50 protein-coding genes, 6 tRNA genes and 2 pseudogenes (1 of these 58 running past the window's edge) are annotated in these 57,671 nt (G+C 58.3%); 17 read left to right on the top strand and 41 right to left on the bottom strand.

Annotation, left to right across the window (positions count from 1 at the left end; all coding sequences use genetic code 11):
- A protein-coding gene (locus EXR36_01290; GenBank protein ID MSQ58308.1) for a tetratricopeptide repeat protein crosses the window boundary here: on the bottom strand, positions 1-460 show its 5' portion. 203 nt of this gene lie to the left of the window's left edge; the window shows 460 of its 663 coding nt (coding positions 1-460); the start codon lies at positions 458-460; its stop codon lies off the left edge, out of view.
- 121 nt (positions 461-581) lie between these two features.
- Positions 582-1,397 carry a taurine dioxygenase gene (locus tag EXR36_01285; protein MSQ58307.1) on the bottom strand — a complete coding sequence of 272 codons (816 nt, stop codon included), beginning with the start codon at positions 1,395-1,397 and terminating at the stop codon, positions 582-584.
- A gap of 85 nt (positions 1,398-1,482) precedes the next feature.
- Here EXR36_01285 and EXR36_01280 point away from each other — a divergent pair, with 85 nt between their 5' ends.
- Both EXR36_01280 and EXR36_01275 read left to right on the top strand, forming a co-directional pair.
- A complete protein-coding gene (locus tag EXR36_01280; GenBank protein ID MSQ58306.1) occupies positions 1,483-2,601 on the top strand; it encodes a 5-methyltetrahydropteroyltriglutamate--homocysteine S-methyltransferase in 1,119 nt (372 codons plus the stop codon).
- On the top strand, positions 2,586-3,914 hold the full coding sequence (locus EXR36_01275) for a S41 family peptidase (protein MSQ58305.1): 1,329 nt from the start codon (positions 2,586-2,588) through the stop codon (positions 3,912-3,914). The genes EXR36_01280 and EXR36_01275 overlap by 16 nt, the downstream gene beginning before the upstream one ends.
- Before the next feature lie 21 nt (positions 3,915-3,935).
- Here EXR36_01275 and EXR36_01270 read toward each other — a convergent pair whose 3' ends face one another.
- Complete coding sequence (locus tag EXR36_01270; GenBank protein MSQ58304.1) at positions 3,936-4,634, bottom strand: glutathione S-transferase family protein; 699 nt, start codon at positions 4,632-4,634, stop codon at positions 3,936-3,938.
- A 112-nt stretch (positions 4,635-4,746) separates the two neighbouring features.
- On the opposite strand from EXR36_01270, the gene EXR36_01265 reads away from it, so the two are divergent.
- From EXR36_01265 to EXR36_01240, 6 genes and pseudogenes are all read left to right on the top strand, one after another.
- A complete protein-coding gene (locus EXR36_01265) occupies positions 4,747-6,063 on the top strand; it encodes a homogentisate 1,2-dioxygenase (protein ID MSQ58303.1) in 1,317 nt (438 codons plus the stop codon).
- 37 nt (positions 6,064-6,100) lie between these two features.
- Positions 6,101-7,420 (top strand): fumarylacetoacetase, encoded by a 1,320-nt coding sequence (gene fahA / locus EXR36_01260; protein ID MSQ58302.1) that lies wholly within the window; start codon positions 6,101-6,103, stop codon positions 7,418-7,420.
- Between the two features lie 116 nt (positions 7,421-7,536).
- Positions 7,537-8,412, top strand: a complete 876-nt coding sequence (locus EXR36_01255; GenBank protein MSQ58301.1) for a hydratase — start codon at positions 7,537-7,539, stop codon at positions 8,410-8,412.
- 30 nt (positions 8,413-8,442) lie between these two features.
- Positions 8,443-9,463, top strand: a pseudogene (speB, locus tag EXR36_01250) (agmatinase).
- A pseudogene (locus EXR36_01245) lies at positions 9,373-9,846 on the top strand (hypothetical protein). Before speB ends, EXR36_01245 begins: the two co-directional pseudogenes overlap by 91 nt.
- A 120-nt stretch (positions 9,847-9,966) precedes the next feature.
- Positions 9,967-10,509, top strand: a complete 543-nt coding sequence (locus EXR36_01240) for a hypothetical protein (GenBank protein ID MSQ58300.1) — start codon at positions 9,967-9,969, stop codon at positions 10,507-10,509.
- Here EXR36_01240 and EXR36_01235 read toward each other — a convergent pair.
- The 3 genes from EXR36_01235 to EXR36_01225 are packed head-to-tail and all read right to left on the bottom strand — an operon-like array spanning position 10,479 to position 12,414.
- Positions 10,479-11,207 (bottom strand): DNA polymerase III subunit epsilon, encoded by a 729-nt coding sequence (locus EXR36_01235; protein ID MSQ58299.1) that lies wholly within the window; start codon positions 11,205-11,207, stop codon positions 10,479-10,481. The genes EXR36_01240 and EXR36_01235 overlap by 31 nt on opposite strands.
- A gap of 5 nt (positions 11,208-11,212) precedes the next feature.
- Positions 11,213-11,653 (bottom strand): ribonuclease HI, encoded by a 441-nt coding sequence (locus EXR36_01230; GenBank protein ID MSQ58298.1) that lies wholly within the window; start codon positions 11,651-11,653, stop codon positions 11,213-11,215.
- Positions 11,650-12,414 carry a class I SAM-dependent methyltransferase gene (locus EXR36_01225; protein MSQ58297.1) on the bottom strand — a complete coding sequence of 255 codons (765 nt, stop codon included), beginning with the start codon at positions 12,412-12,414 and terminating at the stop codon, positions 11,650-11,652. Before EXR36_01225 ends, EXR36_01230 begins: the two co-directional genes overlap by 4 nt.
- Before the next feature lie 268 nt (positions 12,415-12,682).
- Here EXR36_01225 and EXR36_01220 point away from each other — a divergent pair, with 268 nt between their 5' ends.
- The gene (locus EXR36_01220) at positions 12,683-14,170 is read left to right on the top strand and encodes a LysM peptidoglycan-binding domain-containing protein (protein ID MSQ58296.1); all 1,488 of its coding nucleotides are present in this window, start codon (positions 12,683-12,685) and stop codon (positions 14,168-14,170) included.
- On the opposite strand, the gene EXR36_01215 is transcribed toward EXR36_01220, so the two are convergent.
- From EXR36_01215 to EXR36_01200, 4 genes are read right to left on the bottom strand one after another with little or no spacing between them, the layout of a single operon-like run.
- Positions 14,167-16,170, bottom strand: a complete 2,004-nt coding sequence (locus tag EXR36_01215; protein MSQ58295.1) for a dipeptide ABC transporter ATP-binding protein — start codon at positions 16,168-16,170, stop codon at positions 14,167-14,169. The genes EXR36_01220 and EXR36_01215 overlap by 4 nt on opposite strands.
- Positions 16,167-17,627: an ABC transporter permease gene (locus EXR36_01210; GenBank protein ID MSQ58294.1), complete on the bottom strand. Its 1,461-nt coding sequence runs from the start codon at positions 17,625-17,627 to the stop codon at positions 16,167-16,169. The genes EXR36_01215 and EXR36_01210 overlap by 4 nt, the downstream gene beginning before the upstream one ends.
- On the bottom strand, positions 17,627-18,604 hold the full coding sequence (locus EXR36_01205; protein MSQ58293.1) for an ABC transporter permease: 978 nt from the start codon (positions 18,602-18,604) through the stop codon (positions 17,627-17,629). Before EXR36_01205 ends, EXR36_01210 begins: the two co-directional genes overlap by 1 nt.
- Before the next feature lie 4 nt (positions 18,605-18,608).
- Positions 18,609-20,819, bottom strand: a complete 2,211-nt coding sequence (locus tag EXR36_01200; GenBank protein MSQ58292.1) for a peptide ABC transporter substrate-binding protein — start codon at positions 20,817-20,819, stop codon at positions 18,609-18,611.
- A 59-nt stretch (positions 20,820-20,878) separates the two neighbouring features.
- Between EXR36_01200 and EXR36_01195 the strand changes: the two genes are divergently transcribed.
- Positions 20,879-21,670 (top strand): SDR family oxidoreductase, encoded by a 792-nt coding sequence (locus tag EXR36_01195; protein ID MSQ58291.1) that lies wholly within the window; start codon positions 20,879-20,881, stop codon positions 21,668-21,670.
- Positions 21,671-21,710: 40 nt separating this feature from the next.
- On the opposite strand, the gene EXR36_01190 is transcribed toward EXR36_01195, so the two are convergent.
- From EXR36_01190 to EXR36_01150, 9 genes are all read right to left on the bottom strand, one after another.
- Positions 21,711-23,609, bottom strand: a complete 1,899-nt coding sequence (locus tag EXR36_01190) for a peptidylprolyl isomerase (GenBank protein MSQ58290.1) — start codon at positions 23,607-23,609, stop codon at positions 21,711-21,713.
- 111 nt (positions 23,610-23,720) lie between these two features.
- A tRNA-Asp gene (locus tag EXR36_01185) sits at positions 23,721-23,797 on the bottom strand.
- A 13-nt stretch (positions 23,798-23,810) separates the two neighbouring features.
- Positions 23,811-23,886: transfer RNA gene (locus EXR36_01180), tRNA-Val, on the bottom strand.
- A 54-nt stretch (positions 23,887-23,940) separates the two neighbouring features.
- Positions 23,941-24,213, bottom strand: coding sequence for an HU family DNA-binding protein (locus EXR36_01175; GenBank protein MSQ58289.1), 273 nt, complete (start codon positions 24,211-24,213; stop codon positions 23,941-23,943).
- 248 nt (positions 24,214-24,461) lie between these two features.
- The gene (locus EXR36_01170; GenBank protein MSQ58288.1) at positions 24,462-26,870 is read right to left on the bottom strand and encodes an endopeptidase La; all 2,409 of its coding nucleotides are present in this window, start codon (positions 26,868-26,870) and stop codon (positions 24,462-24,464) included.
- A gap of 108 nt (positions 26,871-26,978) precedes the next feature.
- On the bottom strand, positions 26,979-28,244 hold the full coding sequence (gene clpX / locus EXR36_01165) for an ATP-dependent Clp protease ATP-binding subunit ClpX (GenBank protein MSQ58287.1): 1,266 nt from the start codon (positions 28,242-28,244) through the stop codon (positions 26,979-26,981).
- A gap of 76 nt (positions 28,245-28,320) precedes the next feature.
- Entirely contained in the window at positions 28,321-28,947 is a 627-nt protein-coding gene (gene clpP / locus EXR36_01160; GenBank protein MSQ58286.1) for an ATP-dependent Clp endopeptidase proteolytic subunit ClpP, read from the bottom strand.
- Positions 28,947-30,251: a trigger factor gene (locus tag EXR36_01155; protein ID MSQ58285.1), complete on the bottom strand. Its 1,305-nt coding sequence runs from the start codon at positions 30,249-30,251 to the stop codon at positions 28,947-28,949. Before EXR36_01155 ends, clpP begins: the two co-directional genes overlap by 1 nt.
- A 121-nt stretch (positions 30,252-30,372) precedes the next feature.
- Positions 30,373-30,457 (bottom strand) — tRNA-Leu (locus tag EXR36_01150).
- A 119-nt stretch (positions 30,458-30,576) separates the two neighbouring features.
- Here EXR36_01150 and hpnC point away from each other — a divergent pair.
- From hpnC to EXR36_01130, 4 genes are read left to right on the top strand one after another with little or no spacing between them, the layout of a single operon-like run.
- Positions 30,577-31,413, top strand: a complete 837-nt coding sequence (gene hpnC / locus EXR36_01145; GenBank protein ID MSQ58284.1) for a squalene synthase HpnC — start codon at positions 30,577-30,579, stop codon at positions 31,411-31,413.
- Positions 31,410-32,246 carry a squalene synthase HpnD gene (hpnD, locus tag EXR36_01140; protein ID MSQ58283.1) on the top strand — a complete coding sequence of 279 codons (837 nt, stop codon included), beginning with the start codon at positions 31,410-31,412 and terminating at the stop codon, positions 32,244-32,246. Before hpnC ends, hpnD begins: the two co-directional genes overlap by 4 nt.
- A gap of 14 nt (positions 32,247-32,260) precedes the next feature.
- Positions 32,261-33,571, top strand: a complete 1,311-nt coding sequence (locus EXR36_01135) for an FAD-dependent oxidoreductase (GenBank protein ID MSQ58282.1) — start codon at positions 32,261-32,263, stop codon at positions 33,569-33,571.
- The gene (locus tag EXR36_01130; protein MSQ58281.1) at positions 33,568-34,317 is read left to right on the top strand and encodes an SDR family NAD(P)-dependent oxidoreductase; all 750 of its coding nucleotides are present in this window, start codon (positions 33,568-33,570) and stop codon (positions 34,315-34,317) included. Before EXR36_01135 ends, EXR36_01130 begins: the two co-directional genes overlap by 4 nt.
- On the opposite strand, the gene EXR36_01125 is transcribed toward EXR36_01130, so the two are convergent.
- Complete coding sequence (locus EXR36_01125; protein ID MSQ58280.1) at positions 34,312-34,914, bottom strand: acyl-CoA thioesterase; 603 nt, start codon at positions 34,912-34,914, stop codon at positions 34,312-34,314. The genes EXR36_01130 and EXR36_01125 overlap by 6 nt on opposite strands.
- Here EXR36_01125 and EXR36_01120 point away from each other — a divergent pair.
- On the top strand, positions 34,859-36,484 hold the full coding sequence (locus EXR36_01120; GenBank protein ID MSQ58279.1) for an electron transfer flavoprotein-ubiquinone oxidoreductase: 1,626 nt from the start codon (positions 34,859-34,861) through the stop codon (positions 36,482-36,484). The genes EXR36_01125 and EXR36_01120 overlap by 56 nt on opposite strands.
- Before the next feature lie 45 nt (positions 36,485-36,529).
- Here EXR36_01120 and EXR36_01115 read toward each other — a convergent pair whose 3' ends face one another.
- From EXR36_01115 to fdhD, 9 genes are all read right to left on the bottom strand, one after another.
- A complete protein-coding gene (locus EXR36_01115; protein MSQ58278.1) occupies positions 36,530-38,263 on the bottom strand; it encodes a hypothetical protein in 1,734 nt (577 codons plus the stop codon).
- 22 nt (positions 38,264-38,285) lie between these two features.
- On the bottom strand, positions 38,286-39,404 hold the full coding sequence (locus tag EXR36_01110) for a tetratricopeptide repeat protein (GenBank protein MSQ58277.1): 1,119 nt from the start codon (positions 39,402-39,404) through the stop codon (positions 38,286-38,288).
- A gap of 182 nt (positions 39,405-39,586) precedes the next feature.
- Positions 39,587-41,179, bottom strand: coding sequence for an FAD-binding oxidoreductase (locus tag EXR36_01105; GenBank protein ID MSQ58276.1), 1,593 nt, complete (start codon positions 41,177-41,179; stop codon positions 39,587-39,589).
- An 8-nt stretch (positions 41,180-41,187) separates the two neighbouring features.
- Positions 41,188-41,625 (bottom strand): DUF2147 domain-containing protein, encoded by a 438-nt coding sequence (locus EXR36_01100; protein MSQ58275.1) that lies wholly within the window; start codon positions 41,623-41,625, stop codon positions 41,188-41,190.
- A gap of 71 nt (positions 41,626-41,696) precedes the next feature.
- Positions 41,697-42,095, bottom strand: a complete 399-nt coding sequence (locus EXR36_01095; GenBank protein ID MSQ58274.1) for a hypothetical protein — start codon at positions 42,093-42,095, stop codon at positions 41,697-41,699.
- Between the two features lie 110 nt (positions 42,096-42,205).
- Positions 42,206-43,675: a D-glutamate deacylase gene (locus tag EXR36_01090; GenBank protein ID MSQ58273.1), complete on the bottom strand. Its 1,470-nt coding sequence runs from the start codon at positions 43,673-43,675 to the stop codon at positions 42,206-42,208.
- The gene (locus EXR36_01085) at positions 43,638-45,227 is read right to left on the bottom strand and encodes a benzoylformate decarboxylase (protein MSQ58272.1); all 1,590 of its coding nucleotides are present in this window, start codon (positions 45,225-45,227) and stop codon (positions 43,638-43,640) included. Before EXR36_01085 ends, EXR36_01090 begins: the two co-directional genes overlap by 38 nt.
- A complete protein-coding gene (locus tag EXR36_01080; protein MSQ58271.1) occupies positions 45,224-46,453 on the bottom strand; it encodes a dicarboxylate/amino acid:cation symporter in 1,230 nt (409 codons plus the stop codon). Before EXR36_01080 ends, EXR36_01085 begins: the two co-directional genes overlap by 4 nt.
- Positions 46,450-47,265, bottom strand: a complete 816-nt coding sequence (fdhD, locus tag EXR36_01075) for a formate dehydrogenase accessory sulfurtransferase FdhD (protein MSQ58270.1) — start codon at positions 47,263-47,265, stop codon at positions 46,450-46,452. Before fdhD ends, EXR36_01080 begins: the two co-directional genes overlap by 4 nt.
- A gap of 40 nt (positions 47,266-47,305) precedes the next feature.
- Here fdhD and EXR36_01070 point away from each other — a divergent pair, with 40 nt between their 5' ends.
- A complete protein-coding gene (locus EXR36_01070; GenBank protein ID MSQ58269.1) occupies positions 47,306-47,737 on the top strand; it encodes a hypothetical protein in 432 nt (143 codons plus the stop codon).
- A 354-nt stretch (positions 47,738-48,091) separates the two neighbouring features.
- Here the strand turns inward: EXR36_01070 and EXR36_01065 are convergent, their stop codons facing one another.
- The 12 genes from EXR36_01065 to EXR36_01010 form a co-directional block, all read right to left on the bottom strand.
- Entirely contained in the window at positions 48,092-48,505 is a 414-nt protein-coding gene (locus tag EXR36_01065; protein MSQ58268.1) for a hypothetical protein, read from the bottom strand.
- An 83-nt stretch (positions 48,506-48,588) separates the two neighbouring features.
- On the bottom strand, positions 48,589-49,899 hold the full coding sequence (gene paaF / locus EXR36_01060) for a phenylacetate--CoA ligase (GenBank protein ID MSQ58267.1): 1,311 nt from the start codon (positions 49,897-49,899) through the stop codon (positions 48,589-48,591).
- A gap of 2 nt (positions 49,900-49,901) precedes the next feature.
- Positions 49,902-50,339, bottom strand: coding sequence for a hydroxyphenylacetyl-CoA thioesterase PaaI (paaI, locus tag EXR36_01055; GenBank protein MSQ58266.1), 438 nt, complete (start codon positions 50,337-50,339; stop codon positions 49,902-49,904).
- A 3-nt stretch (positions 50,340-50,342) separates the two neighbouring features.
- Complete coding sequence (gene paaK / locus EXR36_01050; GenBank protein ID MSQ58265.1) at positions 50,343-51,416, bottom strand: phenylacetate-CoA oxygenase/reductase subunit PaaK; 1,074 nt, start codon at positions 51,414-51,416, stop codon at positions 50,343-50,345.
- A gap of 19 nt (positions 51,417-51,435) precedes the next feature.
- Positions 51,436-52,155, bottom strand: coding sequence for a phenylacetate-CoA oxygenase subunit PaaI (gene paaI, locus EXR36_01045; GenBank protein ID MSQ58264.1), 720 nt, complete (start codon positions 52,153-52,155; stop codon positions 51,436-51,438).
- A gap of 35 nt (positions 52,156-52,190) precedes the next feature.
- The gene (locus EXR36_01040; GenBank protein ID MSQ58263.1) at positions 52,191-52,472 is read right to left on the bottom strand and encodes a 1,2-phenylacetyl-CoA epoxidase subunit B; all 282 of its coding nucleotides are present in this window, start codon (positions 52,470-52,472) and stop codon (positions 52,191-52,193) included.
- Positions 52,469-53,455: a 1,2-phenylacetyl-CoA epoxidase subunit A gene (locus EXR36_01035; protein MSQ58262.1), complete on the bottom strand. Its 987-nt coding sequence runs from the start codon at positions 53,453-53,455 to the stop codon at positions 52,469-52,471. Before EXR36_01035 ends, EXR36_01040 begins: the two co-directional genes overlap by 4 nt.
- Before the next feature lie 85 nt (positions 53,456-53,540).
- Positions 53,541-54,422, bottom strand: coding sequence for a protease HtpX (htpX, locus tag EXR36_01030; protein ID MSQ58261.1), 882 nt, complete (start codon positions 54,420-54,422; stop codon positions 53,541-53,543).
- A gap of 55 nt (positions 54,423-54,477) precedes the next feature.
- Entirely contained in the window at positions 54,478-56,508 is a 2,031-nt protein-coding gene (locus EXR36_01025) for an ATP-binding cassette domain-containing protein (GenBank protein ID MSQ58260.1), read from the bottom strand.
- Positions 56,481-56,557 (bottom strand) — tRNA-His (locus EXR36_01020). The genes EXR36_01025 and EXR36_01020 overlap by 28 nt, the downstream gene beginning before the upstream one ends.
- 62 nt (positions 56,558-56,619) lie before the next feature.
- Positions 56,620-56,696 (bottom strand) — tRNA-Arg (locus EXR36_01015).
- 23 nt (positions 56,697-56,719) lie between these two features.
- A tRNA-Pro gene (locus tag EXR36_01010) sits at positions 56,720-56,796 on the bottom strand.
- Positions 56,797-57,004: 208 nt separating this feature from the next.
- On the opposite strand from EXR36_01010, the gene dksA reads away from it, so the two are divergent.
- Positions 57,005-57,427 carry an RNA polymerase-binding protein DksA gene (gene dksA, locus EXR36_01005; protein ID MSQ58259.1) on the top strand — a complete coding sequence of 141 codons (423 nt, stop codon included), beginning with the start codon at positions 57,005-57,007 and terminating at the stop codon, positions 57,425-57,427.
- Positions 57,428-57,671: the final 244 nt, after the last annotated feature.

Here is a 57,671-nt window from a genome sequence, read left to right as displayed (position 1 = left end):
GCAGCAAACGAGTTTCCTCGGGCCGGTAGCGTGCATGATCGCGCGTGAGCCGCGCAACACAAGCGCTCGCGCCAGCCGGATCGTTGGCTTCGATGTGCGCTTGCGCGAGCTTGAACATGAAGTCCGGTTCGTTCGCATAAATACCCGTCAAGGCGCTTTGGTACAAGGGCACGGCATCGGCATGGCGGCCGCGGCGCATGAGTTCATCGGCAGCGATGATCTTGTTTGCAACACTGGGACAAGAGGCCAGCGCGGCGAGCTTGCGCTCCAAGTCGTTAGGCGCTTCATGCGCGGCGGCTTCTACAACCGGCACTTGCTCCTTGGATTTCAATAACAGAAAGTATGCAAGGAACGGCAACGCCATCGCCGCCACCCGCCAAAAGACGTCATTCCCGCCGTTAAGAATTTGAAGCAATGCGAAACCTTCGAGTAACGCGCTGCCCAATACCAAAATACCCACGGCGCTCTCCCTTCCTATTAATGCGTTTCCCTGGGATTGCGAACGTCAAAATGCAACGCTCACAAGAAGGAAAACCAAGTAGGACTGGAAACGCAAGGAGTATGCCGATAAATTTTGCCAGCTACCCCGCCAAAGTGATTCGGTGCATCACACGCCGGTGGCCGTGGTAGTCATTGACCGGATTGTGTTGTGCGCAGCGATTGTCCCAAAAAGCCAACGAGCCCGCCTCCCACTGAAAACGGCAAGTAAATTCCGGCTTGGTCTGGTGGGCAAACAGGTACGCCAAGAGCGGAGCGCTCTCCTCCTCGGTCATATCTCGAAAGCGCTGCGTGTGCGCGATGTTGACGTAAAGCGCTTTGCGGCCCGTCTCGGAATGCACGCGCACCACAGGATGTTCGGCTACGTACTCTTGCCTGGCATCATCGCGCGCATCGCTGCGCATGCGGTCTTCTCGCGTGCGAGAAACATCCGCCTTGGCCGAGGTGTTGACGGCGGTTAGCCCTTCGAGGACCCGGCGCAGGCCCGGGGAAAGCGCTTCGTAGGCGATATATTGATTGGCAAACAAAGTATCCCCGCCCGCTGGCGGCACCTCGCGCGCCAGCAGCATGGATCCTTTAGGCGGGTGCTCCAGGTAAGCGGTGTCGCTGTGCCAGATACCCCCAAAGTTGGTGCGCTCGTGCTCCAGCTTCTTCACTTCGATGATGACCGGATAGTCCGGCAATCCCTTTACAAAGGGATACTCGACGGGTTGCCCCATGCTTTGAGCAAAGCCGAGAAACTGGCCGGGCGTGAGCGTTTGGTTACGAAAGAAGATGACTAAATGATCGAGAAATGCTTGCCGGATCTGCGTGATAATCTCGCGCGACAGCGGGCGAGAGAGGTCGGCTCCCGCGATTTCCGCACCCAAGGCTCCGGCAATTTTTTTGATCTCGATCATTACGCAATCCTTTCCACGTGCGCGCAGCGTAACGGCAAACCCCGGCGCTGAGCAAGCGCACCGATAGCCACCTCGGGAGAATTCCATGACACTTCGTACCCAAGCACCCTTCCGCGCCGATCACGTGGGGAGCTTTCTGCGGCCTCGGTCCTTGCTCGGCGTACGCGCCCAGTATAAGGAGGGGAAGATCACTAAGGAGGCGCTACGCCAAGAGGAGGATAGCGCAATTTCCGAGATCGTCCGCTTTCAGGAAGATCTCGGCTTCCAAGGCATTACCGATGGAGAATTTCGCCGCACCTATTTCCATATAGATTTTCTGGAACAACTGGCCGGCGTGGAAACCAAGGGCGGCATCGCAGTCAGTTTTCGCAGCAGCGCCGGGACCGTGAATTTTTCCCCTCCGGTCATGCATGTGACCGGAAAAATTCGGCATGCCAATCCCATTCAACTCGCCGACTTCCAGTATCTCAAATCCACAACCGCGCTCACCCCTAAGGTGACCATCCCCTCCCCCACCATGTTGCACTTTCGCGGCGGGCGTAACGCCATTAGCAAGGAAGCCTATCCCGATCTGGATGCGTTCTACGCCGACGTGGCGGGCGCCTACCGCTCCGAGCTTAAGAGTCTCGCGGATGCGGGATGCCGATACATTCAAATGGACGACACCAATCTTGCCTATCTGTGCGACGAGAAAATGCGGGCGGGCGCACGCCAGCGCGGCGACGACCCAGACGAACTACCCCGCCGCTACGCCCGCCTCATCAACGCCGCCATCTCCGAGCGCCCCAAAGACATGATCGTGTGCATGCATCTGTGCCGTGGCAATTTCAAGAGCGGCTGGGCCGCGGAAGGTGGATACGAACCCGTGGCCCAGGTACTCCTCTCGGAAATGAACATTGACGGCTATTTCCTGGAGTACGACGATGCCCGTTCGGGCGATTTCTCACCACTACGCTTCCTGCCCAAGAATAAATTCGTGGTGCTCGGCTTGGTGAGCACCAAGTTGGGAAATCTCGAATCGAAGGATGCGATCAAGCGCCGGATCGATGAGGCGGCCCGCTTCGCTCCGCTTGAGAATTTGTGCCTCTCCCCTCAATGCGGATTTTCCAGCACCGTACACGGTAACGACATCGAGGCCGAAGAGCAGCGTGCTAAATTGCAATTGGTGGTGGACACCGCCCGCGAAGTATGGGGCCTGAATTAGGAGAAGCGATGACCAGAATCCTCCTTTCCGCGTTGCTTGCCTGTGCTGCCTGCGCGGGCTCGGCGGCGCAAACGACTCCAATGGAGTCAGTGCTACCGCGGCTTGAAAAAATTTTGAATTTGATCGATTCCAAGTACGTCAAGCCCGTGGAGGATGGCAAACTTTTCACCGATGCCGTGAACGGACTGTTGAAAGGTTTGGATCCTTATTGCGCCTACCTGGACGCGGATGCCTACCGGAAATTGCAGCAGGAAGTGCAAGGAAAATATGGCGGGATAGGCATTGAGATGCGTAAGGAAGGCGAATTTTCTCGCATTGTCTTGGTCCTTGAAAATACTCCCGCTCATCGCGCTGGACTCCTGCCCGGGGATCTAGTCACCCACCTCGACGACACCAGCGTAGCGCGGATGACGTTCGAACAAGCGGTCCGCCACACACGCGGCACGCCCAGTACCTCCCTCACCTTAACGTTTCTGCGCGCGGGTGATCCCGTGCCCCGAACCCTGGCGCTAGACCGCGAGCAGATCCAAGACCCCAGCGTGCGCGCGGGACTCATCGCGCCTCGTACCGCCTACCTGCATCTATCGCAATTTCACCAGCGCACACCGGAGGAGATGGCGCTCGCCTTGGAGAAGATGTCGGAGTCGTCCCAGGGCTTCGAAGGAATCGTCCTCGATCTGCGCGACAATCTCGGCGGTAATCTGAACGCGGCCGTCGCCGTTGCCGGGACCTTCCTAGCCGGCGGAACCTTGGTGGTATCCACCAGCGGCATGTCGGAGGATTCCAAGCGCGATTACCCCGCGAAAGCCCAATCCAGCCCCCAGGCCATGAAGTCCGTTCCTCTGGTCGTTCTGGTCAACCACCGGTCAGCATCGGCCTCGGAGATCGTGGCCGGTGCCCTGCAAGATCATGGGCGCGCCATCGTGCTTGGCACGCGCACCTACGGCAAAGGGTCCATTCAAACCATACTCCCGTTGGGTGACGGGGGCGCATTGAAACTCACTACCGCCCACTACTACACGCCCAGCGGCCGCTCCATCGATAAGCAAGGCGTCACACCCGACCAGGTCGTGGATCAAGCTCCACCAGGCGGCAGCGAGGCCACGGCCCAGAGCATTGCCCGCGGAAACTTCTGGTTGCAAAGCGAAGCGGCCGCTGGTCCCCGCGTAGTCTGCGGATTGGATTCGCCCGCTCCGCATCGCCCCGAGCCGGGTTCGCCAGCGAATTTGCCACACGTGCCAGATCTCGCCGACTGCCAGCTTCACCGCGCGCTAAATGCGCTAACGAAGCAGAGGCTGTCGCATGGCCCATGAAAGGGCGCCGCGCTTTTTCGCCTAGACTTTTTCCAGTCTGGCCAACTGCGGAAACATGAAACGCCGCGCATCCACATCCATTTCAGCCTTGAAGGTGTGTTTGCGTTTCAACTCTTCCACTCTCGCCACGGCGGGGCGTCCATTGATTTCGGCCAGCAGCCGTTTAAGGTTGGGGAGCTTGGCCCAATTTTCTTCACCACCCAGCACCAGAGGTACCAAGCGCGCCCACCCCCAGACCGCCATGTCGGCTATCGTATAGGTATTCCCCAGCATGTAGCGCCCCTTTCCTAGGCGCTCATCGATGATCTTCCAGTGGCGCTCAGCTTCAAAATCGTAACGGTTGAGGGCGTACTCCTTGGGCTCGGGTGCGTAATTGCGAAAATGCACGGCCTGGCCTGAGTAGGGGCCAATACCGCTGGCCACGAACATCAGCCAGGAAAGCAGCTGCCCTCGCACCTCGGCGCGGTCATTGTCCGGTGGTAGAAAGCGCTTGGTCTTATCAGCCAAGTAAAGCAGGATGGCATTGCTGTCGAACACGACGGCATCGCCATCAAGGATGGCGGGAACCTTGGCGTTGGGGTTGATCGCCACGTACTCGGGATTGAACTGCTCTCCCTTTCTCGTATCGATGGGAATGGGCATGTATTCGAGCCCTGCCTCCTCCAGGAACAGCGCGACTTTCATGGGATTGGGGGCCGCGTTGAAATAGAACTTGATCAATGTGTATCTCCGGTTGATATGCGCGGGTGCGAGGGAGAGCTATGTGATGTCCAGCGCGTGATGCACAATACACGATAAGACAGCCGAAGATTAATCGCGGAATCCCAAGATCATGACCATGGAAGCCCCTGCCAGACTTAACTATCAATCTGGCTTCGGAAACGAATTCGCCTGCGAGGCTCTGCCCGGCGCCCTGCCTGTTGGCCAAAACTCTCCGCGGAAGTGCCCCTACGGCTTGTATGCCGAGCAAATATCGGGAACCGCCTTCAGCGCACCTCGCGCCGGAAACCGGCGCACTTGGCTCTATCGCATCATCCCCGCGGCCAAGCACCTGCCCTTCGAGCGCATCGATAACGCGCGCTGGACTAGCGATTTCTCCGGGCTTTCGGCGCCCCCTAATCGATTGCGCTGGGATCCACTACCGCTGGCCACGAAACCGGCGGACTTCGTCGACGGCATGATGACCATGGCGGGCAACGGGGATCCGCACACGCAGACAGGATGCGGGATTCATCTCTACGCCATCAACCGCTCCATGGCCGGCCGGTTTTTTTACAACGCCGACGGCGAAATGCTGGTGGTTCCACAATCGGGAGGATTGCGCTTCGCCACGGAGCTGGGCATGATCGATGTGCAGCCCCAGGAAATCGTGGTCATTCCCCGGGGAATTCGGTTTCGAGTAGATCTCCTGGAAGCGGAGGCACGCGGCTATGTTTGCGAAAATTTTGGCGCGCCATTTCGATTACCTGATCTAGGCCCCATCGGTTCCAACGGGCTCGCCAACCCGCGCGATTTTCTCTCACCCACCGCGTGCTACGAAGACCAGGAGGGGGATTTCAATCTAACAGCCAAGTTCATGGGAAATTTGTGGACCGCCCGCATCGATCGTTCACCGCTGGACGTCGTCGCATGGCATGGCAATCATGTGCCCTACAAATATGACCTGCGGCGCTTCAATGTGATGGGCTCCACCAGTTTCGATCATCCCGACCCCTCGATCTTCCTGGTACTGCAATCTCCAAGCGATACGCCAGGCGTGGGCATGACCGATTTCGTCGTCTTTCCGCCGCGTATTCTCGCCATGGAAAACACCTTTCGCCCGCCCTGGTTCCATCGCAATATCGCGAGCGAGTTCATGGGCCTCATTCACGGTGTCTACGACGCCAAGGCGCAAGGTTTCAAGCCAGGGGGCGCCAGCCTGCACAATTGCATGAGCGGGCACGGGCCCGATGCGGAAACCTTCGAGAAAGGCTCCGCCGCGGACACCAGCAAGCCTCAATACATTCGCGATACGATGGCCTTCATGTTCGAGACCCGCCATGCGATTCGGCCCACACGGGCCGCCATGGAGTCACCTCAGTTACAGACAAACTATCACCACAGCTGGCAAGGGCTGCGCAAGCACTTCGACCCCGCCCGCAGAGGTTAGACTAAACGCGAGAAAACATACTTTCGCGCCACCTACGATGTTCAAAACCAACGAAACGCACGATGCAAACCTTAGAAGCTGGGTCGAATCCGCCAACGAGCCCGGTTGCGATTTCCCCCTTCAAAACCTTCCCTTTGGAGTATTCCGGCGCAAAGGCAGTAACGAAGATTTCCGCGGCGGCGTGGCAATCGGACGGGAGATTCTCGATTTGAAGGCTGCCGCGCATGCGGGCGTGTTCTCTGGCGTGGAGGCGCGGGCGGCCGTTCAATGCAGCCACGGAACGCTCAACGGATTCTTCTCGATGGGGCCGCAAGCCTGGTCCGCCTTGCGCCGGGCACTCTCGCTGGCCCTGCGCGTGGGATCCGCTCACGCGGGCAAGCTGCGCGCATGCATGATCGAACAAGCGGAGGCGGAACACGCCCTTCCCGCGAGCGTGGGAGACTACACGGACTTCTATGCGTCCATCCATCACGCCACCAACGCCGGCAGACTCATGCGCCCGGACAACCCCTTGCTGCCCAATTACAAGTGGGTCCCCATTGGATATCACGGGCGCGGCTCGTCCCTGCGCGTGGCCGGACGAGATTTCCATCGTCCTCGCGGCCAGACCATGCCTCCAGGCGCGGACAAACCCAGCTTCGGCCCCTCCAAGCGGCTGGACTACGAATTGGAGGTGGGAATCTACGTCGGTTGCGGCAATGAGTGGGGGCAGCCCGTACCCATCGCTGAAGCCGAACGCCACGTCTTCGGCCTTTGCCTGCTCAACGATTGGTCGGCAAGGGATATCCAGGCTTGGGAATACCAACCCTTGGGGCCTTTTCTGGCCAAGAGTTTTGCCACCACGGTTTCACCGTGGATCGTGACACTGGAGGCCTTGGTTCCTTACCGTCTCGCGTGGACCCGGCCAGAGCAAGATCCCCAACCCCTGCCCTACCTCGATTCCGCGGATAACCGTGACTTCGGCGCCATCGATCTTCAGCTCGAGGCCTGGTTGGAAACGGAAAAGATGCGCGCGGCGAAACATCAAGCCACCCGGCTGTCTCGAACGAGTTTCAAGCATTCCTACTGGACCGTGGCGCAATTGGTCGCCCACCACACGGTCAACGGATGCGATCTGCATCCAGGCGATCTGTTGGGCAGTGGGACGCAATCCGGGCCCTCGCTCGAAGAACTGGGCTCATTGTTGGAGATCACCCATGGCGGCAAACAGCCGGTGAAGTTAGAGAATGGCGAGGCGCGCACCTTTTTGGAGGACGCGGACCGAGTCATTCTGCGGGGCTGGTGCGAGCGCAAGGGCTTCGCACGCATCGGCTTCGGGGAGTGCAGCGCCACCGTGCTTCCCGCCCTCTCCCATTGAAGCGAAGTCTAGTCAAAATACTCACTACAGATTCCCTTGCCGACGCCGATGTCCCGGCGTGAGTCCCCAAATCTCGGCGCCAGGGCTCTGGTTGCCAGCGCACCAGGAGGTTGATCATGCGATTTGAACGATGCCGGAAGATTTTGGCCTTAGTGGCTTTGGCGGGCTTACTTGGCTCTTCCGTTACCGCCCGCCCGGCGTGCCCCACTTACCTGGAAGTTCAAGTCATAGTCGCGGCCTACACCAATAAAACTCCCATCGACTCCCTGTCGCGGCTGCGCGACATGGACGATGCCTATTGTGCCCAGGGCCTCATAGCCGCCGAAATCGGGCGAAGCATGGGGGTCATGACCGGATACAAGGCTGCCTTCACCAGCGATAGGGTACGGGCCCAATACCAGACTGGCGAACCTCAACGCGGCTTTCTGTACGAAAAAATGTTCTTGAACAACGGGGCGACGGTCGGGTGGGATTTCGGCGCGCGTCCTCAATTCGCGGCCGACTTGATCATGGTAGTCAAGGACTACAACCTGCACGACGCCCGCACACCGCTGGAAGTTCTTTCGCACCTTTCACATATCGTGCCCTTCATAGAATTGTCCGACCTCATGTTTGGCCCCGGCCAGACCGTGACTGCCTTGAACTTGGTGGCCACGAACATGGGGACTCGCATGGGCATATTGGGCGCGCCAATTCCCGTGCAAGTGACGCAAGAATTTCTGGACGGGTTAGCCAGCATGGTGGTGGTCATGCGTGACCATGAGGATAACGAGTTGGGCCGCGCCCGCGGCAGCGAAATACTGGGCAATCCCATCGCGGCCCTTCAATGGCTGGCCAAGAATCTTGCCGACAACGGCCAGCGCATCCAGATGAACGACCGCATCAGCGTGGGCGCGTTTTTTCCCGGCGGCACCCCAAGACCTGGGCTCGCCATCAACGTGCAGTACCATGGCCTGCCGGGCGATCCGAGCGTAGGAGTCAAGTTTCGCTAGAAGGCGACGGATAAGAAAACTCTCGGCGAACTGCGCGCCCGCTATGCCGGGGGAAAGGGCGGAGAATTATTCGATCCCGAGTTCAAGCGGGTGGCCGATGCGCAATTTCTGAACGGCGACAAACGCAAGCTGCCCTTCGCCGATCCTGCCACCTTTCTTGGCCTGCCTTACATCCCCCAAGCGGTTCAAGGAAATTCTATAACGGGTCTTGATGTGGCCGTGATAGGCGTACCCATGGACCTGGGCGTGACCAACCGGGCGGGCGCCCGTTTGGGACCGCGCGCAGTGCGAGCGGTGGAACGTATCGGGCCCTACGAACACGTGCTGCGCGCGGCACCCGTCACGGAAATTCGGGCGGCGGATGTGGGCGATGTTCTTTTTCGCAGCCGCTTCGATCTGGCTTCTTGCCACGATGACATTGAAGCGTTTTTCAGCGCCGTGCATGCGAGTAATGCGATCCCACTCGCCATCGGAGGGGATCACTCCATCAGTTACTCGATCTTGCGCGCCTTGGGCCGCCAGCGGCCCTTGGGAATGGTTCACTTGGACGCCCATTGCGACACAGGTGGTGTCTACGAGGGTTCGAAGCTTCATCATGGCGGTCCCTTTCGCCAAGCGGTGTTGGATGGCGTGCTGGATCCCGCGCGCACCATTCAGATCGGCATTCGCGGTGGAGCAGAGTACCTGTGGGAGTTTTCCCACGAATCGGGGATGACGGTCATTCACGCCGAGGAGATGGTGGAGATGGGATTGAGCACCGTCATCGCCAAGGCTCGCGAGGTGGTAGGTCAGGGTCAGGTCTATCTTTCCTTCGACGTGGATTGCCTGGATCCCGCTTTTGCTGCCGGGAACCGGCATGCCCGAAGTGGGCGGATTGACCTCGCGCGAAGCGCTCGCCATCGTACGTGGCATGAACGGAATCGATCTCGCGGGAGCGGACGTGGTGGAAGTGGCCCCGCAATACGACAGCACCACCAACACCGCGCATATCGCCGCACAGATATTGTTCGCGGAGTTGTGTTTGGCCGTGACGGCTATCCGGGCTCGATAGTGTTCAGCCATCCTGACTACGACGGCCACGAACGCGTGATCCACGTCCATGACGCACGCAGCGGGCTCAAGGCCATCATCGCCATCCACGATACGACATTGGGCCCCGCTTTCGGCGGTTGCCGGATGCGCGCTTACGCCAGCGACGCCGGCGCTCTCGCGGATGCTCTGCGCCTGTCGCGCGGGATGACGTATAAGTCCGCGATCTGCGATCTTCCCCACGGCGGGGGGAAGTCCGTGATCATTGGAGACCCGTCACGCGATAAAACACCTGAACTTCTGCGCGCGATGGGACGTGCGGTCGAGGATCTTGGCGGGCGCTACCTCATCGCCGACGACGTGGGTACAAGCTTGGCCGACTTGGCGCTGATGCGCCAAGTCACCACCCATACCGCGGCCGCCACGCAATCCGCGCAACAGCCCTTGGGAGTCACCGCCCATGGCGTGTATTACGCCATGCTGGCAGCCATCGAACACGTCCACGGCCGCACGGACTGCCGCGGCTTGCGTGTCGCGGTACAAGGGCTGGGAAACGTTGGCGGCCCCTTATGCGAGCTTCTTTGGGCACAAGGTGCGCAGCTCGTGGTATGCGACACGGATTCCGGGCGTGCCGCGAAAGCCGCGCACGACTGGCAGGCGGCGGTGGTTCCTCCCGAGGACATTTACCGCCAGGAGGCCGATATATTCGCGCCTTGCGCCCTGGGCGGTATTCTGAACGACGCTACCTTGCCCAGCCTAAAGACACGCGTGGTATGCGGCGGGGCCAACAACCAGCTTTCGCGCCCTGAACACGCGCAACAGCTGCATGCGCGAGGCATTCTTTATGTTCCGGACTATCTCGCCAACGCTGGCGGCGTCATCGATTTTCACCAGGAAAGCATCGACGATTCGCCACGAGCGGTGCTCCTGGCGGTAGAGCGCATTCGGCGGATCACCGCCGATGTCTTGCGAGAAGCACGCAACACCGGAGTGACGCCTCTTCAAGCGGCGAACGAGCGTGTTCGCAAACGCCTCGCTCAAGCTTCGCCGGAGACCTCCACGGTTTGAGGACCGAGTTTGCGCCATAGGCTGGGGGCTTTGCGCCCCTTCTCGATATCGTCGAGCATCCGCTCGTGAGCGTGTAGTTCGTCCTGGGTAGCGGCGATAAGAGCTAGATTTAGGTTCGCGCGGGCCGCAAGCTCCGTCGCCTCTCCGGCGGAAGGTGCCACGACGTCCATCACCAGGGAGTCCTGCCCCCTGGTCATGGCAAGAAAGACTTCGGCTAACAGCCGCGCGTCCAGTAGGGCACCGTGCACGGTGCGATGCGAGTTGCCGACTTGGTAGCGCTCGCACAAGGCATCGAGGTTCGCGCGCTTGCCTGGATTGAGGTCCTTCGCTATACGCAGCGTATCGGTCACCTTACCGCAGTAATCCTTGAGGCCGCCCCGGCCGGCCAGGGCGAGTTCCGCATTGAGAAATCCCACGTCGAAGGGCGCATTGTGTATGACCAACTCAGTGCCACGGATAAATTCGATGAGCTCCCCGGCGACATCCTTGAACCGCGGTTTGTCCTGAAGAAATTCGATGCTGATGCCGTGAACGTCACGCGCACCAGCGTCGATCTCGCGATCGGGATTCACATAACGCTGAAAGGTGTTACCGGTGAGGCGGCGATTGATGACCTCCACGGCGGCCAATTCGATAATGCGATGGCCCTGGGACACCTCCAGACCCGTGGTCTCCGTATCGAGCACGACTTGGCGCAGTGTATTCATGCGTTCAGCGATTCCACGCCCAAGTTCGCTAACTGGTCCGCGCGTTCATTTCCGGCGTGGCCCGCGTGCCCTTTCACCCAGATCCACTTGATATCGTGGCTTGCGGCAAGTTCATCGAGCTGCCTCCACAGGTCTTCGTTCTTGACTGGCTTGTTATCCGCCGTCCGCCAGCCCCGCCGCTTCCAGTTGTGAATCCACTGCGTTATGCCTAGCTGCACGTACTGCGAATCGGTGTGTATCCAAACCCGGCAACGCCCCTTGAGCGCCGAGAGCCCTTGAATGACGGCAGTGAGCTCCATGCGGTTATTGGTGGTCTTGGCTTCTCCTCCGTATAGCTCGCGTGTGTTCTCGCCGTGAACCAGCATGACGCCCCAACCACCAGGACCTGGATTTCCTTTACAAGCGCCATCGGTAAATATGTCGGTAGCCTCGCTCACCGGTTTCGCTCCGGTGCGTCTTTTTGAGTCATCGAGGCTCCGCCCACCCGCCGCGGGACAGCGGCGAGCGCTTTGCTCTTTAGCACAGAGCGCTTCCACTTGGGCATGATCAAGCGCATGCCGTGCACTCGCTTGATACCATGGAGCACGTAGACGCCTCCCATGAAAGGCCACCAGCGGTCCCCCGCGGCATCCAGGAATCCAAAGCGCTGCAACCACTCCTCCCGCCGTACGGGGGGCAGGTAACAGCGCATGCGACCCGCGGCCAGCTCGACTCCTAATAGCTTCGTCCAATCTTTCAGGCGCGGCAAGTTGATGAAATCGCCGCACCAAGGATAGCGAGCCATATTGGATTCTAACATCTGGCGCAAGCCCCATAGGCTCCACGGGTTGAACCCAGTAATGACCAAATGTCCGTCTGGCATGAGCACACGCGTTACCTCGCGCAACACTTCGTGCGGGTTGGAACTGAACTCCAATACGTGGGGCATCACCACCAAATCGACGCTTTGAGAAAGCAAAGGCAATGCTTCGAAGCTTGCGTTGATTTCGGCCCCGCCCGCTGGATCCAGGTGGTGGCGATAGGGAATCCGGTTGCTCCTTAGGAAGTCCACCGCTGGCAGGCCCAGTTGAAGGGAGTGAAATCCGAAGACGTCCGCCACCTCGTGATCGATGCACGCCTGCTCGGACTTCAACAGATACTGGCCCAATGGGGTGGATAACCACTGACTCAGGTTATTGTCCGAAGATTCATTGAACATAGAGAGTTTCCATTGGAAAAACCCAAGCGCGGATATTCGCCTGTCCGGCATCTAAAAACAACTCCCGCCGTGCGCGTCTTGCGTCGTCCCCGGCGGCGGGCCCATGTTATAGCGCAATGCGAAAAATCTATCCATGCAAGGTATTGGGCGCGTCCCTTGCTCAGTAAGAGTCAATATTCAATATTCGCCTTAGGAAAACATCCTAACTTATTGCCTAACTGTGGAATTATCAGTTAACATTGTTCCCAATTACCTATACCGGCGTCGCATGAGAACAACAACCTCCCTTTTTTTTGCATTTTCCCTCGCATCATTTCTCTGCTTAATTGTTCCAGTCGCCCATGCCGTGGATGGAACGGTGTTTCCTCCAGGAGCCGCCCTAGCTCCAGACCGGCCTGTCTTTACTACCGAGGTGCCAGCCGCGCCGAAGCCGGATTTCTTGCCAGCGCCCGCTTTCATGCCGAACCTGATGACCCCGGCGGAGATTGCGGCGCCGCGCATGCTGAACCCGGCGCAGATCTCGGAGGAGGAAGCCTCCGATGTCTGGGGCCGCATCCGCCAAGGTTTCCAGATGCCGGAAATCGAGGGGCCGTTGGTTGAAAAACACAAGGACTGGTATTCCGACCGGCCCGACTACATGGCACGCATGATCGACCGCAGCCGGCGTTATTTGTTCTTCATCGTCGCCGAGATCGAGAAGCGCGGTATGCCGATGGAAATTGCCCTGCTTCCCATGGTGGAAAGCGCCTACAACCCCCGCGCGGACTCTCGTATGAAGGCGGCCGGCATGTGGCAGTTCATTCCTTCAACAGGAAAACGCTACGGCCTCAAGCAGAATTTTTGGTACGACGGAAGGCGTGACGTGCTCGATGCCACCCGCGCCGCGCTGGACTACTTGCAGACGCTGCACGCACTGTTCGGCGATTGGCAACTGGCACTGGCGGCCTATAACTGGGGGGAGGGAGCCGTGGCGCGAGCCGTGGCCAAGAACCGCACGGCCGGTAAACCCACGGACTACGCCAACCTGACAATGCCCGCGGAAACACGCAATTACCTTCCCAAGTTGCAAGCGGTTAAGAATCTCATTTCCGATCCCGAAGCCTTCGGATTTACCATCGAGTCCGTTCCCAACCAACCTTATTTCACCACCGTGAAGGTGCCAGGACAGATCGACGTCAAGCTTGCGGCGAAACTCGCCAACATGTCTGTCGAGGAATTTCGTTACCTGAATCCCGCTCACAGCCGCCCCGTGATCCTACCAGGCGCGGGAAAACAGCTTTTGGTCCCAGCGGATAAGGCTGGAGTTTTTCACGAGAACCTGGAAAACTTCGAACGACCCTTGGTTACTTGGCAATCCCACCGGGTGCAACGAAAAGAACGGCTTCCCAACGTCGCGCAAAAGTATGATGTCAGCGTCGAACTCTTGCGCGAGGCCAACGGGCTCACCGCGAAATCGCGCTTGCGCCCTGGGCAACTGCTGCTGGTGCCGGCGAGAAATCCGGCTCGAGCCACCGCCTTACCCACGCATGCCGATCACGCGGACTTCGCACCGGCCAATAGCGTCGTAACGCCAAGAAGGAAAGGACTGTACCGGGTGAAGCGTGGCGAAACGCTGTTCGCCATCGCGCGCAAGCACGCGGTTAGCGTGGCGCAATTAAAGTCCTGGAACCGGCTAAAAGCGAACACCGTGCGGGCAGGCCAACTGCTCGTGGTGGGCCCGCACCGGGCCCGCGGCCAGAAACTGGCGATGAGCTAGCTCGCCTCCCCGCCGTATAGGTGACATTTGACGATATGTGTGGGTGTCATCTTCACGGCGCCGGGATAGCGCATCCGGCACTCCTCCACCACCTTCGGGCAGCGAGGGGCGAAATGACATCCTTGGGGCGGATTACTGGGCGAGGGCAATTCGCCATGAAGGCGCACCACCTCGCGTTTCGTAGCCGTATCGATGCGCGGGACGGCCGATAGCAATGCCTGCGTGTAAGGATGTTTGGGCGCCCTCAACACTTCCTCTACCGTTCCCGTCTCGACGATGCGGCCCAGGTACATCACAGCCACGTGGTGGGCCAGATAATCCACCACGGAGATGTTGTGTGTGATGAACAAATAGGCCAAGCCCAATCGCTGTTGAAGGTCCCGCAATAAATTCAGGATCTGCGCCTGCACCGATACGTCCAAGGCAGAGGTGGGTTCGTCGCACACAATCAATTTAGGTTCCACCGCCAGCGCGCGCGCGATGGCAATGCGCTGGCGCTGCCCGCCGGAGAATTCATGGGGATAGCGATAACGCATTTCAGGCGACAAACCCACCTGTTCGAGAAGCATGTCCACGAGCCGCTCGCGCTCTCGCGCATCTCCTCCAATGCCGAGTGCGTGCATCCCCTCTTGCACTATGTCCATCACCCGCATGCGCGGGTTGAGCGAGCTGTAGGGATCTTGAAAAATTATCTGAAGCGCCTTGCGGTGCTTACGCATGGCCTCATAGGACAACGCACTCAATTCGCTGCCCGCGAATTCGATGCTGCCACCAGTCAACGGGTAGAGCCGCAGCAATCCCTTGCCAAGAGTCGTTTTTCCGCACCCGGACTCTCCGACAAGGGCCAAGGTACGGTGGGAAGGAATATCGAGACTGACGCCGTCCACCGCGCGAACATAACCTGCCACCGAACGCAGTACGCCCTTGCGAATAGGAAAATGGATCTTCAGATCCTTGACCTTTAACAGGGGTGTGCCATCGCTATCTTGCGAGGTATTACCTACCGCCACTTCGCCATGGGCAAGCGCTTTCCCCTCGAAAGGAAGATGACACCGCACGCGCTGGCCATCTTCCAATTCGGCCCAAGGTGGTGGCGAGGTCTGGCAATGGGGCATCACGTGCTCGCAGCGGTCCGCGAAGCGGCAACCAGCGAATACCTGCGTCAAGCGCGGCACCACGCCCGCAATCACGGCCAGCGCTCCGCCTCGCCCTCCTCCCCGCGGCACTGCCTCGAAAAGTTTGCGGGAATAGGGATGAGCGGGACGGCTGAAAAATGTTTCGCGCGATGCGATCTCAACCAGCTCGCCAGCGTACATAACCCCCACGCGATGCGCCATTTCCGCCACTACACCGAGATCGTGGGTGATGAGCAAGACCGCCATGCCGCGCTCGCTTTGCTTGCCGCGGAGCAACTCGAGCACCTGCGCCTGAATGGTAACGTCCAACGCAGTGGTGGGCTCATCGGCCACCAACAGGCTAGGGTCGCAGGCGAGCGCCATGGCAATCATGACACGCTGCTTCATGCCGCCAGACATTTGGAAAGGGTATTCCTCCATGCGCTTCGCGGCATCCGGAATACCCACCGCATCTAGCAGCTCGATGCACCGGGTACGCGCCGCGGCCCCGCGCAATGGCGTGTGTTGTTGGAGCACTTCGTCAATCTGCGCTCCTACGGTCATCACTGCATTCAAGCTCGCGGCAGGTTCCTGAAAAATCATCGCCATGCGATCGCCCCGCACGGCGCGCATGGCGGATTCCGGTAAAGCCAAGATATCGTGCCCGTTAAGGCGTACCTGGCCCGAAACGATGCGGGCCGCATCGGGCAGCAAGCGCATGAGGGACAGCGCGGTCATCGACTTACCGCAACCGGATTCCCCCAGCAATGCGAAGGTTTCGGCGGCCTCGATAATGAAGGAAACGCCATCCACCGCTCGCAGCGGTGCCGCGCCTGTATCGATCCAGGTGACAAGATCTCGAACCTCAAGCAGCGGCGCGCTCATCGCGGCGGCGCAGCCAGCGCCAAGCGGCGCCTGAACGGCAATGACCACCCGGAGCGCATGCGCGGATCGAAGGCGTCTCGTACGGAGTCGGCAAACAAATTGGCGGACAGCACGAGCAGGAACATGAATATGAATGCCGCGGCAAGGGACCACCACACCGCGGGCTCGCGGGCCAACTCCAATCTCGCATTGTTGATCATCGTTCCGAAGCTGATCATGGATGGATCCACACCGACGCCCACATAGGACAGTACTGCTTCGGCCAGCACCAATCCGCTGAAATCCATCACGATGGAAATTAGAACGATGTGCATGAGATTGGGTAACAGATGCCGTACCATGACACGCCAGTGGCTCACTCCCAGGGCGTGCGCGGCCTGGACGTAATCGGACTCGCGCAGCTTCAAGGCCTCGCCCCTGAGGAGGCGGCATAACCCCGTCCAAGAGGTGATGCCGAGGATGACACATAGGAGCAGCAGCCGCACGTCCGCCCGTTCGGTGAGCGTTTCGAATAATTCGGGATGCCGGTCCATCCAGACCTGGCTCAACAGCACCGAGGCTGCGATGAGCAAGACCCCAGGAATCGAATTAAGCGTGGTGTAAACGTACTGAATAATATCGTCCACCCAGCCGCGTAAGTATCCCGCCATGACGCCAAGAGCCAAGGCAAAAGGCAAGACGATGAGCGTGGTGAGCGTGCCGATGACCAAGCCCGTGCGTATGCTCTTGAGCGTTTGATAAAGCACATCCTGGCCTACCTTATCGGTGCCAAATACGTGGTAGCGCGCACTCAACATCAAGACAGGACAGACCACCAACAAGAGCAAACCAAGCGTGATGAGCATGGCACGCCAAGGGATTCCCGATTCACCTCGGATCATCTGAGTGACGGTCGTTCCAAACGAAGCGTTCCGGTTTTGAGCAATCCATGTCGCGGCCAGCATGGAAAACGCGATCCATAGCCCGGCTGCCAATCCAACCCCTCCCATGACACGGCGGGATATGTCGGAGTAGCGTTGCTCCAGCGGATTGCTAAGATGCGTCCCCGCGTGCCGCAATCTTGGAAACTCGCGAGATTGCGTACCATCGGCCTTGGTGACGGTCTCCTTGGCGAAGGAATACACCGCGAGGGGCTCCGAATAGGTTTTCTCGGTACGGGCGCGTAGAGGCGTTGCAAGCACGTCAAGCATGCTCAGCACTTTGGCCGCGTAATTGGCGCGGCCTTGGTTATCCTTGCTGTCCAGGCGCGCGCGAAAATGCAATGAATCCAAGAGGCCAACCAATAGGAAACACAATAAGACGACCAAGGCGCACATCCCATAAGGACTTCGCGCCACCTTGCGCCAAGGCGCCAGGAGATGCTCGCGGCGCCTCACGGATACGATGAAGACCACGGCCGATATCAACAGCACGTAGACTAGTACGTCCGTCCAAAGAAATACGGGCTTGAAAGGCATCAGCGCAGCCTCACCCGCGGATCCGCGAGGGTGTATGAAATATCCGTCAAGATCAGGCCGAGGATGTACAGGAACGAACCTAGAAATACCATGGAGCGTACGATCTGAAAGTCCTGCGACTGGATCGCGTCGATGGTGTAACTTCCCAGGCCGGGGATGCCGAAGAAGGATTCCATGACCAAGCTGCCGATGAACAGGCTTGGGATCGCCACTACCACCCCTGTGAGTATGGGTATCATGCCATTGCGCAGCACGTGACCAAACAGCACCTTCGCCTCGGACAATCCTTTCGCCCGCGCGGTGCGCACATAGTCCTTACCCATCTCTTCCAAGAAGATGGTGCGATAGAGTCTGGCGCTCGCCCCGGCCCCCCCGGCCACACCAATCAGCACGGGCAGCAGGACGAAGCGCCAGCTTTCAGCGCCACCGGCATAACCTGAGATGGGTACCCAATGCCATAGCTTGCTGACTAGCCATTGGCCGCCAATGATGTAGAACAATCCGGAGACCGACATGGCCGCCACGCACAGTACGACGCCCCAGAAATCCAATTGGGTTGCCCGAAAGAAAGCGAGGATCAGCGCACCGCTGATGTAGCAGGCCAATCCCGCGAGGAAACTCGGCAACGCAATCGCAAGACTGGGCCACATGCGCTGCTCGATCTCGTATCCAATATCGCGCCCGTCATCGGAAGTACCGAAATCGAAATAAAACAAGCTGGCGGATTTCTGAAAAAACACCGTATCGGTGAGTTTCTTGGAACCCTTCGCCCCGGCATTCACGAACATGGGTTTGTTGTAGCCGCGCTCGGCTTTCCACTTTTCTATGGCTTCCGGCGTGACGCGCTTTTGGCCCAATTGCATCTGGGCCATGTCATCCGGAGAGTTCACGTAAAAAAACAGCGCGAAGGTAAATAGATTCACCCCGATTAAAACGGGAATTGCGTAAAGAACCCGGCGGATTAGGTAGGCGAGCATCGCGCTACACTGCCCCTAGCGCCGCGGCCCGCTCCCGGCGGCGGTATAGGGCGGCTCCAGGAATGGCCACCGCCGCGAGTACGCAAGCAAGCAACATTGCGGGCCAAAGGACGGGACGATTCCACCGCTCGCGCATGACATCGCGCTGCCGGGCGTCCACACGTAGATATTTGAGGCTGTTGTTGGCCATCTTATTAGGCTTGCGATTGGCGATCCACTTATGTGCCAACCCGTACTCCTTGGGATGCAATCCCCAGATCCAAGGCGAATCGCGCCGCGCGATGGCGAGCATTTTGTCCACCACGGCTTTGCGCTCGGTCCCGTTCTCCAGTTCGCGCATCTGCTCGAACAAACGGTCGTATTCCGGATTCGCATAGTTGGAGGCATTCTGCCCGCTCGCTTTCACCTTACCTTGCGGGCCGTATAGTAAGAACAGAAAATTCTCCGGGTCAGGATAATCGGCGTTCCATCCCCATCGATAGATCTGCGCGATGCCCTTACGCATTTTTTCTTGAAAGCGGTTGTAGTCCGTATTGCGCACCACGAGTTCGATATCGATCTTCTTGAACTGCTTAACCAACCAATCCACCATCGGTTTGCCTTGCGCGCCGACCAATGTGGTATCGAAATGCAAAGTTAGCGGTTTTCCCGAGCGCGCATCTATCCCATTGCGGTACCCTGCCTCGGTCAATAGCTGTTTAGCCTCATTGAGCGAACGGCGTTGCGGTTCGTTGTTACGCCATTGGTAGACGATGGGATTCATCCCCGCCTGCCCCTCCAAGTATCCGATGATTCCCGGCGCGATGGGGCCTTGCCCGGCGACGCCACGCCCATTCATGAAAATGGCGATGTATTCCTCGATGTCGAAGGCAATGGATATGGCTTGCCGAAGCTTGCGCGCGGATCCCGCGTCGCCCCCCACCACTGGATCGAGCATGTTGAATCCGTAATAGCTGATGGATGGCGCCACCGCGGTGCGAAGTTCGATGCCCTGCATCTGCATTTCTTCCGTCAACTGGGCGTCGCCCATGCCGGAAATCTCGATCACGCGATCGAAGTTATCGGAAGAAATCCCCGAGCTGTCGTAATAGCCTTGCAGAAACTTGTTCCAGCCTGGGATCGCCTCCTTTTCTAGGCTGTAAATCACCTTGCCGATGAAAGGCATGGGCTTGCCCGCGTCGGCCAGCATACCTGAGGTGATGTCCTCCGGCTCGCCTTCCGAAGGATAGGCCTCCACGAAATAATTGGGATTGCGCTCCATCACCATCTGGCGGTTAGGATTGTTCACCGACAGCATATAGGGTCCGCTTCCCACGGGATACCAGTCGAAATTCAAATTGCGTTCCGCCATGCCAGCTTGTGAATAGAACCGGTCCGCTTCCTCGGGAACGGGCGCGAAGAACGGCATGGCCAGCCAATAGACGAACTGAGGATATTTACCCTTGACCCTAATCTTGTAGGTATATCGATCCGTGGCATAGGCCCCGCTCAGCGCATGACGCTTAAGATCCAAGTACTCATGGGTGGCAAGCCCTTTTGCGTCCTTCTTCAAGATTTGCGCGTATTCGTTCAGGCCGGCAATGTACTCGCTCATCAAACCGAAGATCGGGGAATGCAGGCGCGGATGGGCAAGGCGTTTGATCTGGTAGACGAAATCTTCCGCCACCACCTCCCTGGAGCCCATATCCTTGAAATCTCGCAGCTCGTGCACGTCCGCCAGGGCTGCTTCAGATAACGCCAGATATTTAGGTCGGCCAGAAGGATCCAATGCGAACGCCGGATGCGGCTGGTAATGCATGCCAGGCTTGATCTTGATCTCATACAAGCTGTAGGCGATGTCACGTGCACTGGCATCCTTGGGCAACTCGCGATCATTGATATCGAAGTAACGCGGTTGCGGCACGGATTCCGCAGCAAAGGGAATCAACTCGTAGGGCCGTTTTAAGTAGTGGTATTGAAGCGGCGGGGTGTAGATCTGCGCAATGAACAAATATTCATTCTCGGAATACGATTGCACCGGATCCAAGTGCTTGGGCCGCTCGGAGAATGTCGAGTAGAAAATATTCTGGCCGCTCTCCACCGCCGGATAGGGGTTGTTCCAAGGCCCCTCACAGGCCCCAAGCAACGCAGTCAGCGCAAGGCATACTGATCGTATGTTCATGGTGGTTCGAGTGTACCGGAAAGTGGGCCAGTGATAGAGAATCGGAAGCTCCATAGACCGGTATGCCAATAGCCTATTGGCTATAATCGACGCGCCTTCAACGGGAGCCATCCATGGGATTTCTCAACGATAAGAAAATTCTGATTACCGGTTTATTGAGCAACCGCTCTATCGCTTACGGCATTGCCCAAGCCGCCCGCCGTGAGGGCGCGCACCTTGCCTTCACCTACCAAGGCGAACGCGTGCGAGACCGTGTCCTGGAACTCGCGTCGGAGTTCGAATCATCCTTGGTGTTTCCTTGCGATGTGGCGCTGGACGAAGAAATCGCCGCCTTATTCTCGGACTTGAGCCAGAGCTGGGATGAGCTCGACGGGCTCGTGCACTCCATCGCTTTCGCGCCGCGCGAAGCTCTGGCAGCGGACTTCGTTGAAGGCACCACGCGCGAGGCCTTTCGTGTCGCCCATGATGTCAGCTCCTACAGCTTTACCGCGCTTGCGCGCGCGGCGCTGCCCATGATGGAGGGACGCAAGGCTTCGCTCATCTCTCTGACCTACTTGGGGGCCGAACGCGCCATGCCAAACTACAACGTGATGGGCTTGGCCAAAGCGAGCCTCGAGGCCAATACCCGTTACATGGCCTTTAGCTTGGGACCACGCGGAATTCGGGTCAACGCGATATCGGCAGGGCCCATCAAGACCCTGGCCGCGGCGGGAATAAGCGGATTTGGAAAAATGCTCGCGGTGACTGAAAAGGCCAATCCATTAAGGCGTAATACCAGCATCGACGATGTTGGAAACGCCGCCGCATTCCTTTTGGCGGATCTCTCCTCCGGTATCACAGGGGAGGTTCTGCACGTGGACTGCGGATTCCACGTGACCGCATTCGCCGGCGCCCTCGGTGAATAGAGCAACCCCGCTCGAATGGGGCGGGCCGCCCTACCTCGCCTTAACCTTTTTCGAAACGGTCCTTATTGATCTTAACCTTGGACTTTGTCCTTAGGCTTTGTACACGAGCCGCTTGGGCTTCGCGAGCCAGCATGGATGCAACCTGCTTGGCCAGGGCCTGGTCGGCTTCCTCGTTCGTCTCGGCGGAGTCCGTCACGTTGCTCACACGAAAGAGCACGTAACGCCCGTCCCCGCCGCCAAATCCGGCGTAGGCGGGCAACTTCGAGGCGTCAGCCTGAAAAACCACTTGCGCAGCTTCCGGCGAGAGGCCTTGCGTCTTTTCGCGCGAAATGGCCTGAGCGGGGGACCACGGCAGTGAGATTGACTCGCCCTTCTTCAAGCGCGCCAGTTTCTCTTCTCCATCCTTCCTTGCCAACTCCGCCGCTTTCTTGGCTTTGAGTTGCTCCACGATTATTTCCTTGACCACCTCATAGGGCTGCCGCGCGGGTGGAATATGTTCCACGATTCTCGCCGACACGATAGTACTGGGCGCTACCTCCACCGCTTCGGTGTTGCGCTTGTTCTTGACAGCCTCCTCCGAAAAAATAGCCTTGAGCAATTTCTCGTTGTTCAACACGGGTATTTCCGCACGGTCCCGCGTCACCCATCCACTTTGGTCAATAGCCAGCTTGAGTGTTTCGGACGCGGTCTTGAGACTGTCAGACTGTTCGTAGACTAGGGTGCTGAGCTGTTCGGCCTTTTCGGCAAACTCCCGGTTCGCCGCGTTCTTCTTTACTTCCTCCTCGATATTCGCGCGCACCTCCTCCAAAGCCTGGCGTTTACCCGCTTTGATTTCTTCCAGCCGAATCATGTGGTATCCATACTGAGTTTCCACAGGCCCCACGATTTCTCCGGCCTTCATGGCAAACACCGCTTCATCAAAAGGTTTGGCCATGCGCCCTTTCGCGAAAAACCCCAGATCGCCCCCTTCCGGCGCGGAACCGGGATCCTGTGAATTCTTCTTGGCCAATTCCGCGAAATCAACCCCTTCTTTCCTCGCCGTGGCGAGCAAGGCCGCCGCTTGGGACTTGGCTTTGGATCTAACCTCTTCGCTGGCCTTCGCGTCCACGGCGAAGAGAATATGCCGGGCGCGTCTTTCTTCAGGCTGCTCGAACTGTAAAGCATTTTCCTGGTAGTACTTTCGAATATCCTCTTCCTTGACCGATACTTGCTTTTGCATCGCCTCCAAGGATAGCACCACATATTCCACGCGCGCTCGTTCCGGCAAAGTATAGGCCGTGGGCGTGTTATCGTAGTATTGCTTAGCCTCGTCATCCGCCAGTTTCACTTGCGCCAGGAAACTCATCGGAGAAACGATCACTTGACTCACTTCGCGCTGTTGCCCGCGAATTTTGGCAAGACGCCCGGCGATTGTCCTAGGCAAAAATCCAGTGGAAGCCACCGACCCCCGCACTTGAGAAATCACTGCATCGCTACGCAGACCCGCCTCGAACGTACTTGGATCGATGCCCCTCGTTTGAAGCAGCAGCTCGTAGCGCTCCTTGGAAAATTTTCCCGTCACGTCGTTCTTGAAGGCGGGGATTCTCTGAATCATGTCGCGAAGCCGCGAGTCCGACACCCCCAATCTCGTTTTGTCCGCGCTCGCCAGCATCAGGCGTTCCTCGATCAGTTGCTCCACCACTTGGTTCTTGATCTCGGGGCTATTCAGAATCTCAGAGCTCGCCTTGCCTTGCATCATCTGCCGGACTTGCTCTTGGCGCTCGCGCAATGCCCGGCCGAACTCGCTAGAAGTAATGCCCGCGCCGCCCACAACCGCCACTTGATCGCTCTTATCCACGCCGCGAGAGTAAAAGTCGATTCCGAAGAACGCGAAGGGCAGCATGATCAGCGCGATAACGATCTGAACAATCCGTTTTCGGTTTGCGACAAAATCAAACATCGAGCTGGTCCTTTCCCCCGCGGGGCGTGTGAGATGAAATAGCTGGCTTGGGTTAAGTATCAATGCGTCTAAACAAAAAAGGCGAACTTGCGTTCGCCTTTTTTGTGATGCTGGCGGAGTGGACGGGACTCGAACCCGCGACCCCCGGCGTGACAGGCCGGTATTCTAACCGACTGAACTACCACTCCCTATCAGTCCTGCTGGTGGGTGCTGGGAGGCTCGAACTCCCGACATTCGCCTTGTAAGGGCGACGCTCTACCAACTGAGCTAAGCACCCCGGATTCCTACCACCAAAATTATCCTGAGTGCATTACACCGAACTGAAGACCTGCTAGTTTACAGCGTCCTTCAGCGCTTTTCCAGCCCTGAACTTCACAACCTTCGCTGCTTTGATCTTGATGGCGGCACCTGTTTGTGGATTACGGCCGGCACGCGCCGCTCTTTTGCCGACATGAAATGTCCCGAATCCCACGAGGGTGACCATACCGCCTTTCTTCAAGGACTGCCTAATGCCTGCAATGGCGGCATCTAGCGCCCTACCCGCCGCCGCCTTGGAAATGTCGGCTTGTTTCGCGATCGTTTCTATCAGATCTTGTTTATTCATGTGCGTCCCCTTTCGTTATGAATTAGTGAGATTAGCTGTGACTTCGAACATCCTTTTGGCCCAACCCCCGAACTCCCCTTCCCGCGCCCTCGGCGCATAAGCGGCTTGCTTCTTAATCGCAACCGCGGTTTTATATCAAGCGTGAAAATAGTGTGTCAAGCGAAACGCGGTAAGGAGCAACCATCTCATGAGAGTAGTCGCTTGGCTGAGACATCATGACAATGTGATTTCTCGGCCGCCGTCTTGGATCAGTGCTTGAACGCGGGGGCAGGATTCTCGACCGCGGCGGGCGGTAAGGCCACTGATTCTTTTTTCTCCGGCAGAGGCACCGGCTTTCGTTCCAGCGCGAGTTCCAGGACTTGGTCAAACCATTTAACTGGATGAATATCCAGGCGGTTCTTGATGTTTTCAGGAATCTCCGCCAAGTCCTTGGTGTTTTCCTCTGGAATGAGGACTACCTTTATGCCGCCGCGATGTGCGGCAAGTAGTTTTTCCTTCAATCCGCCGATGGGCAATACCTCGCCGCGCAGTGTAATTTCCCCCGTCATCGCCACGTCGGCCCGCACGGGAATACCGGTCAGCACGGACACCATGGCCGTGCAAATGCCGATTCCGGCGCTGGGCCCGTCCTTCGGTGTCGCGCCCTCGGGAAGATGAATGTGGATATCGTTCTTCTGATAAAAGTCCTCGAGAATACCCAAGCGCTCCGACCGGCTTCTAACGACCGTCATCGCGGCCTGGATAGACTCCTGCATCACTTCACCCAGTTTTCCGGTCGAGACCACCTTGCCCTTACCAGACATCACCGCGCTCTCGATAGTCAGCAGCTCTCCGCCCACTTCGGTCCAAGCCAACCCAGTAACTTGCCCGATTTGGTTGTTCTTCTCCGCGATGCCATAGGAGTACCGGCGCACGCCCAAATAGGATTCGAGATTCTTCGCCGACACGGCCGTCTTGCGCTGGCGCTTATGCATGACCAGCGCCTTCACTACCTTACGACATATCTTGGACAAATCTCTTTCGAGGGCGCGCACGCCCGCCTCCCGGGTGTGGTAGCGAACGATGTCGCGAACGGCGCTCTCTGAAATAGAAATTTCCTCGGGCTTCAGACCATGGTTTTTCAACTGCTTCTGAATCAGATGCCGTAGGGCGATGTTTACTTTCTCGTCTTCCGTATAACCGGAAAGACGGATCACCTCCATGCGATCCAGTAGTGCCGGCGGAATATTCATGGTATTGGCGGTCGCCACGAACATCACGTCGGACAAGTCGTACTCCACCTCGACGTAATGATCCACGAAAGTGCTGTTTTGTTCCGGATCCAGCACCTCTAGCAGAGCCGAAGATGGATCCCCCCGGAAATCCATGCCCATCTTATCCACTTCGTCGAGCAGGAACAGGGGATTGCGCACGCTCACTTTTGAAAGGTTCTGCAATATCTTGCCGGGCATGGACCCGATGTACGTACGGCGGTGTCCCCGTATCTCGGCTTCGTCACGCACGCCGCCCAATGACATCCGGCTAAATTTCCTATTGGTCGCACGGGCGATTGATTGGCCGAGGGAGGTCTTGCCGACTCCCGGAGGACCCACGAGGCAAAGTATCGGCGCTTTCACCTTATCGACTCTTTGCTGGACCGCGAGGTACTCGACAATTCGCTCCTTGACCTTGTCCAGCCCATAATGGTCTTCGTTGAGAATCCGCTCCGCATGGGATAGATCCGAATTGATCTTGCTCTTTTTCTTCCACGGCAAACCAATCAGGGTCTCGATGTAGTTTCTAACCACGGTCGCTTCCGCGGACATGGGAGACATGAGCTTCAGTTTCTTCAGCTCCGACTCAGCCTTCAGTCGCGCTTCCTTGGGCATGTGAGCGGTTCGGATGCGCTTCTCCATTTCTTCCAAATCCGCGCCTTCCTCGAGATCTCCCAACTCCTTTTGAATGGCCTTGACTTGCTCATTGAGGTAATACTCGCGCTGGCTCTTCTCCATCTGCTTCTTCACCCGCCCGCGGATGCGTTTTTCTACTTGAAGAATATCGAGCTCGGTTTCCATCAACGAAAGCAGATGCTCCAAACGGTGGCGCACGTCAAGCATTTCCAAGACTTGCTGTTTCTGGTCTAACTTCAAGGGGAGATGCGCCGCCACCGTGTCCCCTAGGCGGCCAGCCTCGTCGATGCTCGCGAGGGAGGTCAATATCTCGGGTGGAATTTTCTTGTTGAGCTTTACGTATTGGTCGAACTGCGCAATCATTGCCCGGCGCATGGCTTCTAGTTCCGTACCCTCGCCTATGGAGCCATGGACGGGGACCGCCTCAGCGGCGTAATGAGTACGTAGATCGTGCACAAGACGCACCCTGGCTCGCTGTACGCCTTCCACCAACACCTTCACCGTACCATCTGGCAGTTTCAGCATCTGCAGGATATTGGAGATAGTGCCAGTGGAATATAGATCTTCCTCGGAGGGCTCGTCCTTCGCCGCGGATTTTTGCGCCACTAGCAGAATGCTCTTCCCTGCCTCCATGGCGGTCTCCAGCGCCTTGATGGACTTCGGCCTACCCACGAACAAAGGGATGACCATGTGCGGAAATACCACGACGTCCCGTAGAGGAAGTAGAGGTAACGTGACCGCATCCGAATAGGATTCTTGGTTAGACATTCACTTTCACCTGGTTAGGCCCGTATCGGCCAAGTTGTAGATTGGGGAGGAATATCGGTATTGCAACGCGGCGGGGAATCCAATGCCTTTGTACCCTAATAGCGGCTTTTACGCGGAGCCCGCCACCTTGGGTTGGTCCGCATAGATCAGCAATGGCTTCACGTCGCTGACAATAGTACCCTCGTCGATCACCGCCTTCCTGACGTTCTTCGACGACGGCAAATCGAACATGGTGTCAAGCAACGAATGTTCGAGAATGGACCGAAGCCCGCGCGCGCCGGTCTTGCGAGCAAGGGCTTTACGGGCGATGGCCTTCAGCGCCTCCCCGCGCACCTCCAGCTCGACACCTTCCATGGCAAAAAGTTTCTGGAATTGTTTGAGCAAGGCATTCTTGGGCTCGGTCAAGATTTGAATCAACGCTTCCTCGTCCAGTTCGTCGAGCGTGGCCACCACGGGCAACCTCCCCACGAACTCTGGGATGAGCCCATACTTGATGAGATCCTCTGGTTCGACATCCTTTAGCACAATGCCGATGTCCTTACGGCTATCCTTGCTGCGTACCTGCGCCCCGAATCCGATCCCGCCCTTGTCCGAGCGGTTGCGGATGATGCGGTCCAAGCCATCGAAGGCGCCGCCGCACACAAAAAGGATGTTGGTGGTATCGACCTGCACGAACTCTTGGTTGGGGTGCTTACGGCCCCCTTGGGGCGGAACCGAGGCGATGGTCCCCTCGATGAGCTTTAGCAGAGCTTGCTGCACGCCTTCGCCAGATACATCCCGGGTAATGGAAGGGTTCTCCGACTTGCGGGAAATCTTGTCGATTTCGTCTATATAGACGATCCCTCTTTGCGCTTTCTCAACGTCGTAGTCGCACTTTTGAAGCAGCTTCTGGATAATGTTCTCGACATCTTCTCCAACGTAGCCCGCCTCTGTCAATGTTGTCGCGTCCGCCATCACGAAGGGTACATTCAGCAAGCGCGCCAATGTTTGGGCCAGCAGCGTTTTCCCGGACCCCGTGGGTCCAATGAGCAAAATGTTGCTCTTGGATAGCTCGATCTCGTCTTTCTTCCCGAGATTCTTCAATCGCTTGTAATGGTTGTACACCGCCACCGAGAGAATTTTCTTGGCGTGTGCTTGGCCGATTACATACTGGTCGAGAATATTCTGGATTTCCTGTGGTACTGGCAAATCCGATTTGCCCGCCTTCGCCGTGGTATCGCTCTGGCTCTCTTCGCGGATGATATCGTTGCAAAGCTCGATACATTCGTCGCAAATGAATACCGAAGGGCCCGCGATCAACTTGCGAACTTCATGCTGGCTCTTTCCGCAGAAAGAGCAATAAAGTAATTTCTCCGACCCCGGTTTCTCAGACATGCGCTAGGCCTCCCGATTGTGTGATGGTCGTATCGCAGGCAACTTTGTAGAGCGAACGCGTGCTCAATGCCGAATCTTAGGTTGCCACGTCGCGACGCGATAGTACTTTATCGACCAGCCCGTATTTCACCGCCTCCTCGGCCGCCATGAAATTGTCTCGGTCCGTGTCTTTCTCTATGGACTTGATATCTTGCCCGGTATGCGACGCCAGTATCTCATTAAGCCGTTGGCGTAGATAGAGTATTTCTCTGGCGTGGATTTCGATATCGGAGGCCTGCCCTTGATAGCCACCCATGGGTTGGTGAATCATCACCCTTGAGTTTGGAAGGCAAAAGCGCTTGTCCTTGGCGCCTGCGGCGAGGAGCAACGCACCCATGCTGGCTGCCTGCCCGATGCACAAAGTGCTGACGGCAGGTTTGATGAATTGCATGGTGTCGTAGATCGCCAAGCCAGCCGAAACAGAACCTCCCGGCGAGTTGATGTAGAAGAACACGTCCTTATCCGGATTCTCCGACTCAAGAAATAGCAATTGGGCAACGATCAGATTTGCCGATACCTCGTTCACGGGCCCCACCAGAAAAATGACCCGCTCCTTCAACAGCCGCGAGTAGATGTCATAGGCACGCTCTCCACGCCCGCTTTGCTCCACCACCATGGGGACCAGACCCAATCCCCTAGGTTCCTGAAACTGCCCATATGTCATCACGTACGATTCCCCATTAGCTCGTCGAATTCGACGGTCACGTCCTCGGCCTTTGCCACGCCGAGCACCCATTGAACCACGTTATTTTCCAATGCGAGTGACTCAACCTCCCGCAATCTATCGGGTGATTGGTAGTACCACTGAACCACTTCGCTAGGGTTTTCGTAGCTTTGCGCATGCTGCGCCACTAACTCTTTCAATTGTTCCGGTTTCGCCTGCAAATTCTGAGTCCTCACCAACTCAGAAATAATCAACCCAAGGGTCACCCGGCGCTTGGCATCGCTTTCGAAAAGCTCTAGCGGCAAGTCGGTATCCTGCTTCATGCCCCGAGATTTGAGGTTTTCCCGCATTTCGCCCATCAGCCGGTTAATTTCCATTTCCACCAAACTCTTGGGAACCTCGATTTGGGCCGAATCATGCAGTACCCGCATTACTTGGTCCTTGACTCGCGCTTGGATCCGCCACTCGACCTCGCGGGTGAGATTTGTCCTGACATCCTCTCTCAAACGCGCCTGATCGCCGTCGGGAATACCTAGGGCTTTAGCGAACTCCGAATCCAAGGGAGGAAGATTGGCTTGGTCCACACCCTTGATCTGTACGTCAAAGGACACTTGCTTGCCGGCGAGCTCGGAAGAGTGATAATCAGGGGGGAAAGTCACTTCAAAATTCTTTTGGTCTCCCTTCTTAAGCCCAATTAGGTTGTCCTCGAACGCTTCGATGTAGCGCTTCTCGCCGATCAGGGCCATGTGATCCTTGCCAGTTGCGCCCTCGAAGGTTTGGCCGTCCCGTTTGCCCTCGAAGTCAAGCAATACCCGGTCCCCCTTGGCCGCGCCGCGTTCCACAGGCTGGTAAGTAACTCGTTGCTTACGCAAAACTTCGATGGTCTTGTCGATCTCGGAATCCCCAACGGCCAACACCGGTCGTTTGATCCCGGTACTGGTCAACTCACCGATTTTGACCTCGGGATAGATTTCGAACGTCGCGCTATATTCGAACGTCTCTTCGCCCTTGGGCTCGGCGCTTGGTTCGAACCGGGGCAATCCAGCCACTCGTAAATTCTTTTGCCGAACCGCCTCACCAAAGGTTTTCTGCAAGATATCGCCCAACACTTCCTGGCGAATTTGCCCGCCGTACTGTTGCTGCACGAGTTTGTAGGGAACCTTGCCGGGACGAAAGCCGTGTATTTTCGCTGTACGCGCCATCCGGCGTAGCCGGCTATCGACCTCGCTGTTTACATCCTGCATGGGGAGCGACACTTTGAGACGCCGTTCCAGGGTACTGATGGTTTCAAGTGTTGCTTGCATGGCTGTTCCTTACCGTTCCGGGACCACTGTCCCATGTCATTTTCTGTTACCTGAGGGGCGTTGTTCCCTAAAGAGCGCTTGCGTCCCAGGGACGATCGATACACGGACGATCAATACACCCTGGTGCGAAAGGAGAGACTCGAACTCTCACGCCTTTCGGCGCCAGAACCTAAATCTGGTGCGTCTACCAATTTCGCCACTTTCGCCCAAAACCGATTCTAATATAATGCGTTGCAACACTTCCACCGCGCGCACCAGGCGTTCCTGAGCGCACTGCGGACCATAATTCCCTGTCATCTTAGTGGCTTGAGAGAATAAAGCGGATATTCGAGCGGTGTTCACGAGCGCCAACCATTATGAAAATTTCCCGGTCGCATCGGTCCTGCTGCCAGCACGCCTGCGTTTTCCGGTGCATGCCATTTACCGCTTTGCACGTTCCGCGGACGACATTGCCGACGAAGGTGATATGGATGCGGCGACACGGCTCGCACAACTTGCACAGTACCGCGTCCAATTGGGGAATCTATCGCAAGCGGCAAAATCCGGCGGCATGTTTGGCGATCTGGCCCGGGTGGTCGCCGAGCACCAGCTACCCGTTAAGCTTTTCTTCGAACTTCTGGACGCCTTCACCCAGGACGTTACGCAAAAACGCTATGCAACTTTTTCTGATGTCATGGACTATTGCCGCCGCTCCGCCGATCCCATTGGCAGGCTGCTACTGCATCTTTTCGGCAGAACAGAACCGCGTTTCTTAGAGTACTCGGATCGCATTTGCTCCAGCCTCCAACTCATCAACTTTCTGCAGGACGTGCAAGCCGATTACCGCAAAGACAGAATCTATATTCCGATGGATGAGATCAGCCGCTTTGGCGTGTCCGAGCATCAGATCGCCCATGCGAGTACTGAAGGTGGCTGGCGTGACCTGATGCAATATCAAATTACCAGGGCACGCTCGATGTTGAATGACGGTGCCAGTCTTGGATATGAATTGCCGGGCAGAATGGGATTGGAACTGCGCATGATCGTAGAGGGTGGAAGGCGCATATTGGACAAATTGGAAGCAGTCAAAGGCGACGTATTCAAGCGCCGCCCAGTTCTCGAGGCGTGGGACTGGCCCGTGATGCTCCTTCGCGCCGCGCTCTCATTTCGCTTGCCTTCATGACCCCAGACCAGTACTGCCAGAATCGCGTTCTTCGCAGCGGATCGAGTTTTTACTACAGTTTTCTTTTTCTACCCAACGAGCAGCGCCTGGCCATCCACGCCCTTTACGCTTTTTGCCGTGAAGTCGACGATGTAGTCGACGAATGCTCAGACCCTGTCATCGCGCGCCAGAAACTGCAATGGTGGCGGAGCGAAATAGCCAATATGCTGGAGGGGAATCCGCAACACCCCGTCGCAAAGGCCTTACTACCTGCCATGGCGGCTTTCAAACTGCCATCTGCACATTTGATCGAGATCATCGACGGCATGCAAATGGATCTCGACTACAACCGCTATCCGGATTTCGCAACCCTGGAAATTTACTGTTATCGCGTGGCTGGCGTGGTCGGCTTGCTTGCAGCCGAGATTTTCGGTTACAAGGATCCCAGCACGCGCGAATTCGCCCGCCAGTTGGGAATCGCCTTACAACTCACTAATATCATTCGAGACGTCCGGGAGGACATCGGCCGCAACCGGGTCTACATTCCCTTGAAGGATTTGGAGCAGTTCGGTGTCCAGGTGGACGATATCGTGCTCTACCGAGAAACCGATGCTTTTAAAAGTTTGATCTCGCACCAAATCACGCGCGCCATCTCTCATTACGAGCGTGCGGCATCAAGCCTTTGCGCCCAAGACCGCCGGTCACAACGCGCCAGCCTCATCATGGGCAACATCTATCGCACCTTGCTGGACGAAATTCGGCAAGGCGGATGTAAGGTGCTGAGCGAGCGCACGGCACTCCCGCCATTGCGAAAATTCTGGATCGCCTGGAAAACCTGGATCACCTCCACATAAAGCGCTCTCGGAATATGGGATCCGCGCAAGTCGCGATCATCGGAGGGGGGTACGCGGGCATGGCCGCGGCCGTCTCGCTGGCTGAGCGCGGCCTACCTGCCATTGTGTTCGAAGCTGGTGCCACGCTAGGAGGGCGGGCACGCCGCGTGATAGCGGGCGGTATCGATTTGGACAACGGCCTGCACATTCTCATTGGCGCTTATGGCGAGACGCAACGGATCATTTCCATCGTGGGCCAATCCATGGAAGACCCAAAGCTGCTTCGCATCCCCCTTGAACTTGGCATCCACCCGGGCTTTCGCCTTCGCGCCCCACGCCTACCCTGGCCCATTAATCTCGCGCTGGGATTACTCACCGCATCGGGAATTGGCACGAAGGACAAGATTCGTATTGTCAGGATGCTCATGTTTCTCCGGTCACGACGCTTCCTATTGGATGAAGATGTAAGCGTCGCGCATTTGCTAGCCGCCCACCACCAAACACACGCGGCGAACCTCTACCTCTGGCACCCGCTGTGCATTTCCGCCTTGAACACCGCGCCAGATGAGGCCTCCGCACAAATCTTCTGCAACGTCTTGCGCGACACCTTTAGTTTCCCAGCAAGTAACAGCGATCTCCTTCTTCCTCTCACGGATCTGTCGCGGTTGTTTCCGGAGGGCGCCGTCCAATACGTAGCAAGGGCGGGCGGTGAAGTGCGGCTGAACAACCGGGTTACCCGTATCGCGTCCCACGACAATTCGATAGAGATAAGCACGCGGGACGGAGCCGCCCATTTCAAGGCCTGCATTCTGGCGGTAGCACCCCAGCATCTATGTGCGTTGATCGAAGACACCCCGGCTTTCTCGGAAATGGCGGCACAAGTCGCGGCGCTGCAATACCGGCCCATCTATTCGGTGTATCTCGCCTACCCGGAAAACATCCGGCTACCCAAGGCGATGGTGGGATTGTATGCGGCCTACAGCCAGTGGGTATTCGATCGCGGCCGCCTATGCAACCAACCCGGAGTCCTCGGCGTGGTGATCTCCGCCGCGGGATCCCATCAGGATCTCGCCCATGACGAGTTGGCGAGCCGGGTTCACGGCGAACTGCGAACCGCCTTTCCTCATCTACCCGCGCCCCTATGGCACCGCGTCATCGCGGAAAAACGCGCGACCTTCGCGTGCACCGTGGGCATCAAACGACCCTCAACCTTCACTCCCGTTCCCGGCGTCTTTCTCGCCGGAGACTATGTGCATAGCGATTACCCCGCGACCATCGAGGCGGCTGTGCGCAGCGGGCTTCGTGCAGCCCATTACTGCGCGCAGAACTTAGAGAATAATTCATGACCAGATCCCTTCTCGCCTACCAGGCACCGCCCAACTTGCTCGCCGGGCGCGTCATCCTGATAACGGGCGCAGGCCAAGGTTTAGGGCACACCGTTGCGCTTGGCGCGGCGCGTTGTGGTGCGACTGTCATTGCGCATGGCAGGAATACGGCCAAATTGGAAAGACTCTATGATCGAATTACCGGCGAGAAATATCCCGAGCCGATGATCCTGCCTCTTGATCTAGCGCACGCCACCGACCGGGAATTCGACCAAATGGCGGGGGGCATCGAATCGCAGTTAGGAAGCTTGTCGGGCATCGTGCACTGCGCCGCGGAGTTGCTCCCGCCTGCCCCCATTGAACAACAGCGGCTGGACGACTGGATGCGTTTGCTGAGAGTCAATCTTGCCGCGCCCATGTCGCTCACACGCGCTTGCGCGCGGCTTCTGCGGACAGCGCCCAGTGCATCCGTCATCTTCACCGGCGAAACCCACGGGCTCCATCCCGCGGCGTTCTGGGGCGGGTTCGCCGCCGCGAAAGGCGCTCTTGCGTCTCTTACCAGAATATTGGCGCAAGAGTGGGAACATCTCCCAAGCCTTCGCGCCAATATGATCGTGCCGGGCAATATCGATTCGCCCCAGCGCGGCCAGTCCCACCCCGGCGAGCACTCCACGGAACGCGCGCCCTTGATCTCGGTGTTGCCTGCTTATCTCTATCTGCTGGGGCAAGACAGTCTGGGTATAACCGGACAAATATTCGAGCTATGAATTTTCCAGTTCCGCGAGGGTGCGCAACCACCCAGGAAGCGGGCGCGATTTTCCTTCCTTCAAGTTAATCCATACCATCATGGCTTCGGCGGTCGCGTAGATGCGCGCGGGGTCGGACTCCTCGTAAATCTCGCTGATCAGCGGGAAGCTACTCTTCCTCGCCGCTCCAAGATAAAGCGTGATGCACAGATTGGCCGGGTAGACGATAGGAATGCGATAGCGGCAGGCGATGCTTCCCAGCACGGGACCTTCGGCGTGGGTTCTGTAATCCACTTGCATGCTGTCGAACCAGGAGATGCGCGCCTGCTCCAGGCAGCGCAAATACACCGTGTTGTTCATGTGCCCCAGGGCATCCATATCCGCCCACCGCATGCGGAATTTTTCCACGTGCACCAACTTCCCGCGCGCTTCCCTATCCACTTTTCCATCCACTTTGCCATCCACCTTGGTAGCCACTTTGGTAAAAGACGATAACATCGCAAAGTCTAACAGCCCAACCTTCCCGCAAGAAAAGGAGCACAGCGTGGCACAGCGCGAATCCATGGAGTACGACGTCGTGATTGTTGGAGCGGGGCCAGCCGGTCTCGCGGCGGCCATCCGGCTCAAGCAACTCGCCTCCGAGCACAAGCATGAGACCAGTGTGTGCGTTTTGGAGAAGGGGTCCGAGGTGGGTGCCCATGTTCTGAGCGGCGCGGTGATGGATCCTCGTGCCCTGGCCGAACTGCTTCCGGACTGGCAAGCGCAAGGCGCGCCGCTGGTGACGCCCGTGAGCGAGGACCGTTTTCTATTCCTAAACGAATCCCGTTCCTTCAAAACCCCCAACTGGATGCTACCCGCCTGCTTTCAGAACCATGGTAACTACGTCACAAGCCTGGGAAATGTATGCCGGTGGCTGGCGGCGCAAGCGGAAGCCTTGGGCGTGGAGATATTTCCCGGCTTCGCGGCAGCCGAAGTTTTGTACGACGAACGCGGCCGTGTCAAAGGGGCAGCCACCGGCGACATGGGTATCGGCAAGGATGGAAAACCCACGGGGGCGCACCAGCCCGGCATGGAACTCCTGGCCAAGTACACATTTTTCGCCGAGGGCTGCCGGGGCCATCTAGGCAAGCAGATTCAAAAACGCTTTCACTTGACCGATGATCGCGATCCCCAGGTGTACGGGATCGGACTGAAGGAATTGTGGGAGATCAAACCCGAAAAGCACCTACCGGGCTTGGTGATTCACACCGCTGGCTGGCCTCTGCAATCGGACACCTACGGCGGATCGTTTCTCTATCACATGGAGAACAATCTGGTCTCCATCGGATTCGTGGTTGGCCTTGGATATAGCAATCCTTACTTGAGTCCATTCGAGGAATTTCAGCGGTACAAAACGCACCCTAGCATACGAACCTATCTCGAAGGCGGTAAGCGGCTCGCCTACGGTGCGCGAGCCATCACCGCGGGCGGCCTGCAATCGTTGCCAAAACTCATCTTCCCGGGCGGATGCTTGATCGGAGATGACGCAGGCTTTCTCAATGCGTCACGCATCAAAGGTAGTCATGCCGCCATCAAATCCGGCATGTTGGCCGCGAATGCCGCCTTCGACGCCGTGAAGGACGGGCGTTCGCGCGACGAACTCGCCAGCTACCCAGAAGCCTTCCGCAAGAGTTGGTTGCACGAAGAACTGCACCGCGCGCGTAACTTCAAACCTTGGATGAGCAAGGGTTTGTATTGGGGCACGCTGATGGTGGGCATCGACCAGATCGTCTTCGGAGGCAAGGCGCCGTGGACTCTTCGCCACCGCCATGCCGATCACGAATCCCTGGCCGGCAAATCCGCCGTGCGGCCCATCTCCTATGCAAAGCCCGATGGCGTCCTCACCTTCGACCGCCTGTCATCGGTATTCGTCTCCAACACCAACCACACGGAAGACCAACCGGCCCATCTCACCCTAAGGGACCAAGACGTTCCCATCCGCGTCAACTTGGAGAAATTCGATGCGCCCGAGCAGCGCTATTGCCCAGCGGGCGTCTATGAAATAGTGACCGGAGAACGGGGACCACGCCTGCAAATCAACGCGCAGAACTGCGTGCATTGCAAGACCTGCGACATCAAGGATCCCACACAGAACATCACTTGGGTGACACCCGAAGGCGGAGGCGGACCCAACTATCCCAACATGTGACTAGGGCTCTTGTCCGCTCTCCAAGTGGCCGCGACGGCTGTCTCCCTAACGCACTTGTGTGCGCTCGAATATCACAATAGTCTGCCCCGACTCCTCATCGCGCCTTACCCGGGCCACGCTAGACGCTAACCAGGTCCTTGGATCTTTCTCCAACACCATACCCGTGGCCCCTTCCTCCGAATTCATCGCCGCGGGATCGGCCACCATCAGCTTCTGCTGCATCGCCATCAACTTCTCGGTGATCTGATTGATTTTCTGCATATCGCCAGCCTGAGCCGCCGCCATCATTTCTGTTTGCATGGTCATCATCGTTTGTTCAAAGCTCTTGGCATCCTGCCGCAGGTCACTCGCGTTAGCCATGATGTTCTTGCCCTTGGCCAAGCGCTCCACGACTTTATCCATTGGCTCCGGCGTAGTGAACATCACGCGGTCCGCGCTGATGCCATGGGGCCAGTGGCGCAAGCCTTGTAACGTTTCGACGCCAAAATATTCTGGCTTCGGATCAAGATCTGGTACGAGTCCGCCGCCAAGGCCGTTTCGGCCCGTGCCCCCTGGGCTCTTCCACCAGCGCTCGATCTCTTTCCAACGCGGATCGTCCGCGCTATGCAGCAATTTCCTGGCGGCTTCACGAACCGCTGGCGAGGGATGCTCCGCCGCCTGTAACGCGAACTCGATCTCCTCGGATGATTGGGCGTTGTACAACATTCCCATGGCAAGACGCTTCAACTGGGGCGATTGCGCATGGGCGGCCTCGAAAATGGCCCTCCGGTCCAAACCCACCTGGGGCTGCAATGCCGGCAATAGACTGACCAAACCTACTTCGATGCTCGCACCCAGGGCGCCGCATCCGTCCGCGCTTTCATCGGCGCACTCCGAATTCCAGCGGCCCAACAATTCCTCCATGTGAGAGGTATCGATTTCCACTCCCACGATGACATTGGCGCTCTCCTTTTTGCCCGCGCCCGCTTTCTTCTTGCTACCCTTTGCGCGATCCTTGGTAATTTTCGCTGCGTCCCTCTCCAGTTCCTTGGCACGCTTGGGCGTGGGAACGGCGCGTTCTCCCGTGGATCCTTCCCAATTGCATTCGTCAAGTGCGAGTTTCTTGGTGACTTGCCGCAAGTAATCGGCACCCGCCTTGTATGCGGCTGCGTCATTGCCGGCGAAAAAACTGGTGCTTTCCCACTTCTGCGTTTGCCCATTACCAACCAGCTCCGTGCATTTGTCTTGATGCACATTCTCGTGGATCCAGGGTGCGCGCACGAGCGCATCGCACTCGCTGGGTGGCTTATTGAGGTATTCCTTTTCGGTGATTGGTTTGGCCCAGCGCTCATTGTCCTTGGGAATTTTTCTCTTTGGCTTGCCATCGGGCCCCATGTTGGCCTCCGAATCCAGGACGACAGGTTCTCCGTTCTTGTTGATGGGCCGGCCCTTCTTGTCATATTGGTATTGCTTTATGCCGCACTTGTCGCTGCCAATGTCCGTGCCCAAGGCGGCGTTGGCGCCATCTTGAGATCCATTCCCTTGCTCTGCCTTATTGGGGTTGAACTTCTTATCCACTTCAACCTTCGCTTGGGTCTGTAAATCGGACGTTTGCTGGATACTCCTCGGCATATAGTCCGACCACTTCTTGAATAGATCGCGCAGAAACTCCTGGACGATGATCTCCTCCACTAAGGCCGGAAGGTCTTGGCAAGTGCATTTGCGCGGTTCGTCCAGTGAGAACGCCGGTGTAGTGACCAATGCTAAGACGAGAACAGCGCCACCCAGTATCTTATTCATATCTCACTCCTCCACAGAGCATTCACTTCACTATTTCCAGGACGCCGAGATTTCGAATCGCTCGCGCATTACCGGGGTCTAGTTTGAGCGCCGTTTCGAAAGCGTGCATTGCCGCGTTCGAATTATTCCGCCCCATGTAGGCCAATCCCAGGTTGTTCCACGCACGGGCCGATAACGGCGCCTCGGTGACCGCCTCGCGCCACAGGAGAACCTGATCGCCCCATACGATGGTGCGCCAACCGCAAACGGCCACTAGAAGAACTGCCGCTCCGCTCATCACCGTTCGGCAGCTTTTGGTGGAGCACCAAGCGCGCGAGCCCATCCCAAGGGCGATGCTCGGACCCACCCAAGCGAGGTAAAGAGAAGTCTCGCTGACCGAATCTGCCTTGGCGATGAAGGAATGCGCCGGCAGTAGTGCGATGACAGGCCAAAGCATTCCGAACATGAGCCAATGGCGTTTGCGCGAAGCCCAGCAAGCGACGCCAATCCAGGCCAGAATGAAGATCGCCCCCGCGCTCACGGCGTATGGCCCCAGACGCGCGGAATGCTCCGCGGCGAGCGACCACGGCCTCGCTAGCAGAGAAAGCGTCACGGGCAAGGCGGCGGCGTTATGCACGAGCGACTCCAAAGGTGTGCGCAAGTTCAGGGAGAACTCAAGCAGGCCCCGGTAACGAGGATTACTAAAGGCGGCGGCCAATAACGTAGCGGCAACCAGTGCGAAAGGTATGATGGACGTTAGCTCACTGCGCTTCGCCAGCCCTGCCCGTGATCGCGTGAAAACCCATAGCGCCAGCAAGGCTGGAAATATCAGGGCCATCTCTTTTGCGCAGCACGCAAAGGTGAATAGCAGCAGCGAGCACAAGAGATAGCGCTTCTTGCGCTCCACTTGATAGGTGCCGAACGCGAGGAGTGAACCTACCAGGAGCGATGTCATCATCCCCGCTGAACGCCCGCTCACGTAGGCCACCGTCATTCCGTGGGCTGGTTGCAACGCGAAGAGTATCGCGGCCCATGACGCCATGTCGGTTGCCGCCCCACACCCCACCGCCAGACGCCAAATGCCATAGGTCGTTACGAGATGCAGCAGCAAGTTCGTGAGTAACCATCCCCACGCCTTCCGGCCCCACAACGCATGGTCCAAGACATAACTTAGCCGGGTAAGCGGGCGAATGCCAATAGCGAGGCGCTCAAGTAGGGCACCACCACCCGCCGATCGCGTGATCGGTGAGGATGTTGGGAAAATCGTCGTACTGAAAACTGCCGAAAATAACACCACCCCAGGCGAACAAGATCGCTAGAACGGTAAGTGCCGGTGTTGCGAAGCTACGGGAGCGGATCGACCAGGACTCCAGGATTCATCATTCCAGAAGGATCCAGCGACTTCTTGGCCGCCCGCAATGCATCCGCGAACAGCGCGGGCCGCTGCTTATCATACCAGCGCCGGTGATCGCGCCCCACCGCGTGATGGTGGGTGATGGTGCCACCCAGGGCGTTCAACAAATCCGCCGTCGCGCTCTTGATGGCCCAGCACTGCTCCACCAATCGGCGTTTGTCGCCCAAGGCATGGTAGGTGAAATAGGGAGCCGGCCCATCGGGGTATACATGGGTGAAGCGGCAACTGACGATGCCTTTGCGGCCCGTCACCTCTTCAATGACGCGCTCGGTTTCCGCCATGATCTTGCGGTGAAACTCGGGGAACCGGTCCCAAGTGATAGCCGTCTCGAAGGTCTCGACGATGATGCCGCGCGCCGTGAGCGCCTCGCGAAAGTACGGCATGCGAAGAAAGGCGTCGCGCCATTGACCGGCGGCACCTTGGCGTTGCCCGCCCTCCCCCACGGTTTCAGCATGCTCGCCCGCGTGCTCTCGAACGATCTCCAACGCGCGCGCTAGATTGCTCTCCTGCGGCCGGTCGGCGGATTCGAAGTTCAGCACGATCACGCTGTGCGTCCCATCGCCCGCACCATTGACGTGGGCTTCCGTGGCATCGAGCAACCGTGTGTTGGCGGGATAGAGATGAGACTGGCTGATGGCGCGCACGCATTGCGCGGCTCGACGGAAGTCCTTGAAGCGAACACTCGTACCCGCGCGGTAAATGGGCCTGGGCCTCAATCGCATCCACGCTTCGGTGATGATGCCAAGCGTTCCTTCGGAACCAATGAACATCCGGTCTGGGCTAGGTCCTGCCCCCGAACCGGGCAAGCGAAAGGACTCGCACACGCCGCGCGGCGTGACCACGCGCAGGCTCTCCACGAATTCGTCGATGTGCGTGTAGAGCGTGGCGTAATGCCCGCCTCCACGGGTAGCGATCCAGCCGCCCAGAGTGGAATACTCGAAGGACTGCGGGAAATGTCTCAGCGTCAAGCCGCTGGGATTGAGTTGCGATTCCAGCGCGGGGCCGTAGGTCCCGCCTTGAATGCGCGCGGCGTGCGATTGGCGGTCGATTTCCAGCACGCGATTGAAGTGTTGCAGATCGATGGTCACCACGGGGCGATCGGTCTTGGGTGGCTCGACCCCCGCCACCACGCTGGAGCCCCCGCCCCATGGAATCACGACGGCATTATTCGAGTCGCACCAATCCAGCATGCCAGTCAGCTCAGCTTCCGTTCGAGGAAAAGCGATGACGTCCGGCGGATTGGAAAACTCCCGCGAGAATATGCGCGCGCTATCGAAGAAAGAGCGGCCGTAGCTGTGCAATAAGCGCTCGTACCGATCGGTGGAACACGCGGAACGCAAACTCTCGGGCGGCGATAAGCGCGAAGGCCGCAGGACGATCTCCTCGGCACGCGGCACGGGCGTCACCTCGAAGCCCCCCACCCCGAACTGTTTGGCGTAGGCTCCTTCGAGTTGGGCGATCTCCCCCGCACTCGCGCCGTCGCCCTCCAATCCCCAGCCCCAGAACTTGCGCTTAGCGGCCACTGAGGCTTCTACTCCTCGCGCAACCAGACCTGCGAACGGCCGATGAGAGAGACTCCGATGTAGCCTCGCACCTCCAGTTTCTTGCCTTGCTCGATGAGTTTGAGTTTGCAGCGGAAGATCTTGCCATTTTTGGGATCCATGATCTGTCCGCCGGCGTACTCGGTGTCGCTCTTCTTCTTGAGGCCCCACAGGATAGCCATGCCGATCACCGGTTTATCCTTGCGGTCGCCCTCGCACTTCTTGCACAGATGAGCGGGATCGTCACCGGGCCGGTCGATGATCTTTTCCACTACCCCTTGGAGTTCACCATTGACTTCGAAGACCCGTACGATAGAACGCTCTTTTCCCGTTTCATCGTCGATGGTGCGCCAAAGCCCCGTGGGGCTCTGTGCGGCGCTGGCCATCACGGACCATAGCATTCCCGCTGCCACAAGCCAATGTCTCATGGTGCCTCCTCCCCATTATTGGTGGAGGCATTTTAGATCACTGCACCGGCGCCGCACGGCGCGCGAAGTAACTAATAGCGGGTATCGTTTTCTTCCGCGGCCGCTTGGTACGTGGTCCAACCGGTTCGCCACCGGGAATTGCCACAATTTTCCGAGGCGCCATCCACGGCGGCTTGGCGCACACTGGACTCATAGCGGGGATCGGACACCATGGTGGGCAAGGCGCGTTTGCCGCGATCGTTCAGATGGGCGGCGAGAAATCGCAAGGAAAAGTGCTTGAAACGGGCCGAATCCTCCTCGCTTGCCCATCCGCATAGGGCAGCGGTGTCGGCCAGCCAATAGAGCTGCGTAATCTCCTGGGCGGCGGATTCGATTCGGTATTCGGGAGTGTCCTGCGCGGGCGCGGCCGCGGGGAGACACGTCAAGGCCGCGAAACCTAAGGCAAGGCCAAGGGAAAGAGAAGAGCGCATGAAAACCTCCTTGTGAGAGGACGGCCTGGACATAATTGCCTGGGCTTATTTCTCACTACGGCACTCTTCCCAATCCCTTGAGGCGGGATTTAACGTGCGCCAGTGCAGCGTTATTGGCGCACTGGCGCTCGCACGGCTTTGCCCGGCGTCGCGCTTTCCACAAGACGTCCTTCGCGTACCACGAACTCTCCGGACACCAGAACGTGGCGCATGCCTTCCGAATATTCGGCGGGCGACTCGAAGGTGGCATGATCGGTCAAGCGCTGCGCATCGAATACCACGATGTCGGCATCGGCGCCTATCTGCACGCGTCCCTTGCGCCGCATCCGCGGGGCGCGGCCCTCCAGCCGTTGCGCCGGCATCAAGGTCATCTTGCGCAGAACGTCCATCAGCGGTAACAGCCCCTGGTCCCTTGCATAGCGTCCCAAGGTGCGCGAGAAAGTGCCGGCCGAACGCGGATGGCTGCTTCGTCCCGTGACATCGAAGCCATCGCTGGCGATCATGGTTAGCGGATGAACGATGGCGGTGCGGATCACCTCCTCCGTGTTAGCGTGGATAAACACCAACCCGCCTTGCTTGCGGTAACGCAGAAAACTCTCTCGGGTCAAGCGCTCGCCGTTGAGCGCCCATTGCAATTTTCGGTACTCCGCCTCCGGCTTGTCCATCCAACTGTCGAACAGGAAGGATTCAATGCGCGTGGCACCCGCCGTATAGGGATAGCACTCCGTTGTGATGTCTATCCCGCGCTGGCGCGCATCGACAATGATGTCCAGCATGCGCGCGGTGGATTGCTGCCCGCTGCTATTGATATGCGCCACGTGCACCGGCGCGCCGCTGGTCGCGCTATGAGCGATGACTTCCAGCAATCCTTGCTCGCGATCGAAACTTCCCGCGCTCGACGCGCCGCGTATGTGCACGAACGCGGCGGCGTTGTAACGCGCCGCGAGACGAAACATTTCGAGAATTTCCCAGTGCGACGCAGCCGGGGTATAAGCCAGACCGAAACCCACGCCCACCGCACCGCGTTGCAGTCCCTTCTCGACGCGCTGCCGGATCAATGCCAATTCCTCGGCATCCGCCGGCTTGCGAGCGGCATCGCCTGACGGCAGGAAATCTCCGGAATCGCCCATCACGGCCATGCGGACCGGTGCATGGCCCACGGCCACGCCGTAGTGAATGGGCATCTTGCCTTCGCGCTCGCTGTACCAACGGTCCACGGCGTCCACACCCACTTCCAGTTCGAAGGTAGCAGTGACTCCATCCATGGCCTCGTAATAATTGCTCTTCGGATCGGTGCCATGCCAATGCAAATTGATGAACCCCGGCGCCACCACCAACCCCCGCGCATCCACCAAGACCTTTGCCGCCAGCGGTACCTCGCTGATGGCGGCAATGACGCCTTGCTTGATGCCGACATGCCTCACCGCATCGAGCCCCGTCTGCGGATCCATCACACGTCCGTGATTGATGGCGAGGTCGAATTCCTCCGCATGCGCCACCGCGGCCAGCAAAATCCCGGTCAGAATAATGGCACGCATGAGATCAGTAGAGCGGCTTGAAACCCGTGTCCAGATGGACATCGAGCAATACCGGCGAATTTCCCGCGAAGGCGCTACGCAACGCCGGTAGGACATCTTGCGCCCGGCTGACCACCCGGCCCTCGACGCCGAAGCCGCGTGCGATATCCACGAAATTCATTCCGCTCACGTCTTGCCCCGGAGCGCCTGAAATCCTCAAGGCATCGCTAAAAGCCTTGAGCGCGGCATAACCCCGGTTATTGAAGACGATGAACGTGATGGGCAGCTTCGCTTGCGCGGCATTCCACAACGCTTGGATGGAGTAAAGAGCAGAGCCATCGCCCACAAGGCAGATGACCCTTCGCGCGGGTTGCGCCAGCGACACACCGATGGCGCCCGGTAAGGCCCAACCCAATCCACCACTGCCCTCGGTGTAGAAACCGCCACTGCTTGTGATGGGCAAGTAGTCGTGCAAGGCATTACGGTGGCTCGGAGCTTCTTCCACCACGACTGCATCCGCCGGCATGACTTGCGCGATGGCGGCCATGAGGTATTCGCCCGGAATCGGATCCTTGGCCGGTGGCGCTGGGAGTCGCGTGCGGCCTTTGCCGGGTTGGCGCTGGCGGCGTGGCAGTTGTTCGATCAATTGCCTCAGGCCCACGCGCAGGGCGCACACGATGCTCGTCCCTACAGGGCTGCGCGCCGCTTGCTGGGGATCTTCCGTCAAGTGATAAAGCGTGGCGCCGGGCGGGATGTAGGGGCCTTCCGTATGCACGTGATAGGTAAAAACGGGAGCCCCGATCACCAGGATCGCACCGGCACCCTCCAATCGGCTGCGCAATTGGCTACGCACGGGCGGCAGAAACCCGGCGAACAAACGATGGTTCTCGGGAAAGCTGCAACGCGCAGACATCGGACTGGCCCATACGGGTGCCTCCAACCGCTCGGCCAGTTCGGTCGCCTCGTTCCATGCGCCGGCTTGATCCACCGCGGCTCCTAAGACGATCACGGGATTTTGGCTTTGGCCAAGATTCGCCGCCAGCTCGCGCAATGCCGCGGGACTGGGTGCCACTTCGTCGTTCACCGCCCGAATCTCCGGTAATGTGCATTCCACATCCCAATCGTCCTCGGGAACTGAAAGAAAAACCGGGCCCCGCGGGCGTTGCATGGCGGTGTGATAAGCCCGCACCAGGGCCTGCGGAACGTCTTGCGCGCGTGAAGGTTCAACGGACCATTTGACGTAGGGCTTGGGAAGTTCGGCCGCATCCGTGGAGAACAGAAAAGGCTCCGTCGGAAACATGGCGCGGGTTTGTTGCCCCGCCAGCACGATCACCGGAGATTGGTTGCGATAGGCGTTGAAGATACTCGCCATGGCGTGCCCTACTCCGGCGGCACTATGCAGGTTCACGAAGCTCGCGTTACGCGTCACTTGCGCGAAGGCATCGGCCATGGCCACGCAGCAGGACTCGTTCAAACCCAGCACATAGCGGAAGTCCTTGGGCCACTCCCTGAACATCTTGAGTTCGGTGGAACCGGGATTACCGAACACGGTGAGAATGCCGTAGGCACGCAGCAGGCGCATGGTGGCTTCGCGTACCGTCATGACTTGGCTCATGGAGAAGATTCCATTTTAGTTTTTCCGTCCAGGATACAGCTCACGTTGACATCGCCCATGACGTTGATCGTGGTGCGGCAGCGGTCTAGAAACCAATCCACCGCGAGCAGGATGGCGATGTATTCCACTGGCAATCCAACGGCCTTGAACACCAATGTCATGGTGACCAACCCCGCCTCTGGAATCCCTGCCGCACCAACGGACGCAACCATGCTGGTGAGCACGACCAGCGCTTGCTGCCCCAGACTCAATTCCAACCCTAGCATCTGGGCGATAAACAAAGCCGCCATGGCTTCGTATAGGGCGGTGCCGTCGTTATTGAAATTGGCACCCACCAAGGATCCCAGGCTCGCCGATTGTTCGCGCAGACCCACTTTGTCCTTCAGGCAGGCATAGGTCACTGGCATGGTAGCCGTGGAACTGGCGGTGGAAAACGCCATGACCAAGGCGTCTCGCATGCCCCCCATGACGTGGCGAGGCCGCGCCCAGGACTTCCATCTAATCCTTCCCAGATACCAGGCCGCTTGCAACAACAAGGCGATGAGCACCGCCAGCACGAAATACCCCAGCGCGGCGAAATCCGCGAATCCCTTGGTGCCCACGATGCTCGCGATGATGCCGAACACGCCCAGAGGTACGAGCTCGATGATCCAGTAGAGCACTCGCAACGCGGTTTGAAATCCAACCTCCACCAGATCGCTCACAGTCCGGATCGAATGGCCGCGCAACGGGCGCAGCGCAACACCCAGGGCGAGCGCGATCAGGATCACGCTGATGACTTTGCCATCGTCCGTAAAAGGCCCCAACAGGCTGCGTGGAATGTTGTCCAAGAATTGGTCCAACGGCGAGAGCGCCGCTTTGGCCCCGCCTGCGGCCTCGTGGGGGGCCAGCGAGCCATGAGTGCCGGGTTGCAGCACATTGGCAACCGTGAGCCCAATCGTGATGGCCACCGTTGTGTTGAGGGCCAGCAACCACACTAGTCTCAGTCCGCTGCCGCGTGCAAGCCGCGCTTGCATCAGTGCTCGCACAATAGCCAGTAGCACCAAGGGCGGTGCGATGGCCGAGAGCAAACGCAGAATGAGCTTGGCGGGTGTCGCGAAACTGGCCGCCGCTGGCCCTAGAGCGATGCCGGCCAATGCTCCTAACACCAGGGCGCCCGCGATGCGAAGATAAAGCGGCACCGAGGTCCACCATGCCAAGGCACCACCGGCCCGAAAGGAACTCACGAGTTTATACGTTGCGCATTCGCGTAGACGTTGAAGCACCCAGCCCGGGAAAATCCGATAAGCGTGACCCCCGTTTCTTGCGCCAGGCGAATGGCAAGAGCCGTGGGGGCGGAGATCGCGGCCAAAACGGCGATCCCCACGCTTGCCGCCTTTTGCACCATCTCGAAACTCGCCCGGCTGGTGATCAGGGCGAACCCGCGAGCGAAGTCCTGTTCTCTATTTGTCATCGCGCCGATCATTTTATCCAGCGCGTTGTGGCGGCCGACATCCTCGCGAACGCATTGCACTGTCCCGTCCCCGGCAGCCCAGGCGGCAGCGTGCACGGCACCCGTGCGGGCATTGAGCGTTTGGTATTGGGCTACCGACGAGAAGGCGGCGTTAACGGTATCCGCCGAAAGACGAGGTCCTGCCCCGACTGGCGCGGGATGCCGAATGGCCTGCTCGAAGGTTTCCGCTCCGCACAGCCCACAACCGGTTCGGCCCGCGAGATTGCGCCGTTGTTCCTCCAAGGGCAGATAGCGTAGGAGATCGATATCCATGCGGATCTCGATCCCGCCGCTTGCTGGCGTGGCCGCGACGGAGTACATCTGCGATTTGTTTTGAAGAATGCCCTCGCTCAGGCTGAAGCCCAAGGCGAACTCCTCCAGATCCGAAGGAGAGGTCATCATCACCACGTGAGGCAATCCGTTGTAGATGAGGGCGGCGGGAATTTCCTCCGCAACGGACTCCTCGCGTTCCACGAAGCGCCCAGACTCCCAGCGCTTGGCTGCGAAGACACTGTGGGTAGGAAGAAAGCGTTGGCTATCGTTCATCGGGCGCTCGGGAAAGAAAATCCGAGACGGATGCTATCACTTGCGCAAGGGCACGGTGCACGCCCTGGACGGCCGCGGGGTAAACTTCGCCGCCATCAATTACTGGATTGCAAGAATGCCTTACTCCTCTGGATTCTCCCGGTTGCCCATGGTCATTGGACTATTCGCTATGCTGGCAGGCGCACCTCTCGCTCACGCCGAGGAAGCGACCGTGGTCTGGGAGCGGGAAAGGTGCGAGTACGTGCTGATCAAAAAAGCCGATGGCTACGGGTTGATCATGCAGTTCAGCGCGGAGAGGCTCAAACCCGATGACGTGATCGAGAGCGAGTTTCAATTCTCGGTGAACTCGGGGAAGCAGTTCACCAATAAACGTACGGGCGAAACCGGAATGCTGCGGGGCGTGAACTTCGGCTTGACGCGCAGCCAAGCGCTGAAGTCTTTCCCGAAATCCTGCAAGGCGCCCGCCGAGTAGCTGTACCCAGGAGCGTTGCCGGAGCCCCACCCTCGGGCAGAGCTCCTATTACGGGTTAGGCGCTTTCGCTCGAAGTAGACGCCGAACCTGCGTTGGCCGCATCGTCCTTGGCGACATTCTTACTTCTGAAAGTGCCGTTGCGCCGGCCTTGGTAACACGCCTCGCACATCGGAGTTGTGCGTTTGTTGCCAGCCAAGCGGAACTTGCCTTCCTTGTAGCCGTTGCAATAGGGACAAAAACGACGTTCTGCTGGAGTTGTTGAGCTAGACAATTTGATCACCCTCTAAAGCCTGGGGTGGTATTTTCTCATATCTCCAGCCCGGTTGTCCCTACCTTGATGAGGGTTTGACAAACCTAGAGCCGGGACTCCCGCTCCATGGTGAGTGGGCCGGCCGGCGCGGGTACAGGGACCAGCTCCGTGGATTCCGAGCTCATACGCCCGACGCAGGCATTGAGGAAATCCGACTGGTGAATTTGCGGAGTACGCGGATCATCGAACACGTTCGCGGAGTGATGCACCAGGAAACGCTCGTCGTCCTCGTCTTGGGCGAACCACCGGTACTCGGGGGGAAACCCTTGGATTGCTCTGAGGTCGGCCTCCACCCGGCCCATGAAATCTTGCCGGGTCATGCCGTTGTCGCGTGACATGGCGGCGTGGAGGATAAACTCGCTGGCCTCCAAACACTCCTCGAAGGCTGGCGGGTGGGCGTGGGCCTTGAACAGTACCAAGCCCAGGGAAGCTGTGAGGATAGCTCTTGCGAACTCCATACTGACCTCCTTTCAACAGCGAGCCACAAGAGGGGTTCCGCAGCCCTTACAGAAGGTAACGGCCACTGGCACCGAGACTGAAGCTAAAGTCTCTTATCCACGACCCGCCTGGCTTTTCCCGCCGAGCGCTCCACCTGTCCTGGAGGAAGTAAACGCACCTCGGTGCTTACACCGGCGTAGCTCTTGATGTGCTGTTGCAGCATTCGCGCGGCTTGGTCCTGGGCCTGGGCGCCCGAGGCATGAAGGGTCGCTTGCATCTCCACGATGACCATCAGGGCATCCAGATGCCCCTCTCGGGTAACCTCAAGCTGGTAATGCGGGGCGAGTTCCGGCTGCTTGAGGATGAGTTCCTCGATCTGCGTGGGGAAGATATTCACCCCCCGGATGATCAGCATGTCGTCGGAGCGGCCGGTGATCTTGCCGATGCGCCGCATGGAGCGCGCCGTGGGCGGCAACAAGCGCGTCAAGTCGCGCGTCCGGTAACGAATGACCGGCAGGGCCTCCTTGGTGAGGGAGGTGATCACGAGTTCGCCTTCTTGGCCATCGGGCAGCACCGCACCAGTGGCGGGATCGATGACCTCGGGATAGAAATGATCCTCCCAGATGACCGGGCCGTCCTTGGATTCGATGCATTCGTTGGCCACGCCCGGGCCCAGCACCTCGGAGAGGCCAAAGATATCCACGGCATCGAGGCCTGCGCGCGATTCGATTTCGGTGCGCATGGCCTCCGTCCAGGGTTCCGCCCCGAAAATGCCAACCTTGAGAGAACACTGCTCGGGATTCAGACCCTGCTTCACGAATTCCTCGATGATGTTCAGCATGTATGAGGGAGTGACCATGATGATATCGGGCTCGAAATCCTGGATGAGCTGAACTTGCCGCTCCGTCATTCCCCCCGATACGGGAATTACCGTGCACCCCAGGCGTTCCGCGCCGTAGTGCGCCCCTAAGCCGCCGGTGAACAGGCCGTAACCGTAAGCCACGTGGACGATGTCTCCTGCCCTCCCCCCGGCCGCGCGAATGGAGCGAGCCATGAGGTGGGCCCAGGTATCGATGTCCTTCGCCGTATATCCGACGACAGTGGGTTTGCCCGTCGTGCCACTCGATGCATGCACCCGCACCACCTGCTCCCGGGGCACGGCGAACATGCCGAAAGGGTAGTTATCGCGGAAGTCCTTCTTCATGGTGAAGGGGAAGTGGGCGATATCGGCCAAGGTACGCAGATCCTCCGGTCGCACCTTTGCCGCATCGAAAGCGCTCCGGTAGTGTGGCGAATTGGTATAGGCGTGTTGCAACGTCCAGTGCAGGCGGCGTAGCTGCAAGGACTCTATCTCATCGCGGCTCGCCCGTTCGATGGATTCCAGATCCCCTGCCTTCGGGTATCCAACCGGCATGTTCAGGTCCCCTCCGTTGCCGCAATGACCTCCCCCATAATGCGGTAGGAGCGCCCGCGAAATACCGCCACCTTCTCTCCGCGCTGGTTGGTCACGCACACGTCATAGACTCCAGTGCGGCCCGCCAGCGATTGTTCCCGAGCCTCGGCCACCAGTTCATCACCCTCCCTACCAGGCGCCAGGAAGTCCACGCACGCACCCGAAGCCACGGTGTTTGCGTTGTAGCTGTTGCAAGCAAAAGCAAAGGCGCTATCTGCCAAGGTAAAGATAAAACCACCATGACACACCTGGTGGCCATTTAGCATCGCCGCGGTGACCACAAAACTCATGCGAGCATAACCGGCGCGCACTTCCAAGATACGCATGCCAAGACTTTGAGATGCGCGATCTCGCGCGTACATAGAACGCGCGACCGCTTGCGCCAATTCGTTGGGATTCATGGGTTAGGCGTGTTGGTCGTAGTCGATGGTCAGGCGTTCGCTTACCGCATAGCTCTGGCAAGCCAGGCGAAACCCGCGTGCGATCTCGTAGTCTTCCAGGGAAAAATTGGAATCCATGTCCACTTCTCCTTCCACCACCTTGCAGCGGCAAGTGGAACATATTCCACCTTGGCAAGACCAGGGAAGTTCGATGCCTTGCGCCAAAGCGGCTCGCAGAACCGTCTGGGTTCCGCGCGCCATGCGGAATTCGCGCGAACGGCCGTCTTGTATGACGGTCACCGTGCATTCCCCATTGTGAGGACCCTCGGGCTTTGCAATGCGGCGGCTCACTGGAGCGCTTTCCACGAAAAACAATTCTCGGTGAATGCGCCCCGCGTCCACGCCCGCCTCAGCCAGGGCAGTACTGGCATCATCCATCATGGATTGCGGCCCGCATAGGTACACCGCGTCCACGTCATTCACGCCGATCCAGCGCGAGAGTAGCGCCCGGCATTTAGGCAGGTCGATACGTCCATTGAATATGTCCACATCCTGGTGTTCGCGCGAGAGGATGTGGACCAGCGAGAACCGCGTTAGATAGCTATTCTTCATGTCCTCCAAAGCTTCGCGGAACATCACCGAATGCGCGGCTCGGTTGCCATACACCAAGGTGAAGCGGCTTGTTGGTTCCTCTCGCAGCGTAGTCTTGATGATGGACAGGATGGGAGTGACGCCACTTCCAGCCGCGATGGCGAGATAATTCCCTCCCGGCACCGTCTTCACGCGCACGAATCGCCCGGCTGGTGTCATGACGTCCAAGCGCTCGCCCGCATGCAAATGATCGTTGGCCCAGACCGAGAATTTGCCTTGTGCCACGCGCTTGATGGCCACGGTCATCGTGTCCTCCTCAGGCACTGAGCAGATGGAATAGTTGCGCCGAAGTTCCTCCCCACCAAGTTCCCTGCGTAGCGTCAGGTATTGGCCAGGCTCAAAGAGAAATTGTTCTCGCAAGAATTTCGGCACCGTGAAGCTCACGGCGACGGCATCGCGCGTTTCATTTTGCACCGAGGCCACTTGCAAGGAATAAAACCCACTCATCGCCGGTCTCTACCCGTCCCTACCACTTCGCGCCAGGGTAAGCCCTGGGCAGAAACTGCATCTCAGCCAGCAGATAACCTAGCCTTTCGCTGTGCACTCCGCGCCGTCCGCCACTTCGCATTCCCGCAGCTTGCGGCAGGCGTAGCGTCCCTTCATTCAACGCCTCGGAGACTTGCTTGAGCCACGGCGCGTGCAACGCACGCACGTCCCCGATGGTCTTATTTTCAACGAGCGCCTCATCATCTTCATCCACTTCGAATAATTCCCCGGTGTAAATCCAAAATTCATCCAGCGCCTGTTGCATTCGGCGGTGGCTCTCGGCCGTACCATCGCCCAACCGAATCACCAGATCACGTGACCGCCTGGCATGAAAAACCACTTCCGTGTGGGCTTGGCGCGCCATGGCGGCCACACGCTCATCGCTGGAATTCTTGAGCTCCGCCAATTGCAGTTGATGCCAAAAATCGAAATAGAATTGGCGCGCTATGGTATCCGCGTAGTTGCCATTGTCTTGTTCCACGAGCAGGAAGTTTCGGTACTCGTGCGTATCGCGTTGGAAGGCAAAGTCGTCTTCGTCGCGGCCCTTGCCCTCCAGTTCTCCTGCATAGGCCAACCAGCGGCGGGCCTGCCCAAGGAGGTCCAGGGCCGTGTTGGCAAGCGCCAGATCTTCCTCGAGCACTGGCGCGTGACCACACCACTGCGAAAGCCGGTGTCCGAGAATGAGCATGCAATCGCCCATATGGAGGGCAAACCCCGCCTTCGCGGGTTGGGCAATCACAGCCCCTTCACCTCTTTAGGCATGGGAAAGAATGCCGGATGCCGGTAAACCTTGTCGCGGGCAGGTTCGAACAATGCCTCTTTTTCGCCTGCGGTGCTCGCCGTAATGTCCGCGGCCTTCACCACCCAGATGCTGAGTCCCTCGTTGCGCCGGGTGTATACGTCGCGCGCGTGGGCAAGGGCCATCTGCGCATCGGACGCATGCAAACTACCGACGTGCTTGTGCGATAGCCCGTGCTGGCTACGGATAAAAACTTCCCATAGGGGCAATTCGCTCATGCGATCTCCCGCTTGCCATGTTTTTCGCCATAGGCCGCCAACCCTTCGCGAAACCATTCGCCCTCTTCCCACGCCTTGACTCGCGCCCGCAGGCGATCGCGATTACAGGGTCCATTGCCCCTAATGACGTTGTAGAAGTCTTCCCAATCGATCTGACCGTAATCGTAGTGCCCTCGCGCTTCGTTCCATTTGAGACCGGGGTCCGGGATGGTCAATCCTAAATGCCCGGCCTGTGGTACGGTTTGGTCTATGAAGCGCTGGCGTAGCTCGTCATTGGAGAAGCGCTTGATCCCCCATTGCATGGATTGCGCGCTGTTGGGGGAATCGGTATCGGGCGGGCCGTGCATGGCCAGGGAGGGCCACCACCAGCGATTAAGCGCATCTTGCGCCATTTGTTTTTGCGCCGGTGTGCCACGGCAAAGAGCCAACATGATGTCGTAGCCTTGGCGCAAGTGAAAGGCCTCTTCCTTGCAAATGCGCACCATCGCCCGCGCATAGGGCCCGTAGGAGCAGCGGCACAGGGGAATTTGGTTGATGATGGCCGAGCCGTCGACCAACCAGCCGATGGCACCTATATCTGCCCAACTGGTAGCCGGGTAATTAAAGATGCTCGAATACTTTGCCTTGCCGCTGTGCAAGCCGGCCATCATCTGATCGCGCGAGACGCCCAGCGTCTCCGCCGCGCTGTACAAATACAACCCGTGGCCGCCCTCGTCTTGGACTTTGGCCAACAAGGTCACTTTGCGTTGAAGGGTGGGCGCGCGCGTGATCCAGTTGCCCTCGGGGAGCATGCCCACCACTTCGGAGTGAGCATGCTGGGAAATCTGCCGGATCAATGTCTTTCGGTAAGCATCGGGCATCCAATCATTGGGTTCGATCTTGATATCCGCGCCGATCCGCGCTTGAAAGGCGCGCTCCTCCGCCGCCATCTCATCCGCGGTTCTTAGCTTCTCGGCACCCGACTCAACCAGTTGTGCGTACATGGGGATCCCTCTGGATAAACCGCTCGCCTTATATTACGGCACTCCTGTTCGCGGCCTCCATGGTTCCCGGCGCCAGCCGCGCGCGCTATGCTGCTGCTTTTAGTGCCGCGATGCGCTCTTCCAGGGGAGGGTGAGACATGAGAAGGCGGCCGAGAGAGGAGCTTTTTGCCCCGGAAATCCCGAAGGCCTGTATCTGGGAGGGAAGCGGTACGGGTTCGTGGACGGCTTGTAACCGCTGCAATGCCGCGATCATTTTGTGTCGCGTGGAAAGGCTGGCGCCCCCCTTATCGGCGCGAAACTCACGCATGCGGCTAAACCACATCACGATGATGGAAGCCAGAACTCCCAGAACAAGTTCGGCGACGATGGTGGTGACCCAATAGCCCATGCCACGGCCTTCGTTATTGCGAAAAACGGCGCGGTCAACGATGTTCCCAATGACTCGCGCGAGGAAAAAGACGAATGTATTGACCACACCTTGAATGAGGGTGAGCGTCACCATATCGCCGTTGGCTACGTGGCTGACTTCGTGGCCCAGAACGGCTTCGGCTTCCTCGCGCGTCATGTTACTGAGCAAACCCGCACTCACGGCAACCAGGGCGTTGTTTCGATTCATGCCGGTGGCGAACGCGTTCACGGTAGGAGAATCGAAGATGGCCACTTCGGGCATACCGATACCCGCTTGTTGGGCCTGGCGGCGTACCGTTTCCAATAACCACTGTTCGGCGGCGTTTCGCGGACTCTCGATGACTTGGGCTCCAGTGGACCGTTTGGCGATCCACTTGGACATCGCCAAAGAGATGAAGGACCCGCCGAATCCCATAACGGCGGCCATTACCAGCAACCCACCCATGTCGCCACCGCTGCGTGCCAGCATCTGGTCAATGCCCAGAATGCGCATGGAGATGCTCAGTACCACCAAGATGGCGAGGTTAGTCAGGAGAAAAAGGACGATTCGATTAAACAAGGCCGGCTCCTCTGTAATGTGTCAGCACCTTAGTGATACTCGCGCGCATTAAGTTTCATTGAAGTGAACTCCATGACTCTTCAGCAAGGGCCTCCAATTCGGCCTGAGCCGCCAGCCACGCCTCCTCCGCCGATTGCAATTCCTTGTTGGTACTCGGCTGTTCCTTCAGGAGGTCTTGTAGTTCTAGACGCCTCTTGGCGTCGTACATGCCGGGTTCCTTCAGACGCTTTTCCACCCCATCGCGAAGAAGATGGAGGCGTTCGAGGTTTTGCTCGATGGCCTTTAGGCGTTGCACCAGGGGGCGGCGGCGCTGCGCCACACGCTCACGTTCTTGGGCCTCCAACCGGCGTTGGGCCTTTCGATCCGAGCTATTTGGCGGCGTTTTGCCCGTACTCTTGCCATTAGTGGCGCTCGCCTCCCGCCTTTCCGTATCCAACCAGACGCGGTAATCGTCCAAGTCTCCGGGAAAGGGCGCGACCGTTTCGTCCGCAATGAGCAGAAACTCATCCGCCGTAGTCCGTAGCAAATGCCGGTCGTGGGATACCACGACCAACGCTCCTTCATACTCCTGGAGGGCTCCCACCAGGGCTTGGCGCATTTCGATATCCAAATGGTTCGTGGGTTCGTCCAGCAACAGCAAATTGGGGCGGCGCCACACGATACTAGCCAAGACCAAACGAGCACGCTCCCCTCCGGAGAAATATTGCACGCGTTGCTCCACCATGTCTCCCGGGAAGCCAAATCCTCCGAGAAAGTCCCGCAAATGCTGCTCTCGGGCGCCACGATCCAAGCGGCGAAGATGAGAGAGTGCGGTATCAGCCGGATCCAACTGTTCTAATTGGTGTTGGGCAAAGTAGCCAGTTCGGCAAGCGGCCGACCAATCGCTGTGGCCGCCACGCGGGAGGATTTCTTGTGCAATGAGTTTGATCAAACTCGACTTCCCTGCTCCATTACGGCCAAGCAGCCCAATGCGCGCACCAGGACGCAAGACCAACTGAATATTTTTAAGTACGTCTCTATCGCCATAACCCGCCCGCACTTCTTCGATACGCACCAGCACGCCGGGCATGGCACTGGCGGCCGGGAAATGAAAATCGAACGGTGAATCCACATGGGCCGCGGCGATTATCTCCATGCGGTCCAGGGCCTTGAGACGGCTTTGCGCTTGTTTGGCTTTCGTGGCCTGGGCTCGAAACCGGTCCACGAACTGCTGCAAATGGGCGATCTGGCGTTGCTGCTTGGCGAAGGCCGCCTGTTGTTGAGCCAAGTGCTCTGCACGCCAGCGCTCAAAGGCAGAGTAATTTCCCCGCACCTGCTGGATGACTTGATTCTCGATATGGCATATGGCGCCGACCGTGTTATCCAGAAAATCCCGGTCGTGAGAAATCAGAATCATCGTTCCCTGGTAGGCAAGCAGCCATTGCTCGATCCAAAGAATGGCATCGAGATTCAGGTGGTTGGTAGGCTCATCCAAGAGCAGCAAATCCGAACGGCACAGAAGCGCCTGCGCCAGGTTGAGCCTCATTCGCCAGCCACCGGAAAAGGAACGCACCGGATTTTCCAACTGCGCGTCCTCGAATCCTAGGCCAGAGAGAATTCGCGCCGCGCGGCTGCGTGCTCCGTAGCCATCCATGGCGCGAAAGCTCTCATGCAGATCCCCGATGGCGTGGTCATCATGCTCGGGCGCGGCGATTTTCGCCTCAAGCTCGCGAAACTCGCGATCACCGTCAAGAACGTATTCGATGGCAGGCATATCCAGGGCGGGCGTCTCTTGCGCCACATGTGCAATCACCCAACTCTTGGGAATGTCCACGCCGCCAGAATCGGGCTGCAACTCCCCACGCAACAGGGCAAACAACGAGGTCTTTCCCGATCCATTGGCGCCCGTCAGCCCAATCTTGTGCCCTGGATATATGGATAAATCGGCATCTCGGAAGAGCAACTTCGCTCCACGCCGCAGAGCGACCTTACGCAGCGTTATCAACCCGCCATTCTCCCGTGCAAGATAAGATATGAAGACGGACAATCCGGACTCGCGCTCCCGCGAGCGCCGAAAGATGGGGTGGCTGATGGGGCTCGAACCCACGACCCTCGGAATCACAATCCGATGCTCTAACCAACTGAGCTACAGCCACCACTTTATTACTCCTACCAGCCATGACGTTGCGCCATCCGCCATGTTCGCCGCCTTCGAATTTGGCCTGCCCGACAGGAATCGAACCTGTAACCCTCAGCTTAGAAGGCTGATGCTCTATCCGGTTGAGCTACGGGCAGAATCACCAACGGAATCCACGGGCTGGTCGGGGTGAGAGGATTCGAACCTCCGACATCCTGCTCCCAAAGCAGGCACGCTACCAGACTGCGTCACACCCCGAAGGGGCGTAACTATACCGTTTCGGCCAATTCCCGGTCAATGAATGATGGAAGTACTTGATGAGGCAGGAGCGGAGTAAAAGTTCCTTGCAGTGCCTGGGGATTTTTGTTAATAAGCCCCCTTTTCTCGCAACGCCCTGCTGCCCTTTTAATTTAAGCAACGTTTCTCCTATAAAAGTTTCTCCTATAAAATCGAATCGTCTCCAGAAATGGCCGCTGAACCTCGCACACGATTCAAGCCCTACTCTCCCAAAAAGGGGGAGGATTACATGAACCCCAAACAGCTCGATCACTTTCGCAAGATACTGCTCGCGCTAAAAGGCGAGCTCAGCGAAGGAATCGACCGCACGGTGCACACCATGCAGGATGAGGCGACCATTTTCGCCGATCCGAATGATCGCGCCAGCCAGGAATCCGATATGGCGCTCGAACTACGCAACCGGGACCGAGAACGCAAGCTCATCAAGAAGATCGAAGAGACCATGACGCGCATTGACGCCGAGGAATACGGATACTGCGATAGCTGCGGAATTGAAATTGGGTTGAAGCGGCTGGAGGCCCGTCCTACCGCCACATTGTGCATTGACTGCAAAACCCTTGACGAACTTCGCGAAAAGCAAGTTGCTAAGTAGTCGCGATTTCGTCGTCTCTCCAGGCAGTCTCTAGCCTTTAAGGTCCTCACTCAACGCTGGCGGGAGGTTTCGCTCCCGCCCAGCTGCGTTGTCCCGCTTGCCAAATCGCAGCGATGAACCACGCGAGCGATATCCCATCTTTCAATTGCCCATGGCAAGAGAGGGCTTCGGATTTTCGGACACGCGGATAATTGATAGCCTTGCTTCCAACCAAGAGGAGCAAGACCATGAGCAAGAGAAGGCC

It is taken from the genome of Betaproteobacteria bacterium (assembly GCA_009693245.1).
Taxonomy (GTDB): Bacteria; Pseudomonadota; Gammaproteobacteria; order Burkholderiales; family SHXO01; genus SHXO01.
The sequence above is the reverse complement of the archived record's forward strand: the minus strand, read 5'-3'. Positions and strand labels throughout refer to the sequence as shown.

Bases quoted from the DNA above. Each gene is read 5' to 3' on its own strand.
- EXR36_01285 (MSQ58307.1), bottom strand. From the start codon at position 1,397: ATGATCGAGATCAAAAAAATTGCCGGAGCCTTGGGTGCGGAAATCGCG.
- EXR36_01280 (MSQ58306.1), top strand. From the start codon at position 1,483: ATGACACTTCGTACCCAAGCACCCTTCCGCGCCGATCACGTGGGGAGC.
- EXR36_01275 (MSQ58305.1), top strand. From the start codon at position 2,586: ATGGGGCCTGAATTAGGAGAAGCGATGACCAGAATCCTCCTTTCCGCG.
- EXR36_01265 (MSQ58303.1), top strand. From the start codon at position 4,747: ATGACCATGGAAGCCCCTGCCAGACTTAACTATCAATCTGGCTTCGGA.
- fahA (MSQ58302.1), top strand. From the start codon at position 6,101: ATGTTCAAAACCAACGAAACGCACGATGCAAACCTTAGAAGCTGGGTC.
- EXR36_01255 (MSQ58301.1), top strand. From the start codon at position 7,537: ATGCGATTTGAACGATGCCGGAAGATTTTGGCCTTAGTGGCTTTGGCG.
- EXR36_01225 (MSQ58297.1), bottom strand. From the start codon at position 12,414: ATGTTCAATGAATCTTCGGACAATAACCTGAGTCAGTGGTTATCCACC.
- EXR36_01220 (MSQ58296.1), top strand. From the start codon at position 12,683: ATGAGAACAACAACCTCCCTTTTTTTTGCATTTTCCCTCGCATCATTT.
- EXR36_01215 (MSQ58295.1), bottom strand. From the start codon at position 16,170: ATGAGCGCGCCGCTGCTTGAGGTTCGAGATCTTGTCACCTGGATCGAT.
- EXR36_01210 (MSQ58294.1), bottom strand. From the start codon at position 17,627: ATGCCTTTCAAGCCCGTATTTCTTTGGACGGACGTACTAGTCTACGTG.
- EXR36_01205 (MSQ58293.1), bottom strand. From the start codon at position 18,604: ATGCTCGCCTACCTAATCCGCCGGGTTCTTTACGCAATTCCCGTTTTA.
- EXR36_01200 (MSQ58292.1), bottom strand. From the start codon at position 20,819: ATGGAGCTTCCGATTCTCTATCACTGGCCCACTTTCCGGTACACTCGA.
- EXR36_01195 (MSQ58291.1), top strand. From the start codon at position 20,879: ATGGGATTTCTCAACGATAAGAAAATTCTGATTACCGGTTTATTGAGC.
- EXR36_01190 (MSQ58290.1), bottom strand. From the start codon at position 23,609: ATGTTTGATTTTGTCGCAAACCGAAAACGGATTGTTCAGATCGTTATC.
- EXR36_01175 (MSQ58289.1), bottom strand. From the start codon at position 24,213: ATGAATAAACAAGATCTGATAGAAACGATCGCGAAACAAGCCGACATT.
- EXR36_01170 (MSQ58288.1), bottom strand. From the start codon at position 26,870: ATGTCTAACCAAGAATCCTATTCGGATGCGGTCACGTTACCTCTACTT.
- clpX (MSQ58287.1), bottom strand. From the start codon at position 28,244: ATGTCTGAGAAACCGGGGTCGGAGAAATTACTTTATTGCTCTTTCTGC.
- clpP (MSQ58286.1), bottom strand. From the start codon at position 28,947: ATGACATATGGGCAGTTTCAGGAACCTAGGGGATTGGGTCTGGTCCCC.
- EXR36_01155 (MSQ58285.1), bottom strand. From the start codon at position 30,251: ATGCAAGCAACACTTGAAACCATCAGTACCCTGGAACGGCGTCTCAAA.
- hpnD (MSQ58283.1), top strand. From the start codon at position 31,410: ATGACCCCAGACCAGTACTGCCAGAATCGCGTTCTTCGCAGCGGATCG.
- EXR36_01135 (MSQ58282.1), top strand. From the start codon at position 32,261: ATGGGATCCGCGCAAGTCGCGATCATCGGAGGGGGGTACGCGGGCATG.
- EXR36_01130 (MSQ58281.1), top strand. From the start codon at position 33,568: ATGACCAGATCCCTTCTCGCCTACCAGGCACCGCCCAACTTGCTCGCC.
- EXR36_01120 (MSQ58279.1), top strand. From the start codon at position 34,859: ATGGAGTACGACGTCGTGATTGTTGGAGCGGGGCCAGCCGGTCTCGCG.
- EXR36_01125 (MSQ58280.1), bottom strand. From the start codon at position 34,914: ATGGCCGCCGCGAGACCGGCTGGCCCCGCTCCAACAATCACGACGTCG.
- EXR36_01115 (MSQ58278.1), bottom strand. From the start codon at position 38,263: ATGAATAAGATACTGGGTGGCGCTGTTCTCGTCTTAGCATTGGTCACT.
- EXR36_01100 (MSQ58275.1), bottom strand. From the start codon at position 41,625: ATGAGACATTGGCTTGTGGCAGCGGGAATGCTATGGTCCGTGATGGCC.
- EXR36_01095 (MSQ58274.1), bottom strand. From the start codon at position 42,095: ATGCGCTCTTCTCTTTCCCTTGGCCTTGCCTTAGGTTTCGCGGCCTTG.
- EXR36_01090 (MSQ58273.1), bottom strand. From the start codon at position 43,675: ATGTCCATCTGGACACGGGTTTCAAGCCGCTCTACTGATCTCATGCGT.
- EXR36_01085 (MSQ58272.1), bottom strand. From the start codon at position 45,227: ATGAGCCAAGTCATGACGGTACGCGAAGCCACCATGCGCCTGCTGCGT.
- fdhD (MSQ58270.1), bottom strand. From the start codon at position 47,265: ATGAACGATAGCCAACGCTTTCTTCCTACCCACAGTGTCTTCGCAGCC.
- EXR36_01065 (MSQ58268.1), bottom strand. From the start codon at position 48,505: ATGGAGTTCGCAAGAGCTATCCTCACAGCTTCCCTGGGCTTGGTACTG.
- paaF (MSQ58267.1), bottom strand. From the start codon at position 49,899: ATGCCGGTTGGATACCCGAAGGCAGGGGATCTGGAATCCATCGAACGG.
- paaI (MSQ58266.1), bottom strand. From the start codon at position 50,339: ATGAATCCCAACGAATTGGCGCAAGCGGTCGCGCGTTCTATGTACGCG.
- paaK (MSQ58265.1), bottom strand. From the start codon at position 51,416: ATGAGTGGGTTTTATTCCTTGCAAGTGGCCTCGGTGCAAAATGAAACG.
- paaI (MSQ58264.1), bottom strand. From the start codon at position 52,155: ATGGGCGATTGCATGCTCATTCTCGGACACCGGCTTTCGCAGTGGTGT.
- EXR36_01040 (MSQ58263.1), bottom strand. From the start codon at position 52,472: ATGAGCGAATTGCCCCTATGGGAAGTTTTTATCCGTAGCCAGCACGGG.
- EXR36_01035 (MSQ58262.1), bottom strand. From the start codon at position 53,455: ATGTACGCACAACTGGTTGAGTCGGGTGCCGAGAAGCTAAGAACCGCG.
- dksA (MSQ58259.1), top strand. From the start codon at position 57,005: ATGGCCGCTGAACCTCGCACACGATTCAAGCCCTACTCTCCCAAAAAG.